The following is a 57,671-nucleotide window of genomic DNA, read 5'->3' on the forward strand; positions in this document are numbered from 1 at the left end:
CAATCATCCGGTTTCTTTTGCACACATTTATTAAGATATGTGGTGTCTATAAAGGAATTACAATGTGAAATGGAATAATGATTTTTAATTATAATCACCTTTTTCTTTTTTTATTTTCGGGTTATTTTATTCATTAAAAAAAAAGATGTTTGTACATATGTTACAAATTTGAAAATAAATCTAACTCAAACAGCAAAAATCTACTGGATTATATATCTTATTAAGAAGGTTGGTCGTTAGCAATAAGGAAGGGATTTTTGTGGATATAATCGGGGAAACAGATTCTTTTTTCTCAATCTGAAAATGAGGTGAAGTATAATTGCATTCGGTTTTGATTGATGAAGAGCCTAGCTACTGCGATTCAAAGAGACCTGTTAGAAGAAAGGTCAGAAATTGAGTACATAAGTTGTTGTTAAAAGTCTACATATTATATTAAAAAAGTTATAATTTCATCTTATTCCATTTCCCCCACAATAAAACAGAACTAACGTTCCCTTTCCACTTGCATATAAAACGTTTGTTCGCATATAATGTTAGCAAGCAAGTCAGCAAAGGAGTGACTGGGAATGAAATATATACTTCGTAAACATATGGAAGAAAATGCTCCATTAGAAATAATTTATCTCTCCGAACAAGGTAAGATTACGCAACGGAAAATCCAGGTGCTTGAAATTTATCCAGGGCATATTCACGCATTCTGTTTTCTAAGGCAGACAAAACGGACATTTAAAGTAGCCAACATCCTTTCTGCCCGCCTCATTAAGGCCAGGTTTTACAGGTCTGGCTGAAGATTGCTTTTCAAGGTTCAACCTATTAACTCTTCTTCTTCCTGGATGTCCTTTTCCTGTTCAGTTAACGATTCTTCTTCATCTCTCAGACGATGTGCTAACCTTGATGCGGCACTCGCGGCAATGCTTGCAACGATATCATCCAGGAAGGTATGCACGATTCCTTCTTGCTTCTTATCAAGTTCGTGTATGACGCCTATTTTATTTTTATCCAAATGGCCAAAGGTCGTTACAGCAATGCTTCCGTAACCGAGTACTGCACCAAAGGCAATCGTTTCATCCACTCCGAAAAGCCCTTCATCTGATTCAACAATCGATTGCAGGGGTTCTGATAGCTTTTTTTGCTCTGCCAGTTTATCCAGCTCCACACCGACTAAAATGGCATGTTGAATTTCCCTTTTCAACAGGACACGCTCAACGCTGTGGATGCATTCCTCCAGCTTAAGATCAGCTTTGTACGGGAACTGCAATTCATATACGATTTTTGCAATTGCCTCCACACTGACACCTCGCTCCAATAATGTTCGTTTAGCCGCCTTTGTTACTTCCCTGCTGTGCACGTGTACATCTGCCATTTTATTCGCCACCTTTTTTTGTATTATTTTTCTATATCCTTGTATTATAGCACCTTATAATTTAAATTTTTAGAAAATATAACGAAAATTTTATATTCCAAATTCTTGTCGCGGGAAAAAGTTGCAAGGCTATGCTAAAATAATCAAGTAAGTTGTTTTTCATTATTAATTATCATTGAGGTGCGGGAGAATGAGTTTACGCAAAGGCACAATTAAAGAGTACATGTTTAAAAGCGAAGCTTTAGCAGAAGAATTGGAATTGCTTGTCTACTTGCCTGCTAATTATTCGCCATTGTATAAATATTCGCTTGTGATTGCTCAGGATGGCCGTGATTATTTTCAAATGGGCCGAATCGGTCGGGTAGCAGATGAACTGTTAGGGAACGATGAGATCGAGAATATCATCATTGTCGGCATTCCTTATAAAGACCGCTTTGACCGCTGGCGCAAATATCATCCCGACGGGGAACAGCACATTGCATACATACGTTTTCTTGCCCATGAACTAGTTCCGTTTTTAGATGATGAATTCCCAACCTATCAAATGGGACATGGTCGAACTTTGATTGGTGACTCTCTTGGCGGTACAGTTTCTTTATTGGCCGCTTTGCAGTATCCGCATACATTCGGGAAATGCATCATGCAGTCCCCGCTTGCCAATGAAGCAGTAATGGATGCTGTACGTAATTTTGAGGATCCGCATCTCCTCGAACTTTACCATGTAATCGGGACTGGTGAAACGGATGTACCGACAACGGATGGCAATAAGGCAAACTTCATTGAACCAAATAGGGAATTGCATAAATTAATAAACCAAAAAGGATTTCCTTGCTTCTATGAAGAATTTGAAGGTAATCATACCTGGAAATACTGGCAGGCAGATTTGAAACGAGCACTATTGGAAATGTTCTAATTACTCGAAGTCATCTGTTTGGGATGGTTTCAAGAAATGAACATGTCCAACTATAATACAACAATAAAAAATATCAGGAGGTTTTATTTATGAAATATGGTGTTGCAATTTTCCCTTCAAAAAAACTTCAAGATTTAGCTAACTCCTATCGCAAACGGTATGATACGAAATATGCTTTCATTCCACCGCATCTAACGCTTAAACCAACGTTTGAAGCGACGGATATGGAAATTTCAACAATCGCGGAACAATTAAAAGTCATTGCTCAAAAGTGCAGGCCTTTTACGATGAGCGTAACCAAAACGAAGTCTTTCCAACCCGTAAGCAATACGATTTATTTCAAAGTAGAATTATCCGAAGGGCTTCAAGAGCTGCATGATGCACTTAACAATGAGGATTTCATAAAAAGTGAAAGTGAACATGCATTTGTCCCGCATATTACGATCGCTCAAGATTTATCCGATAATGAGCATTCTGATGTTTTAGGTCAATTAAGCATGCTTGACATCAGCCATGAAGAAGAAGTGAAACGAGTTCACTTGCTGTATCAACTTGAAGACGGGGCATGGACCGTTTATGAAACATTTAGATTGGGAGCTGAATGATTTCGTGTTTGTAAAAATCGCAGAGAACAGCCAAGAGCTTGAAAACGCATATATGATTCGAAGAAAAGTGTTTGTCCAAGAACAAAACGTCCCTCTTGAAGAAGAGATCGATGAATATGAAAAAGATTCCACACATTTCATTTTATATGATGAGCAGCATCAGCCAATCGGTGCCGGCCGCTTCAGGGTCATTGACAACATCGGTAAAGTACAGCGCATTTGTGTACTGTCATCGGGCCGTAAGAATGGTGCCGGCGCCATGATCATGAATGCTATTGAGGAATACGCAATCCAGCAGGAAGTGCCACAATTGAAGCTTGATTCCCAAGTGCATGCCATCCCTTTTTATTCAAAATTAGGGTATGAGATCGTTTCCGACGAATTCATGGATGCTGGCATTCCTCATAAAACGATGATGAAAACCATTTTATGATATAAAAAAGCTGTCCTATCAGTCTTCTGATTGGACAGCTTTTTTTGTTCGTTCATGGACTTAAATTATCGTTTTATGAAAAAAACCATTTCCGTTCAATGGCAATCTCATCAAAAATACATAGTCTATATATAGAAAGCAAGAAGGAGGGAAAATTTTATGGGTAACAATGATTTTAACCTGGATGAGTCTCAAAAAAGACTGATGGAACTCCTGGTTTCGAGGACTTTGAGAAAGCATGGTTTCAAAAAGGAAAAGGTCGATCTGACTGAAAAAGAGAGAAACAACCTTAAAGAAACCGTTCGTTATTTACAAGAGCAATCACTAAAAATCATAAACCAAGAAAAGAACATCACGGAACATGATGTTAATCCAGTTACCAATTCCATTCACAACAAATTCACGGATTCCAAAGATAAATGACGCACCATATCACCTAATCACCTTACTTGCTGGCGAGAAATAAGTAAACCGAGACATAGCAGCACTTACATTTCATTCCTAAAGCTCCAGCTTCTTTATTATTCATCCCCCACACACTAATACTTTCTCTAAGTATTTAAAAAATAGACGAATGAACTGATTTATTCGTCCAACCCGATTAACCATCAAAGCATATTTTAATAGGGAATAAAACCTAAGGAGGAAAAAACAACATGAACCAAAATGTATATCGTAGCAATTGTAACACACATGATGACTCTGAAAGGTCATGGTCGGCTCTAGATTCCGCTTCCAGACATCCCCTTTCAGGATTCTGTAACGACGATGACACAAAGATTGACCAAGATGCAAGACAGGATAATAATCAAGTTCAGCTTTCTGAAGAACTTATTTACATTAAAGATTCTTGTAATGTAAATATCACTTCAACGGATGTTAAAGCGGCCCTCTCACTACAAGCTGCTCTACAAGCTGCAATTGCGGTTATCGTAAGCATTTCCGTTGCAGATGCTGATAATGCTGATAAGATCACTCAACAATTAATCCAATCTTCCAATGTTAAACAAATCACGCGCCAAAAAACAATTGTTGAAAACAGCCGTGATATCGACATTACAACAACTGATGCACAAATCGCTCTAAACATCCAACTTTTATTGCAACTATTGTTAGCCCTAATCGTAGAAATAGACATTCTTTAAGAAGTCAGCACAAAAAGGACACTTCACGTGTCCTCTTTTGTCTTTCTGGAGGAACTAGACAATTTCGTTGATGAACCTGCCTTTTCCTGTCGTTCCAGCCGTTATATCTTTCCTGACGCACCTGCCCATTTCATGTTGATATGTGCCTGCTCCATATGCACTTACCCGAAGAAGTTGTTGTAATCCTTCAAGGCTTTCCCTTTCCCTTTCCAACACCTGATCAAAACGGATGGGTTGAATGGGTGCCGCTCCTTTAACAATTCTAACTTTCCCTGCAGCTTCGACCGTCCGGTTGGCATATTGAATATAATCAAATTGTGTGACAGGTGCTATATATCCCATAGTAACCCCTCCTTATATTGAAATAGTTATGTTGTCATTTAATTACCATGCTAGAACAACATTTAAACATGATTTCCACATTCTTTTTTCCTAATCTTCTGGTATGATGAGTATTGCCGATATTTTTAATAGATTAGAGGTATCCATTTATATGAATCAAGCAAAATCTGGCAATGAAATCGTACATTTACATACCGTTTCAGCTGGTGAGCTGCAGACACTTTTTGAAAAAGGAAAACGTGATCAGCTTTCTTGTATCATTTGTCATAAACCAGTGAAATTATTTATTGGAATCCATGAGACACCTTATTTTTATCATAGCGACCCATCACAGGGACCCTGTGAAATGCCAATTTCAGAATCCATAAATGAAGATAAGCCCTTAGAATATATGGAACAGAATGGATTTAGGATTCCAACATCACGAACCATTACTGAAACGAAAACCATTACCGAACCTTTCCTTAAAAGCCGCCCCATAACCGGCAATCCGAAATTTTCAGATAAACCATATGACATGGCACAATCAGAGGAACCATACTTTCAAGAATTATCCTCTTCAGGGGTTGTTCTGGATGCAGAGCAACTCAAAGCGGTAATGACGATCGATGGACCCATCCTTGTCCTATCAGGAGCAGGCAGCGGGAAAACCCGCGTATTGACGGTACGCACTGCCTATATGCTCACAGTGAAAAAGATTGATCCCAAAAGTATCATGCTTGTAACATTTACGGCGAAATCCGCAAAGGAAATGCAGAAGCGTCTGCTCGGCTATCCCAATATGACTCCCTCCCTTGTTTCTCAAATCGTTAGCGGGACCTTTCATAGCATCTTTTATAAAATCCTGATTTTCCACGAACCGGCCAAATGGCAGCGCGATTTCCTATTGAAGTGGGAGTGGGAAAAAGAAAAGGTATTGAAACAGGCTGGCAGGGAATTGGAACTTGATGATAAGGAATTTGCATATGATCAGGCCCTTCAACAAATCGGGCTTTGGAAAAACTCTTTGGCCTTTCCAGAAGATATTCACCCTAAGGACGATTGGGAGAAATCGTGTTTATTTTTATATAAGAAATATGAAGACTATAAACAGCAAACAGGGAAGTATGATTTTGATGATATGCTTGTAGGCTGTTATGTATTTTTAAAAAATAATCCGGAATTTTTAAAGAAATATCAGCAAAGGTTTAACTATTTCTTGGTCGATGAGTTTCAGGATATTAATAAAGTTCAATATGAATTGATAAAACTCCTTTCTGCTGAATCAAAAAATGTATGTGCGGTTGGAGATGATGACCAATCCATCTATTCATTCCGTGGAAGCGATCCGAAGTATATTTTGAATTTCAATCATGACTTCCCTCGATCCCAAGTGTTGAAGCTGACGGAGAATTACCGCTCTTCCCATGAAATTGTCGCTACAGCTAACCGCTTGATCAAGCGGAACCAGAACCGGATGGAGAAAAAGATGAGGGCACAGCATGATTCAGGAAATCCACCTGTTTTATTTTATCCTTTTGATGAAGAATTGGAAGCGACGATGATCGTATCCGATATCCGAGAGAAAATATCCAAGGGGGCAAACCCTGGGGACTTTGCAGTATTGTACAGGACACACACGATGTCCAGGGCCATTTTTGAACGGCTTGCCGCTTCCAATCTGCCATTCGTCATTGAAAAGGATGCGGATTCGTTCTATCAGCGCAAGGTCATTCGCGGCATGCTTGCCTTTATGCGCTTGAGTTTGTTCCCGCATGACAGCAAGGCAGCATCTGAAGTCCTTTCCTCCCTATTCTTAAAGCAAAGTATATTACAAGAGTTAAAAGCAATGACAATATTGCAGGATTGTGACTTCATCGATGCATTTGCTTTTGTTAAGACTGGACATGCTTTTCAAGAACGAAAATTAAAGACGATTCCTGGACAGATTCGGTCTTTAAAAATTATGTCGCCACTCGTAGCGTTAGAGATCATCGAGAAAGACTTAGGATACCAGGAATATGTAAAAAAACGCGGTAATGATGCGAACCTGGAAAAAGGATCCGATGACATCCGTGACTTAAAAGTGGCGGCAAATCGTTTTCCAACCGTCGCCGCTTTCATTGAACATGTCGATCATATGACTGCGATGGTCCAAGAGATTAAACAGTTATCGAAACACTTTAAGGACGCCATACAGCTTACCACCATACATCGTTCCAAAGGGCTTGAATACCAAACCGTATATGTCCTTGCTGCTGTCGATGGCAGCATTCCTCATGATTTCGCACTTGAATCTTACCGAAAAGGGGAACTATCCCCTCTTGAAGAGGAAAGACGCTTGCTCTATGTAGCGGCAACCAGGGCTAAAAAGGATCTTTACCTTTCCATCCTGCAAACTAGACGCGGACGGACTGCCCATCCATCACGTTTTCTGAAGCTTTGACCAAAATCCGATACTATAAATCTTGCAAATGGACTTTTTTAGTTTACAAAACTGCAGGCAAACTCGCTTTTTTTCAAGTTTGTCTGCAGTCTGAAGGCCTGCATGATAGCAGGCCCTTTTTCATTTTTTATTTATCATATTGGATATCGTCCCGAAATCAAGTTTATTCCCTTCAGCTACGATGGAATGGACGATTTTATCTTCCGTTTCCTTATTGACCGGTTTATTCGCTATTTTTGAAACACGCTTAATGACGTTTCTAACCGTTGTTTCATCTTTGAAGTTGGCTCCTTGCAGCGAGTTTGCCAATTCTAATACATCTTTCATATTTACGCCGGTTTTACCTTCTATGTTTTTAAAAAAGTTATTATCCATACTTAAGCCCCTCCCTTTTCTGTACCTATCCTATGGCATTATCAGAAAAAAGTGCTAGGCCCATACAAAAAAAATAAAAGGAATAGGCTTCTTCTGCCTATTCCTTTTACGCCTAGCAGAAAGAAGCCCCTACAATGATCAATAGGATGAACAATACGACGATTATCGCGAAAGTAGAACCGCCGCCGTATCCTCCGCCGTATCCATAACCGCCGCCGCCACAACAACCGTAGCCACCAAAACCAAACATACAATATCACCTCGCTCTCGCTAAAGCTTACTGATAACATATGTAGGTCTGGACAAATATGTATAGGCCATGTCCCATTCCAAGGCTGCCTATTTCGCTAATTTTATCCTTTTGGCCTGAAAACCAATGCTCCGATGAATCCAAAAACGATTGCTGCCGAGATACCGGAACTCGTAATTTCAAACATGCCTGTCAGTACGCCAACGAGCCCATGTTTTTCCGATTCCATCATCGCCCCGTTCACCAGCGAGTTCCCAAACGAAACGATCGGTATGGTTGCTCCTGCACCGGCAAAGTCAACCAGCGGCTCATATAAATCAAATCCGCCAAGAACAGCTCCTATTACAACGAATAAGCTTAACGTATGTGCTGGGGTCAGCTTAGCAACATCGAAAAGTAGCTGGCCTACTACACAAATCAAGCCACCGATGACAAAGGCCCAAAAAAACATTGCTAACATCGAAATCCCTCCTTTTTCATGAATTCATCCCATACTCAATGGACACTGCATGGGCGATGCACGGAATCGTATCTTTTTGCTGGACGGAAAGCGGCGACAATAACGCTCCTGTTGCGACAAGCAGGATTTTTTTATATTTACCGGAAATCATTTCATTTAATATATGACCGTATAAAACGACTGCCGAACATCCCGCTCCGCTCCCGCCAGCCAAAACAGGCTGGTCCTTTTTAAAAATCATCAATCCGCAATCCTTGAATTTTTCCTGATTGATATTACAGCCCTTTTGTTTCAATAAGTCATGGGCTGTCTCCCTCCCAATTTGACCTAAATCCCCAGTAATGATGAAATCATAATCATCCGGGGTCAAACCAGTATCTTTGAAATGAGCAAGTATCGTATCGACTGCGGCCGGGGCCATTGCTCCCCCCATGTTGAAAGGATCTTTCAATCCCATGTCAATGACCTTACCAATAGTGGCCGAGACAAGCTGTGGATATTCCCCTTGCTTGCTTCCATTAGGAGCAACCAGCGCCACCCCTGCTCCTGTTATCGTCCATTGAGCTGTAGGTGGCTTTTGCCCGCCATATTCAGTGGGATAGCGAAATTGTTTTTCAACAGCTGCATTGTGGCTCGATGCACCTGTCAACACATAGTTAGCCCCGCCATAATTAGTGATGAAGGCAGCTAGAGCAAGCCCTTCCATCGATGTGGAACAGGCTCCAAACAAGCCGAAATATGGAATTCCATTGGTTCTGGCCGCAAAGCTTGTCGGTGTAACCTGATTGATTAAATCACCAGCCAAGAAAAACTGTACCTGCTCCTTGTCAATCTCCCCTTTCTCCAAAGCAAGCTCTACCGCTTTCTCCATCAAATGGCGATGAGCCTTCTCATATGAATCCTGCTCCATCCATAAATCGTCGTATAGAATATCGAAATCACCCGCGATTTCTCCATTAGCTTCAAATGGCCCTCCTGTTACCCCTGTTTCCAAGATGACCGGTTTATTGGTGAACATCCATGTTTGTTTTCCCTTTAACACCGCTTAGCCCCCAATCATTAGGTAAATCGTTTTTATTAACGCCACGACAAAGGCTGAGAATACTCCGAATAAAATAACCGATCCGGCCAATTTAAACATATTGGATCCAACTCCAAGTACAAAACCTTCCGTCCGATGTTCGATTGCTGCAGAAATGACTGCATTGCCGAACCCAGTGACAGGGACGGCACTCCCTGCCCCAGCAAACTGGCCAATGCGGTCGTAAAATCCGAAACCGGTCATCAAAAGGGCCAGAAACACCATGGTAGCCGTTGTCGGACCTCCAGCTGTCTGCTCCGTAAAGTTGAAAAAATAAATATAGAAATAGGAAATGGCTTGTCCCACTATACAGAAAATGCCACCTACTAAAAAGGCTTTCAAACAATTCTTCACTATTGGTCTTTTAATTTCATGCTTCCCTTGAAGCTCTTGATACGCATCCTGTATTGGGGTCGTTTTATCCTTGCCGCTCATGTGTTGAACCTCTCTTCTAAATTAATTCTTTTTGAAGTTCTTCAATTTCCTTGAACTTCTTCCTTGCCTTTTTCTCGGGAACATCCTTTTCCTTGAGTAACTCGTTCAACCTTACTGATTCCAAAAAGATTTTATAATCGCTTGAAACAATAAAATCATTCTCTGGAAACTTTTCTTCCAGATTTTCAGTCACAGTCTTTTCAATTTTCTTCATATGAAAACGTTGTAAGTGCTTAACTTTATAAGCGACGATAATCTTTTTCCCGTTTTTCACGACGATCACGTCATAGATTGTGTCTTCATTAGCAACTGTTTCCTTTACCTTTGAGATCAGTCCCTTTTCATCCTTCTCATCCATTCCATTAATGATATCCATCGGTTCAGGATTCGTACGTTTAATCATCGCGAAATTCTCCGTTTTTCCATCATTCTGATTGCTGCACGCCGTAAGCACACATAAAACAACTATAAAAATCAGCCAGCTTCCCTTAAAATATCTTCCTTGTCTGAACATAGAATCACATCCTAATTTATCGTTCTATTGTTATTTTCTTGTTTAACGGTTTTTTTATGAATGGTAGGATTAGGAAATAAAAAAACCCTTCCAAAATGGAAAGGTTTTTTCACTCAATAGCCTTTATTTTTATTGTTATTATTACAGCCACAATCTTTCTTGATTTTGATTGGCTGATCTTTTTTTATCGGTTTTGCATATGCCCATGGATTATTCTGTTTTTGATTCAATTCATGACTCCTCCTTTAAGATCTATATCATAATATATGAATGATAAGACAAGTTGTTTCCAATCAAATGTCCATAATTTTGCTGATTATAACCTCAATTATCGCTCCTACTGCTGCAACGGCAAGGATTAATATCAGTACGTCACCTATAAACCAATGTTGGATATAAAGGAAAACCAGAAAAAGGCTGACCCAGACACCCACACACCAAAAACAACTTAGCAATTGACCAATCCACCCCAGCAGACCCTTTTCTTTGGGCATTAAAAATATTTCCACAATTCCTTCTTCATTTTTTTCCTCTATCTCTTTAAAAAAGGGGCTGCGCAGCGGCTCCATGATTTTATCGAAAACGATCAAGCGTGTCAGCCTGAAGGAAGCCAAGCCTAATATGATAAATAAGGTAAATTCACTTTGTGGGGGAAACATTTAATATTGCTCCTTCACTTGGATTCTTCAATTATTTTGGCATCGATGATATCTGGCAGACCCACGAAACGGATATGGTTCCCTCTTTTAATTTTCACTGATTCCCCTCTCATGCCCAACACATGAAACCGAAGCTTTTCTCCGTTAATTACAGCCTCACATAATGGTTTTGGAAAACCTTGATGATTGGATAGGCGGGAAATGATGTCACGGGATGATTCTTTCTTCTCCACCTTTTTCCTTTTTCTCTTAACTGGCTTTTCATTTTCCTGTTCTACTTGTTCAGGATGCTCCATTTTTTCAACCGGAGCTTGCTCAGGGACATATTCTTCCGTGATTTTCCTTAATCCCGTAATCTCTTTTTCAATTTCCATCATGGCATCATAAACACCAAATTCGCGTTTGACCTGTTCGATTTTTTCTTCTTTATGCTCGCCTTCTTCCTGAAGTTCCGGCTCAGCGCTGTCTTGTGGTTTAGCCTTTTTCGTTCGAAAATCACTTTGCATATTTCCACGCAGATCTGATATTTTTGCTTGATCGACATATATAAGTGGTTTGGATTCCTTATCGCCATTTTTCCCTGACATGAAAACCCTCCTTAATATTTCAGAATATCCACGGACTGCAGCTGTTCCAATTGGTATTGGACAACTTTTTTCCCGAATTTATGCCTTATGAACAAACTGGATTCTTTTTTTTGTTCCAATTTCCCGAATAGTGTACGGTCATTGATGATGAACTTACAAACAGGCTTAGGTGCAAAGGCTGGAAGTCGGGACAATAGCTCCACCAATTCCTCGGCGGTATATGAAGTGCTGATATTTTTTCCATGTAAATTGATATGTCTCTTCAGCTTATTTTGTATAGTTTGTTTTCCATCAGCACAAGGCACACCAACTTTTTCCACGTCCATGATACCCCTCCTTCTTTTTCTCGAATAGGGTTGAAAGCAGCTTTATGCCGATTCTCGCAAACAATGAATATCCGCTCTATGTATCATTTATATGAAACTCACCCTTCTTTATGCTGGTGATGTGACACTCCTTCAAAAAAGGACATCAACCAAGCTTGGATATGTTGGACATTTATGGAGAAAACTAATAAATAATGGCTGTTAAAGGAGGAGCTCCGAAGATGAAAAAAAGCGGAAAAATTTCAACTTTACAACTATCTTTAATCGTGATCACGGCTGTCGGTTTAAAAAATCATGTCACGATCCTTCCTCATTTACTGCCAAGTGCAAAACGGGATGGGTGGATTTCCGTACTGCTTGCTCTAGGATTGATATTGATTTGGTGTTTACTTTTGTTTTACATTCACAAAGCTACCGGTCAGACCAACATATTTGTATGGGTGGAAACGAACATAGGAAAGGCATCAGGCAAAGTTTTATCCATTGCCACGAGTATCTTTTTCGCTTCATTAGCTGCAGTGTCCTTGAAAGAGATGATTATGTGGACAAAGGTATCCTACTTACCTATAACCCCACCAATTTTCGAAATAATCCTTTTTACGGGATTATGTTTTTTCCTTGCTTCCACTAACATTCAAACGATTGTTATCACGAACACATTCGTACTGACTGCGGTTATCGTTTTTGGAATATTTGTGGCGTTCGCAAATATTCAATTTAAGGATTTTTCACTATTAAAGCCCATTATGGAAAATGGTTGGTCCCCTGTTGTTTCCGGGATGATTTATCCTTTGTCCGGGCTCATTGAGTTGATTGTCATTCTATTCATGCAGCAGAAAGTCCATGGCCAATTAAAATTCAAGGTGTTTACATTAAATGCCATTATCCTCACCTGGCTAATCCTTGGACCCCTAATTGGTTCCATTACGGAGTTCGGTCCCCTGGAGGCTTCCAGACAAAAGTATCCGGCTTTTGAACAATGGGGACTGGTGACTTTAGGCAGATTCATTGAGCATCTTGATTTCCTCTCGATTTACCAATGGTTAACCGGAGCCTTCATAAGAGTATCGTTTTTCTTATTCTTATCACTGGAAGTGCTATCCATAAAAAAAAAGCGAAGCAAAACGATTTTGCTACTTGCCTATTCAATTTTACTTATCGTCGCCAATACTTACAGCTTCAGTGACGTAATTTTATATCACATTATCGGAGCATTTGTCATGCCGATTACGTTCTGGTTCTTTTTAGCGGTTTCCATCCTTTTAAGTATTTTTGTTTTCTCCAGCAATCGTAGAAAAAGGAGGCCCCCATCCGATGTTCAAGAAAACCAAAAAGCAACTGTCCAAGCCGAAAAGTAAAAAGGATTACATAGAAAAGCTTGAAATAAAAGAAGAATCCGATTTAAGAAAGATTTTCCAAAATTCAGGAGATGTTTTTTTTCAAAGCAGTCTATATCGCAATGAGTTTCCACTTAAAGTCACATTAATAGGATGTGAAGGACTTATCGATACCGAACTGTTAAATAATCTTGTTTTTGAAAGATTAACATTATTTTTTCAAAGGTACCCAAAAGGGAAATTGACCATTGAGGAGTTAAAGGACTCCCTTTACCTTCCTCAACTCGCCGAAGTTAACACAAAAGAAGAATTATTTGCAGACATCTACTCTGGGAAGTTAATCCTTCTCATTGAGGGATTCGAATATTTATTATCCGCTAATATTTCTAAGCGTCCCCAACGCAACCCTGAGGAAACATCTGCCGAAGTCACGATTAAAGGCCCTAGAGATAATTTCATAGAAGATTTATCCATTAACGTCGCTTTAATCCGTAAGCGAATGCGAACAAACTCCTTGAGTGTTAAATATTTCGAGGTGGGCAAGCGAACTTTGACTAATGTCGCAGTTTTGTATATGGAGGACATTTCCAATCCCGATATGGTACAGGAAATATCTCGAAAAATAGAAGCGATCGATGTGGATGGGATATATGGCGGTAATCAATTTATGGAATTGATTGAAGAAAAGCCTTCGATACTTTTCCCTAGGCATGACTATTCGGGAAAGCCGGATTTTGCCGTACAATGCCTGTTAAAAGGAAGGCTCTTAATTTTAATTGATGGTGTTGCCTACACAATGATTACACCAATCAACCTCTTCATTGTCTTAAAAACATCCGAAGATAATGAATATACGTCCATTTATGCTTCATTTGAAAGGGCCCTTCGATTATTCGGTATTTTCATTGCGGCTTTATTACCTGGTTTTTGGGTCGCATTAACAACCTTTCATCAAGACCAGTTACCGCTGATATTGCTGGCAACGGTAGTGGAGTCCAGAAGGGGCCTGCCACTTCCAACCGCACTGGAGGCAATTACCATGGTGATCGTCTTTGAAATCTTCAAAGAAGCAGGGATGCGTCTCCCCACTTCGATTGGATCTACTTTAAGTGTATTGGGAGCCTTGATCATAGGGGATGCCGCCATCCGGTCCTGTTTAACCAGTCCGGCCATGCTTGTTGTCATTGCCGGCTCGGCTGTTGCCACTTTCACTCTCGTCAATCAATCGATCATTGGCGTCATCAGCTTAATAAGACTCGTGGCCATTATATCCGCTTCATTTTTGGGACTTTTCGCATTTATGCTACTAGCTCTATTTTTATGTGCATATGTAAGTAATATCCGGATATTAGGAGTTCCTTATATGGAAGTTTCCGCTAATTTGAGTATGTCCAACATAGTCAAAACACTTTTTCGCATTCCTCCCTCATCTGATAAAAGACGACCATCCATCTTTTCTTCAAAAGATCCTACGAAGAAAGGTGAGGAAGGACATAAATGAAAATGAAATGCGCTTTCACTCTTTTATTAAGTGTTTTCGTTCTAGCTGGCTGTTGGGATTCCAATGAACCTGAACGCCTTGTGTATGCAAATGGTTTAGGTATCGATTATAAAAACGGAAAGGTCCTTGTTCACCTTCAAATAATTAATATGAAAGGGTTAGCCAAATCGGAATCGGGCGGTGACCCTAGTTCACTTAACGCAGCTGATGTTGGAACAGCTACTGGAAACACGTTGGAGGAAGCATTATTCAATTTATATCATACTTCCGATCGGCGTATTTATTGGGGACACCTCTCATTTGTGATTTTTTCTGAAAAAGCGCTTAATGTGGGCGGGCTAAAAAATACGGTTGATTTTTTGGACCGTTACCGTGAAACACGTTATCGGATATTCTTTTTCATGACTAAAGATTCAATAAAAGACGCCATGCTCATTTCTCCCATTGAAAATATCTCCATGGCATTTTCAAAGTTGAGTGATCCGGATGATAACTATCATCAAAGTTCTTTCATCCCGCCCATTAATCTAAGAGAAATTATCATTCAACTGGATGAACCTGCTTATCAGGTATCCATACCAGAATTAAAATTAACAGAGCAATGGACCGGTCAGGATAAAAAGAAAAAGTCATTATTAATGGAAAGTGTTACTATCATTTCCGATAATAAAATAAAAGAATATCTGCCGAATAATGTCATGAACGGAGGGCGTTTAGTCAATAAAGATTTCGTTCGTGATAGCATTACCCTTTTCCCCGGAACAAAAAAGGATACATCTGTCGTCCTTTACGATAAAAGGACAGAAATCACTCCTATCATCGGGAAAAACAGCAAAGTCAGATTTGATGTGGACTTGAAAATAAGGGCAAGTGTGGAATTGATGAAAAATGATATAACGCGTAAACAATATGAATCAGAAATAAAACGCTCAATCAGGAAAGAAATAAAAAAGACATATCAATATACGCAAAAAAGGGATATCGATCTCTTCAAGCTCTCTAAAATAATCTATCGGAATGAAAATGATACTTGGAAAAGAATCGAGAATGAAGGAATGATCCCCTTGGAAGATGATACGCTCAGATCAATTCGAGTCGAGGTAGAACTTCAAGATACTGGTAAACAAAAATTATCTCCTATCTTTGAAGGACAGAAAGACAAAGGAATGGAAAATCAATAACGAAGGGGACCGATATCGGCCCCCTTCTTTTACTGTCATCCGATTATATGGTAACCAGAATCCACATGGATATTTTCCCCGGTGATCCCGCGGGACATGTCACTTAATAAAAATACTGCCGTATCCCCTACTTCTTCTGGAGTTGTTGTGCGACGAAGCGGTGCTTCTTCTTCAATCTTCTTTAAAATGGTATTGAAGTCGCGAACACCTTTTGCGGATAGGGTACGGATAGGTCCCGCTGAAATAGCATTAACTCGAATGTTATCTTTGCCAAGGTCACTTGACAGGTAACGGACATTGGCTTCAAGTGAGGCCTTGGCCACTCCCATTACATTATAATTAGGCATGACCCGTTCACCGCCAAGATAAGTCATTGTGACGATGCTGCCACCTTCCGGCATGATTTCCTTCGCCGCTTTAGCTACAGCCGTTAAAGAAAATGAACTAATATTATGGGCAAGCAAGAACCCTTCACGGCTCGTGTTGACGAACTCACCGTCAAGTTCTTCCTTGTTAGCGAACGCGACACTGTGTACCACTCCATGAATGATACCTGTTTCTTCCTTAATCGTCGCAAAACATTTTTCAATGCTTTCATCCTTCGTTACATCACATTGTAAAATGATGGAGGGCTCCCCTTCCAATGTGGAAGATAGTTCCCTAACGCTTTTTTCCGTACGGTCTTTTCCGTAAGTGAAAACCATCTTTGCACCTGCTTTATGTAAGGAACGGGCAACTCCCCATGCAATACTTCTTTTATTCGCAACACCCATTATGACAAACGTTTTTCCCTCTAATGAAAAAGTCATCGTATGTGACCTCCTATTTTTAATACAAGTTATTAGTACCTGCTACTAATGACAGTATATCAAATTTCCTTTGATAAAAACACCGTTTTCTAAAGTCCTCTGGGAATGGCCCTCCAAGAGGGCCTTCTTTGACTTAAAGTAAATAGCCCATTAATAATGTTGCTAATCCGAAATAAATAAGAATACTGATAAGGTCATTTATAGTTGTAATGAAAGGACCTGAAGCTACTGCTGGATCGATTTTCATTTTATGCATGAGAAGCGGGACGATTGAACCGGCAAGTGTAGCAACGATTAGAGTTATGAAAATCGAAATACCGACCAATAATCCCAGCATTAAATCATTTTGCCAAAAATATACGATGAAAATGATGGCAATTCCACATGTCAGACCAATGATAAGGCCAGTTCCAGCCTCTCGAAGGACTAGTTTCCACTTGCTTTCCTGTTCTAATTCACCTGTTGCGATTCCTCTGACCGCTACTGCCAATGCTTGTGTTCCCGTATTCCCAGCCATGCCGCCAATCAATGGAATAAATACAGCCAGAATCGCTTTTTGGCTTAGTGTCTCCTCGAATCGCCCGATCAAACTCGCAGTCAGCAAGCCTAAGAACAAGAGGATGACCAACCATGGCAGCCGTTTTTTTGCAGCTGAAAATGGACTCTTATCAACATGATCCAGATCAGATATACCGGCGAGTTTAGAATAATCATCGGATGCCTCTTCATCCATGACATCAATGATATCATCAACCGTAATAATCCCTAACAGATGGTTCTGGAAATCGACGACCGGCACGGCAAGGAAGTTATAGTCCCTTATTTTTCGTGCCACCTCTTCCTGATCTTCAGATACAGGTACGGAAACTACCCTGTCATCCATTAAATCACCAATTAAAGCATCTTCATCTGCTATGATCAAAGTCCTGAGCGATAAAACACCAAGCAGCTTCTTATCCTGATCGGTAACGAACACATAATATATCGTTTCCGCATCCGGGGCTTCTTTTTTTAAGATCTGCATGGCTGATCGAGCCGTTTCATTTGCTTCAATGGCAATGAACTCTGTCGTCATGATACTTCCTGCCGTAGATTCCTCATAATTCAGAAGTTCCTGGATTTCGCTTGCCGCTTCATCATCCATGATGGTCAAATAGCTGACGGCCTGTTCATCATTGATTTCATTCAGGACGTCAGCAGCATCATCTGCATACATATGGGAAAGCATATCGGCCGCGTAAGAAGGATTCATTTCAGCCAACAGGCTTTCGTAATCCTCTTCATCTATTTCTATATTCTCAAAAAGGTCCGCCATTTCTTCCGGTGACAAATATGTGTAAATGACGGATCTGAATTCATCTGACAAGCTTGTATAAAATTGAGCCTGATCATAAGGATGCATTTCAAGGAACTCCGTACGAAACTGTTCTAGATTTTCCGTTTTAAGCGCTTCAAGCAAATACTCGTTATTCACTTGACTACTCTCCCGCTCCCTCTCCCGGTCCTTCATCTCCTCCATAATCATACACCTCCTAAAACATATTTTTTCATTTCCTCGTTTATATTTTATTTTTTTAAATAATACTATACTAATACCATAAACATATACAAAACAAACAAAGGATGTGTCAAATGAACATCGATATCATAGGGGACATTCATGGATGTTTCGCTGAATTCAGGCATCTGACCGAAAAAATGGGCTATACATGGGAGACTGGGGTTCCTGTACATCCCTCTGGACGGATTCTCGGCTTTGTAGGGGATTTAACCGATCGCGGCCCCAATTCCCTTCAAGTAATCGAGGTTGTCCATGAATTAGTCATTAACCAAAATATAGCCAGGTATGCCCCAGGTAACCACTGCAATAAATTGTATCGTTATTTTTCAGGCAATAAAGTGCAAATATCACACGGTTTAGAGACTACTGTAGCTGAATATGAATCACTGAACAGTCGGGAGCAGAAGAAAATCCGAAAAAAATTCATGGATCTGTATGAACGTTCCCCACTTTATCAACTCATTGATGAAGGGCGATTGATCATTGCCCATGCAGGAATTCGCAGTGACTATATTGGTCAATATAGCAGTAAAGTAAAAACCTTTGTCCTCTATGGTGATATAAATGGCTCCAAACATCCGGATGGGTCTCCGGTCAGGAAAGACTGGGCCAAATCATATAAAGGGGAATCTTGGATCGTCTATGGCCACACACCTGTCCCTGAAGCTAGACAAGTCAATCATACATACAATATTGATACAGGCTGCGTCTTCGGTGGAAAACTGACGGCTGTCCGTTATCCCGAAATGGATCTTCAAGAGGTGCCTTCAACCATGCCATATATAGCGGAAAAATTCAGGACATCTTTTGATTAACCAAAAAAACTCGCCATCTTGGTGAGTTTTTTTGCGTCCATGATTTTTTCAAAATCTTGAATCGTTCGTTTTATTGTGCCCCATTATAAAATCAGGAATCCCATCCTTTACTTCCATCGAGCAAACGGGACATATCTTCTGGCAACCCTTCTTGAAACAACATCATCTTCTTTGTGAAAGGATGTAAAAATTTCAGCTCAAAACAATGAAGGGCTTGGCGAGGGATACCTCTCCTGTTCCCTCCATATAAATCATCACCAGCCAGCGGGTGACCAATATGGGCCATATGGACCCTGATTTGATGTGTACGCCCTGTTTGGAGTTCCAAATCAAGGAATGTATGGGACTCTGTGTGTGCCAATACCTTAAATAGTGTACAGGCATGCCGGCCATCCTCCCTAACTTCCCGTTCGATGATGCTGGTCGATTTTCGTCCGATTGGCGCCACTATCTCTCCTACAGGTCCTTCAACGATCCCCTCAGCTATGGCTTGGTATCTTCGTTTAACCTGTCCTGATTTTTGCTGTTCACTTAATAGGTGATGGATATGCCGGTGCTTGGCAATTAAAACCAGACCTGATGTGTCCCGGTCAAGACGTGTAACTATATGGATCGTTGCCTGGACTCCCGTCTTCCTATAATAACCCGCCAAGCCATTCGCCAGACTGCCGTTGGGATGCTCGCGGGAAGGAATGGTATTCATGAAAGGGGGCTTGGCCACCACCAATACAAACTCATCTTCATACCTGACATCCAGGGGGATGGGTTCCGGTAAAAGGCCTTCACTTGCCTGCTCCGGCGGGAATATGACGGTGACGGTGTCACCTGTTTCAATCCGTTCCCTTACGGTTACTTCTTCGCCGTTCAACCGGATATATCCACCTTTAAACTTAATATCCGTTAATGCTCGTTTTGAAATATCGCATTTGCTGAGAAACTCTCGCAATAAAGAGCCAGAATCCTCTTCAGAAACCGACCAGGTCAAAGAAAAGTTTTGATTTGACATGAGGTGAGTCTATCTCCTTAATTAGCAATAAATGAATCATGCACTCTTTTCCAGAAAGGAAAAGGGCGGAATCTGGCAAATCGGATCTTTTCATCTGCCACCCGGCACTGTATCGACTTTACATTCTCCTGAAGCAAGGACAAATGGTCGACCGTAATTTGAAAATTGACCGCATTGACCGGCCTGAACATACATGTATGGTGTGCCGGCAGCAGAAGTGGAGATCCTACCGTTCTAAACACCCGGTTATTAATGGATGCCAATTCGGTAATCTGGATGGCATCGATTGATGGATGGACGATGGCCCCGCCAAGCGCCTTATTATACGCCGTGCTTCCAGACGGCGTCGCAATGCATAAACCATCTCCACGGAACGTCTCGAAATGCTGGCCGCGTATTTCAACGTCCATTACGAGCGTCCCTTCAACACTTTTGACTGTCGATTCATTCAAAGCCAAAAATCTGGCTTCCCGTCCTCCATGCTGATAACGGACAATCGTTTCGAGCAGTGGATATTCCACTATTTGAAATGGGGTTTTCGCTAATGCTATCACCAATTTTTCGATTTCATCAGGGGTCCAATCTGCATAAAACCCAAGATGTCCCGTATGTACTCCAACAAAGGCGGTTTTATCCAATCGATTCTTATAACGGTGAAAAGCATATAATAAAGTGCCATCACCACCGACAGAAATGACAATATCCGGCTGATCTTCGTCATATTCCAAATGAAAGTCCTGAAGATACGTTCGCATCCTTTGCATTAAAGTATTCGATTTCGCATCTCCTTTTGACGTAATCGCAAATTTCATGTAATCCCACCTTCAATTTAGATTTCTTCTCGTTTACCCATTTATTTGTTCAAGAATCTTTCTTCCGGGAAAAAAGACGCTGTGCTTCCTGGATTTCCGTACGGATTTGCGACATCTCTGCATCAAGCAGGAAGGCCGCTTCAGCTGCACGTTTGAGTCGCAGTTGAATATCTTCCGGGAAAATGCCTTTATATTTATAATTTAAAGAATGTTCAATCGTCGCCCAAAAATTCATCGCAAGAGTCCGGATTTGAATTTCGGCAAGGATATTCTTTTCACCATGGATCGTCTGGACCGGATAGCGGATTACAACATGATAAGAACGATAGCCGCTAGCTTTTTTATGGGAAATATAATTCCTCTCCTCGACTATCTCGAAGTCATTTCGACCTCGTAAAAGTTCAACCACCTGTTCGATATCATCCACGAACTGGCACATCATGCGAAGCCCTGCAATATCCTGGATCTCAGTTCCCAATTTATCAACGGGAATGTCCTTTAGGCTCGCCTTATCCAATATGCTGACAATCGGCTTTACCCTGCCTGTTACAAATTCGATCGGTGAGTGAATATTCTCTCTCTCAAACTGTTTCCTTAAACCCTTTAGCTTAACCTTCAATTCTTCGACAGCCTGAGTATAAGGCGCCAAGAAATCGTCCCAACTCTCCATTGCCACACCACCTATATCTATCTAAAAAGCGCCTGTTCAACTCTGGTATGGGCAGAACGCTCTCCTAAACCCAGCAGCCAAATGACTTTATGCCAATTCACCACTGGATCCTATTAAATCTTTCTCTAGCAAAAAATATGTATTAAATTTCTATATATACGATTGACCAATTCTCGTGCTCAACGTTTATATTTTATCATATCCTGCAATTGATTCCTAAATATTCAAGTACAATAGCAAAAAATTATTGAATTCAATTTGACAGCTGGAATGGTTCTTATATGATTAACCTAAGAATCAGCGAGAAAGGATGGGACACATGAACCAGCATATTGAAATTGAATTTAAAAACCTCTTAAGCGAAAAAGAATTTCATCAACTGATCGAATACTTTCATGTCGAGGCATCGAACTTTAAAACACAGAAAAACCATTACTTCGATACATTTGGATTCTCTTTGAAACAGCAAGACTCTGCACTTAGGATCAGGGAGAAAAATGGGCGATACGAGCTGACTTTAAAACAGCCCGCTACAGAAGGATTATTGGAAACGAATCAAGATATTCCTGAAGAAACCGCATATGGCTTCCTGGAACATAACATATTCCCTGATGGCGAGATCCGACATCTTATCCTCGAGTGCGGAATTGATCCAAAAGACTTTACCTGCTTTGGGACACTACAGACAGACCGTTTTGAATTTCCTTTCAAAGAGGGTCTACTCGTTTTAGACCATAGTTCGTATTTAAATCAGGAAGACTTTGAACTTGAATATGAAGTGACGGATGCAAAAGCCGGGAAAAAAAACTTCCTGACCCTCCTTGAAACCCTTCAAATTCCGGTAAGGGAAACCGAAAATAAGGTTAAGAGGTTTTATCGTGCCAAATTCCAGGAATAATCCTATTTGAATCCATTCGGAGGTGGAGAGTTTGAAAATCCAAGATTTCAAAACGTTTATGGAATTGCAGGCAATCCAGCAATTCACGAACGGCAACATAAAAAATACAAATTCATCTCGATCCGTTTTCCAGGACATGCTCTCGGCATTGGTTTCTGGTGATGCTCTAGTAGGCACTTCGCAGACATTGGGTTCCTTATTATCCAATGTGGAAATGGAAGCGAAGAAGTCCTTTCTACAACCCACCGGCCTGACACCCATGAGCATCAACCCGATTTCCGCTGGCCATGCTAACAAACAGAGCAGCGAAACCGCAACAAACTATGATCATATCATCAGCCAGGCGGCCAGTTTATATAATCTCCCGGAAAAACTGATTAAGTCTGTCATTAAACAAGAATCGAACTTCAACCCTGAAGCCACCAGTTATGCGGGCGCAACCGGCCTTATGCAGTTAATGCCAGCAACTGCAAAAAGCCTTGGGGTGGATGATGCAACCGATCCAGAACAAAACATCATGGGCGGGAGTAAATATTTAAGTCAAATGATGGCACGTTATGACGGAGACATTCAGGTTGCCCTTGCTGCTTATAATGCTGGGCCAGGGAATGTCGATAAATATAACGGGATCCCTCCTTTTAAAGAAACTCAGAACTATGTCCAAAAAGTTTATGGCACATTTTCAAGCTAAAGCAAACTGACCCTGTTTATTTATGACGGGTCAGTTTTTTCATGTCTAAATATGCTTATTCCACTACTCTGAACAAATGGTAAAGCTCCTCAAATGCTGTCATCTTCAATCATTTCCATGTGTCATACTACAGATGTAAAATTTTCTTTAAGCTATATATTTGTTATATCAGTACGTCATTGATAAAATATGAATAAATATCAACCATCTTTCTTTAAAAGGAGTAATCAACATGATGCAAGGGAACCCTACACCATATGAATTAATTGGAGAAGGGCAATTACACAAATTAATTGATGTGTTTTACTCCAACGTTAGTCAACACCCGGATCTGCAGCCAATATTCCCTGACGATTTAACTGAAACAGTCCGTAAGCAAAAACAATTTATGACTCAATATTTAGGCGGTCCCTCTTTATATACCGAAGAGCATGGCCATCCTATGTTGCGGGCTCGACATATACCTTTTGAAATTACACCAGAACGTGCGAAAGCATGGCTCTCATGCATGTATCAAGCCATGGACGAAGTTGGCCTTGAAGGTGAGATTAGAGAGTTTTTCTATCACCGCCTCTATTTGACGGCACAGCATATGATCAATACATCCGGAACTGACGGGAAAGGAGAAGACAGTTGAGCGCACAAAAACCAGTTTTCAATATTTCCGATTGGATCAAGACGCAGCATTGCTATGATATAGGAAAAAAGCCAATTGAAATTTATGTTTTTGTTGATCCGCTTTGTCCCGAATGCTGGGGCTTAGAACCAATTATTAGGAAATTACAGATAGAATATGGCCAATTGTTCAGTTTACGCCATGTTTTAAGCGGTAAAATCGATTCTCTTAATATGGGGAAAAATAAAAATTTTGAAAACATTGCTCAAGTTTGGGAAAAGACAGCCAGCCGCTCGGGAATGTCCTGTGACGGGAGCCTTTGGTCTGAAAACCCAATCTCTTCTCCATATACAGCTTCCATCGCAATAAAGGCAGCAGAATTGCAGGGCCGTAAATTGGCCATTCGCTTTTTAAGGCAGCTTCAAGAATATGTATTCATAGGTAAAAAGGATATATCCAATATCGAAGTCTTGACCGAATGTGCAAAAATAGTTGGATTAGATGTGGAGGAATTCCTTTATGACATCAATTCTTCCAGTGCAGCCAAAGGCTTTCAATGTGATATGAAAATCACAGGCGAAATGGAAGTGACTGAAATACCTTCCCTTGTCTTTTTCAATCAAAATATTGAAGAAGAGGGAATTAAGGTTTCAGGTGTCTATTCTTACGAGGTATATGTTCAAATTTTAGAAGATATGCTGAATGGTCTTCCAGCCCCCGCAACCCCTCCCTCTCTCGAAGAATTTCTAAGCTGTTTCAAACTAGTGGCCACAAAGGAGATTGAAACGGTTTATAATATGAGTAAGAATACAGTCGAGTTGGAAATGAAAAAGCTTGTTTTAAAACAGTTGGCAGAGAAAATTCCTGCTAAATACGGAACGTTTTGGAGATACACAAAGAAGCAGTCATGAATTTGACTGCTTCTTTGTTATATATTAAAAAGGAAAAACCATGCAAATCAAAAGATTGCATGGTTTTTTATTATAAGAAATAAGGGGATGGGAGAAATTTTCACGATCAAACAAAGGGGTATAAGTTTGTTTGTGATTCACTTCACAATATATAATATAACAGATAACCCATTTATGTTTCAACTGTATGTGTAACTTTTCACAATTTGTTCACAATATAATTTCCCTTCTTTTATTATCCCTTCTGGTATATATAGCTAAATAAGAGACGGTCTTAATTTTTAGGCCATACGTGTTTTGATATCTGATATAGTATGGGAATGCGTTTGTTTGTGAATCGTGTCACAATAAATATCTAAACATTTCTTTTTATTAATTCAGCTTACGTTCAACTTTTATTATTACCGGTACCATTATATTTCATAAAAATGAAAAACCCCAGCAAATCGCGAAATTTGCCGGGGTTTTCACCTATTTATACGATTAAGGGGATGGGAGAAATTTCACGACGAACAAACAAAGGGGTATATGTTTGGGATGTGATAACTTCTATATCTGTACTATAGCAGATTACACACCTTATTTGCAAGAACTTTGTGCGCAACTTCACATTATTGTCATATTCTTAGAATACTGCTTATTCTAAAACATACTATCTAATAATGAGCAGATGAGTTTTTACTGCTGCCAGGTTGGAGGTGACCAAATTGAAAGGCTTTATTCTACTCATACTCTTGATAGGGTCGCTATTTGTCCAGCTACTCGGTATCATGGACCTCATTCCTCTGTATTTTACCTCCCCTATTTTATTTTTTGTTTTGTTCATAATTCTTCATAGCTTAAATCAGAGAAATCGTTTTAAAGGATTGTGACGGACATCCAGATAAAGATGAAAAGGACCCGAAGAGTTCGGGTCCTTTCCACATCCTATTTATTCAAAAGTTCTTCCAACTCATTTAATTTTTCTTCGAATACATTCATGGCTTCTTGTACAGGCTCGGCTTTTGTCATATCGACGCCGGCCTTTTTGAGTACTTCAATCGGATAATCGGAACTTCCTGATTTCAAGAACTCCAGATACCTTTTGACAGCAGGCTCTCCTTCTTCAAGGATTTGCTTGCTCAATGCAGTTGCTGCACTGATTCCGGTTGCATATTGATAAACATAATAATTATAGTAGAAGTGTGGAATACGAGCCCATTCCAAACCGATTTCTTCATCAATGGTCACGTTCTCGCCAAAGTATTTCTTGTTCAGCTCATAATATTCCTTAGTAAGCATATCTGCCGTCAACGCTTCCCCATTTTGAGCTTTTAAATGAATTGTATGTTCAAACTCTGCAAACATCGTTTGGCGGAACAATGTGCCACGGAAACCCTCCAGGTAATGGTTCAGTAAATAGATGCGTTTCTTTTCATCTTCGATTGAATTCAGTAAATAATCATTCAACAGGTTTTCATTACAAGTCGATGCAACTTCCGCTACAAATATCGAATAATTCCCGTATGGATATGGCTGATGTTTACGTGTATAGTAGCTATGGACCGAATGCCCAAACTCATGAACGAGCGTGAATAAGTTGTTGACGTTATTTTGCCAGTTCATTAGAATATAAGGGTTCGTCCCGTATGTACCCGAAGAATAGGCACCGCTTCGTTTCCCTTTGTTCTCGTGCACATCGACCCAACGGTTTTCAAATCCCTCTTTCAAAACGTTCAAATAGTCCTCCCCTAGCGGAGCAAGACCTTTAAGGACATAATCTTTGGCCTCGTCATATGTCACTTCCATCTTCACTTCTTTAACAAGAGGAGTGAATAGATCATACATATGAAGTTCATCTAATTCCAGTACTTTTTTACGTAAATCAAGATAACGGTGCAGTAATGGCAAGTTGTCGTTGACCGTTTTAACGAGATTATCGTATACGGTCTCCGGAATGTTATTATTACTTAACGCCGCGTGGCGTGCTGAATCATATTTTCGAACCGTGGCATTGAAGTTGTGGTTTTTCACCTCACCTGACAGGGTTGAAGCAAATGTATTACGGAACTCCCCGTACTTGCTATATACCCCTTTAAATGCCTCCTCACGTACACGGCGATCTTCACTTTCAAGAAATCTGATATACCTTCCGTGAGTAATTTCCACTTCATTTCCCTCTTCATCCTTGATGGTCGGGAATTTCAGATCGGCATTGTTAAGCATACCGAAAGTATTGCCCGATGCATCGAGTACCTCTGATGCCTGCGCCAATAGTTCTTCCTGCTCTGCTGATAGGATATGGGGTCTCTGAAGATTAATTTCCTCTAAAGAATGTTTATATAATTTCAATTCTTCTTTTTCTTCCAAAAATCCTTCCACTTTACTTTCGTCAATACTCAATAGTTCAGGAACCATATATGAAAACGCAGCCGCTGCCTGTGCGTATAAAGCTTTTGCCCGATCCTCCATCCCTTGATAAAATGGATTGGTAGTATCTTGATCATTGCGCATATGTGAATAAGAATAAACTTTCCCTAGCTTCTCGAAAACCTCATCTTGAAGTTGGAGTGCCGCAAATAACTTTTCTGCACTTTCCCCCAACGTCCCTTTATGTGCCTCCGCTTTCTTGAGGTCTTCCTTTACCGCTTTGAAGGCAGCTTCCCAATCTTCCTCGGTTGCGAAGATATCTTCCAGTCTCCACGTATCTTCAGGAGCTATTTCACTTCTTGAAGGTAATGTATTCGTTTTTGTTTCCTGTGCCATAAAAATTCCTCCCCATTCTATAGAAACTTGCCCTCGGGCTAACTCATTAAACCGGATTGAACACTGCAATGCTTCATTCTGTTTAATTCCCAGTTCTTATTACTATTTCTCCATTCACAAAAATAATCCTGCCATTTCATCTGAATTCAAGATAAATTGAGATGTTATCACTGATTATACTGGATATTCCCCTTTTCCATCATCAATTTATGCTTATCATAGAAATCTTTTTCCAAAATTTGAGCTTGATCACTGGTGAAAGGAATGATAAATTCCTTTTCAACTTTAAAAACCCCTTCTTCCAGCCTTGATAGATAACCCAATTGTTCCAAAAGCATGATATATTGATCTATAGGATACTCGATGGTTTTTCCATGAAGCAATGGCAACGGTCTGAACTTTATTTCCCCTTTTTTTGAACGCTTTCTAAAAATGCGGATAATATCAGCCATATAAATCTTTTCCCCTGTTGTTTTCTCTTGAAACACATCCATGTATAACCATGCCTGCCATTCGATCGAGGCAGTTTCGATCAACAGCATCCCTCTGACGGGAACACCCACTTCAATTGGAAGTGTCGCAGGTGAAATATGATGTAAATATAGCGCTTCGAAAAAAGGATCGCATCTGCGTGCTGTTTTAACTCGGTGGAGGGACCAGCCATTACGTTTATATCTCCATACAGGCAGAAAAGGGAAATGAAAGCAGTTTTGGGGCACTGCCCGATTAGGGGGAAGGAGCTTTAGAGTAGCTGTTGTCAATTCGGCAAAGACGGTTCTGGGGGTAAAAGGAGTGAGGTTCTTCAATACTGATAAATGATCAGTTTCCGGGCAATACATCCAAAGAAACGGATGATGGAAGCTGCCGGTGACGAAGAGCCATTGGAAGCGGGATATACTGAATTCATAAAAGCTTTTCCTTTTTATGCTTTTTGCAGCGAGGATCCAGATTGGCTTGATGCCTATGCTTTGATAGGCTCTCGACCTTTCCATGAATTCCACCTCGGGGATAACTGAGCATTGAAATTCTATCGCATAGCGATTACCTCCGATCCGCACTAAAATATCAGCCCTTTTCTTAATTTCGGGAAGGTAGGCTTCTAGATCCACTTGATAACCATGTGATAAAAACCACTGAAACAATCTTCTTTTTCCCATTATATGATAGGCGGATTCCGGTTCTGAAGAAGCACGGCATGAAGAACTATTTTTATGGGCGAAATGCGGAACCCTTACGCTTCCCGCTTTGATGGTCAATTCCATCTTGCAGCATGGACAATAATAATCCGCCAATTTTCTCCATTCATCAATCTCGTTTGCCGGTATCTTTTCAGGGAGGGTAATCCAAGTCCCATCTTTATTTATCGCAGTTAGCATACATCTCCTCCTCATTCACTACATTCGCCTCATTCGCTTAGGATTCCTTTTAATGTGCAAAAAAAAATGCCTGATCGGCATAAAAGAGAGTTACAATCTAAAGAAGGGGTGAAAGCAATCGGCAAGTGGACTCCAATAATTTCAAACCGAAATTCCGTTTGGAAAACTCATCAATCTCCACTTCCTTGGATACTTTTATATCTTCCATGTAATCATTCACCAGCTGCTGAGCACTTTCCGTCCGGTAAAGAAATGCATTGACTTCGAAATTAAGGTGAAAGCTTCTCATATCGATATTGGTTGTCCCAATTGATGCCAGTTGGTCATCCACAATGATGATTTTACTATGCATGAAGCCTTCATTATATTGAAATATACGAACTCCAGAAGCAAGCAATTCGGGAAAATAAGTTCTCGAAGCATGAAATACGATACGTTTATCGGGGTTCTTCGGGACGAGAAGCCTGACATCCAAACCACTTAAAGCAGCCACCTTCAATGCTTGTAAGATATTGTCATCAGGAACAAAATACGGGGAGGCAATCCAGACGGACTTTTCTGCTGAAGTGATCATCTTAAAAAAAATGCTTTTAATGATCGTCCATTCACTATCCGGCCCGCCGCCAATCAATTGAACTCCGCCATGTCCTTGATGGGTCGGCATTCCGGTCATGAGGTATTCATCGCTTAAAAAACTATTGTTGGTGCTATAATACCAATCCTGCAGAAATATGAGCTGTAACGTCCTGACCGCTTCCCCCTTTATGATGAGATGCGTATCCCGCCAAGAACCGAATTTCTGGCCTTGTCCCAAATATTCATCCCCTATATTGAGGCCGCCGATGAAACCGACAGAGCCATCTATCACAATTATTTTACGATGGTTGCGAAAGTTGAATTTATTATTTAATAAAGGGAGATGCAGCGGACCAAAGGCCACCATTTCGGCTCCTGCATTCTTCAATTCATCGATATAGGATCGAGCTAACTTCCAGGAACCAACCGCATCATAGAGAAAACGGACCTTTACCCCTTCTTTTACTTTTTGTATCAAGATGTCTTTTAGCAATCCGCCAATACGGTCATCCCTAACAATATAATATTCTAAATGAATATGATGTCTTGCTTTTTTTAATTCTTCGATGATATTGGAGAATGTCTCCTCACCATTTCGTAAAACCCTCGTTTCGGTCGTAAATGATACAGGGCTATTCCCCAGCCTATTTGCAAGAGTGATTAACTGCTGAGGGTGCTCGCCCATTTCCATAATTCGTTCATTATATCCCGCTTCGCCGCTCATTTTCACGAAATTCTGTTTATCCAAAAAGTACTTCTTGCGAAATATCCTATCTTTCCGAAAATTACGGCCAAACAAAAAGTAAAAAATGAAACCGAAGAATGGGAAAGCGCAAAAAATAACAAGCCATGTTATGGTCTGGATGGGATCTCGATTTTCGAGGAAAATATTGAATCCAATTATCACCAAGAAAAGGGTCAAAATAAGACTAGAATAAAAAATCAGCCCGCCATCAACGCCATTTAACAGAAAATGCCAAGTACTGACCAACATGAGAATAAGCAGACCGATGCCAACTATATTCTTCACCTAGACTCCCTCCAATTAACAAACACAGGAACACTAAAATAACCCCCTTAGACGAAAAGGCCGATTTCTACTGAAATCGGCCTCAACAGTCTATGCGAAATATTTATCGACCGTTGTGAATACATCATTTTCGATAACTATCTTTCCGTACTCTTCAAGCATATGCACCGTTATAGGCGACTCCTGGCTATATTCCAATAAAAGACTTAGAACATTATCGATTTCTACCTCATCAATCTCCGCTTCGGAAAATTCGATATAAAGATAATATTTATTCTGATAAACATAAAGTTTAGTCGTCCAATCATCCAAGCCATGACGTTTGCTCAATGATATGACATCTTCAAAATCCTCGAAAGTCGTGATGAATTCAATCATACCATCTTCGAATGTCATACCGCTTTCTTCATCTTTACCATGAAAATGTTGATCAAGAAGCGTATCCATCTTGTCTGATACATTCAAATCCCTTATCTTATCATCTGAAAGAGGCAGCTCGAGTTTCTGACCATCTTTGGCAAGCTGGGCTTTTGTGACCAAAACTTCCAAGCCTTTTTCAAGGGCTTGAACTTGAATCCATAAAGGTCCTTCAATCATGAATTCTTCTTCCTGATGCACTTCATCCATCATTTCCCAAAAAAGTTCCTCACTTCGCTCGCGGCTGTACCAAATTTCTTCGCGATCAAAGCCTCTTTCCTCAATATCTATATAGGAAATATAAAATTTTACTGTATCGTCATTAATGCGTTCGATTTCCATGATTCCCCTCTCCCTTCCTTTCTCATTTTGAAGGGATAATAACCCCCAAGCGAAAATTGCTCTTAAAAGCTCTTTACCCGTAAGTGAATACTGTAAATCATGATAGCCATTAAAACAGACTATTTTACATCATTTTATGACAAAACCTTGAAGAAGGGAAATAAAAAACATTACTTATCTAAAAAACAATTGTTTGCCTAATATTCCATTCATTCTATAAAAAAATACATCCGCATGCAACTATCATAATGCTTTAATAAATTTTACTCTTACTGCCGTCAATGTCATATTATATACATGGCATGTATGAGCTGCATTCTTATTTTCCCTTTAAATGATGACCGGTTAAGGGACCTGTTGCAGCTAAGAAACGACCGCTGTCGTCTATGAATCCTGTTATGTTTCCCGTCATTTAATAAAAAAATCAGCGGAAAATCGGATATGTATAAAGAAAAAGCCCTGCACATTTCCTGGCAGAGCTTGAAAGACCTTATTAGTTGACCATACGTTGTGCTTCCCGTAATTGGAATGTACGAACTTTACGTGGTAAAAATCGTCTTATCTCATCTTCATTATAACCAACTTGAAGCCGTTTCTCGTCAAGGATAATTGGACGTCTCAACAGTCCAGGATTCTCCTTGATCAATTTATATAATTCTTGAAGAGGCAGGCTCTCTAAATTTACGTTTAACTTTTGGAAAGTTTTTGACCGTGTTGAAATGATTTCATCGGTTCCATCTTCTGTCATTCGAAGAATTTCTTTAATCTCATCAATCGTTAACGGTTCTGAGAAAATGTTTCTTTCTTTATATCCAATCTCATGTTCCTCTAACCATGCTTTTGCTTTTCTGCATGAAGTACAACTAGGTGATGTATATAATGTTACCATGCTTACTCACACTCCCTAAATATAGAATCGGTGATCTATGAGGGGAAATCTACTATTGTATTCATAAGTACCACTCTAATTTGAAATAATTTTAAATAAGTATTTCATGTTCCTTATTATACACTAATTTTTTTAAAATGAATACCCTTTTTGATATTTGAAAAAATCCTTTAAAACTTCCTGTTCAGGCTGTACTATAGCTATTTCATTTTTTTATGTAATACATTAAGACCACATTTTCTAATTGAAAAAACATACCTGCCATTCTCATTTAACTCTCAATTCGGCCCTCATGATTATTTAATTATCTCGTTACTTTTATTTACCCCCAATCCCTGTTAATAAACAAGATCCTGTTAATATATTTTCTTTAATAAAAAGCAAATTCCTCCTTTTACAAGAAAAACCATTCTTTTAGCACATATATTTCCAAAAGTGAAAAAGGTGATTCGAAAGAGTCCGCAATAAGGGAGTAATCTACCATCCAAGAAGTTATAGATATTCATTTCCCTGCAGAATATGCACAATAAGAAAAGACAGTTAATCTACAATCTCAAAAACGATCCAGTTGATGCCAGAAATCCGCTCCCTTTCCTCCGACCTGTCTGCCAAGCCTCCTCAAAGCAAGAGTCTGTGGGGTCTCGGCTAGCAAGCATTTTTGCAGGAGTATGGAAATTTTCTCAATATATTGGAACTTACATCCAAAATGACTTTATTGAATATTAACCAAATTATCCTTTTAAAAAACATGATTTCGACAAACTAAAAAGGGCCGGTTAACAACCGGCCCTTTTAACTCAAACTTCCATCTCTTTAAAAATATCTGCTTCCTGACCAGCATTTAAGCTAAGTACATCATCTACATCTTGATAAGATTTCCCATAAAGATCATCATCTTTGTAAGTATGGATTTCAGAATAAATCTCTTTCATGAAATCAAATACATCTTCTTCATCAACAGATGGATTTGCCGGCCAATATAAGATTTCCATAGGAGTATTCTCCTTGGTGGCAAGCGATTTTCTGCTGTAGGAAATCGAAGAGGCGTGCTTGAATCCTTCCCTTTTATAAAATTTCAGCCTTTTAAATGTATCATCATCATTTTCCTGTACTGGTTCTACTTCCAGCAAGATCGTTTTCTGCTTTTTTTGCAACTTTTGAATTAATTTCCTTCCAAGTCCCTGTCCCCTTGATTTCTTTGATACAAAAAGGTAATCAACGAATATAAACTCGTCCCCTTCCACATATAATAAAACATGGTCGGGACCTTCATCCTTTTTATATATTTCCTGCTTATCTTCTAAAAGAACTTCTATGTGTTCTTTTGACTTCATTTCTTCAATAGGGAAATACTGGTTTAGCTTTTCATACCAATTCATAATTTAATCTCCTCATTTGCTAGTTTATACTTTCCAGATTTTTTCTTATCCTCTACAATGGAACTTGAATAGCTTGAAAATATTAGGAGGGTTTTGATGATCAGCTACTTTTTGGACTTTTTTTTAGTAGCCGCTTGCGTTATTGGCATTACGGCTGTGAATGGCGTTGTAACGAATGGCATCGGCGAAAAATGGTTTGGCGGGAAACGTCACTCTCATATTTTCGATCAATCGAAACGAATTCAGTCAGGGTGGAGTCAAGTTGGCGGGAATAAAAAGCGGTAATTCAGAGAGAATTTGGATGACCGGAAGGAACTTCCCTGGTCATCCTTTTTTTCATGGGGTATAGTCTACTCCCTTGGTATATCGATTTGCTGCATTCCACAATAAGTATTCATCAATGCCATTATCATTCAATGCTTTTATTTGGGCTTCCACTTCTTCCTTACCATACCTTTGGTAATTTCCATCGCCTAAATATGAGGCAGTAAAATCTTGCAGCCAAGGTCTTGAAGTAGGTGGTGTTTTTAATTCCTTCAGCTTCCCATTCTCCAATTTCGCATATTCCTTAACGAGATTATAGGGCTCCAAATCAGGCTTTTCGATACCGAAATAAGATGTCCAGTGACTCGGATAGATCATCGAGGAAATTACATCAACATTCTCAGAGATTTTTGTGAAGTTTTGCCCAATTCCAGGAGCTTCAGGCAATGTAGCCGCATATCCAAAAATATCCACTGACACTTCGACATCGTATGGCTTCAGTTGCTTCCTCGCATAACTTACGAAATCCGTCACTGCCTGAACCCTTTTGGCTGTATGACTCATTTTCGCTTCATCATATTCACCCACATCATATTTCAAATCGTCTTCTTTATTTTCGAATCCTTCGGGAAAACGGACATAGTCAAATTGAATTTCTTTAAAACCCATCTTTGCCGCTTCAATGGCAATACCGACATTATAATCCCACACCTCTTTTAAGAATGGGTTAACGAAGGCTTCCCCTCGACCATTCTTCCATACCTTTTCACCATCTAAAAAAGACAATTCAGGTTTCTCTTTGGCCAAAAGGGAGTCTTTAAAGACGACAACCCTTGCAATCGGATAAATCTGTTTATCTTCAAATTTTTTCAGCATTGCCCTTGGGTTTTTTATGTAGTCTTTACCAATCCCAGCATATGGAGAGTCAGGATCTTCCGTTTTATACGTTACGTTCCCCTTGTCATCCTTAATGTCAATGACCATCGCATTCAAATCGGTTTCATCTACATATTTAATAAGTTCATTCAATTTATTGCCACCCGCTGCAGGCCCTGTCACATATATTCCGCGTACAGCATCCGGATAGTCGAATTTCAACCCCGAATCAAAAACAAAACGCGGTACGTTCGCAGGCAATTCTTTATTTTCTAATGCTACCTGCCTGGTTTCGTTCATGCCTTGCGCATGAACTGGCTGTTGAATCAGGAATATGCACATACCTGTCATCAACCATTTACACATTGGTTTCATTTTCTCCACCTCATTCGCCATCAGTCATCAATATTCAACAAATATAATAAACCCCTTTCTTTAATACCACAAACGATTAACTTTACTCCTATATATGATAAATAATTTTTTAAAAAGCTTTACAAAGTTCAGCTTAAGAATACGTTCACAATCCTGTACTCCCTTGTGAGTATCCTTCCCTAAAATGGCCTGCTCATTGTGATATATGTGAAACGGTTTGATTTTCCTTGAAGACTTCATTTCTTCCATGTCAAAAAAAAGAAACCGAAAATCCTTTCTATTGGCTTGATTTCCGTTTCGATTATACATTTAATATGAATAAATGCTAAAATACAGTATAGTGGACATTTCGTATTCTCAAAATGGCATCGATACAGGACAAAACGGCCCTCCACAAGATTCAAATGAGCGTTTCCCCACAGGAACATGCACATTTCTTTCAAAGAATGTGGATTCATTTTCTATTTATCCTTACAATAATGAAGAGCGAATATCCATTTATCAATAAACGTATTTAGAGGAGTGACTAGCAGTTGAAAAGGATTTTCTCCGGCATTCAGCCATCCGGTTCCGTTACTTTAGGAAATTACATCGGAGCCATGAAACAATTCGTTAACTTACAAAATGAATATGAATGTTTCTTTTGTATTGTTGACCAACATGCAATTACAGTTCCACAAGACCGCATCAAGTTAAGGAAAAACATTAAAACATTGGCCGCTTTATATCTGGCCATTGGCCTGGATCCTGAAAAGAATACCATCTTCATCCAATCAGAAGTACCAGCGCATGCACAGGCAGGCTGGATTTTACAGAGTATATCCTATATTGGGGAACTTGAGAGAATGACACAATTCAAGGACAAATCCGCTGGCAAAGAAGGGGTATCCGCAGCACTGCTCACTTACCCGCCGTTAATGGCTGCCGATATTCTCCTTTATAGTACAGATGTGGTCCCTGTCGGGGAAGACCAAAGACAGCATCTTGAATTGACACGCGATTTGGCTGAACGATTCAATAGAAAGCATAATGACATATTTAAAATCCCGGAAATCAGCCTCCCTACAGAAGGGGCCCGTATCATGTCCCTTCAGGAACCAACCAAGAAAATGAGCAAATCCGATCCTAATAAAAAGGCGACGATTGCCTTATTGGATGATCCGAAGCAAATCGAAAAAAACATCAAGAGCGCAGTTACCGATTCGGAAGGAATTGTCCGTTACGATAAGGAAAACAAAGCAGGTGTTTCCAACCTGATGTCCATATACTCCATTTTCAGTGGAAAATCCTATTCAGAAATTGAAGAGATGTATGAGGGCAAAGGCTATGGTGACTTTAAAAGTGATTTGGCTGAGGTGGTTCTTGGAGAAATCCTACCAATCCAAGAACGCTATAATGCATTGATCGATTCACCTGAATTGGATGAAATTCTGGACCGCGGTGCAGAAAAGGCGAATATTGAAGCCAATAAAATGATCAGAAAAATGTATAATGGCATGGGACTTGGCAGAAAGAGATAAAAGAAGACGATTCTCAACGGATTGTCTCAGTGTGTAAACAAAAGGTTTCGGAATGATATCATTCCGAAACCTTTTGTTTGTTTGGAGAAGTTGACCTCTCGTGATTCCTTATCACATTCTTGCCAAATATGTCACTCCTCCGCTGGCTCAGGCAAATTTTCAAATTGTACATAAAAAACTGTAGACAGATTCGATTTTCATCAAGTCTGTCTACAATCTAAGACTTATCCTTAACGGATCGTCTTTTTTGTTCATAAAATCGATGGGCTATCGCCAGCCTCCACTTGCCAAAGCTTTTCAAAAAAAGGCTGCCCCTTCACAAGGTTTTCACAAAGTTGAAGGTGCTTCTCTGACCAGCCTTCCTTCATTTCTTCATATAACTCAAGCCAAGCTATCTGAAAATCCATTTCTTGAATGCTTTCATATTTCTCAGGGGCCCATTCTGTGTACCAATAGCGGATTTCAGCAGTGTTTTTCGCCGTGAATAATTGGTCCATGGCCATGAATAGCAATTGCTTAAGCTGTCTTTCTTTTCTTGTCAAACCGTTCATGAATAAGGGAGACGGCGACAAAATATGATATTCTTTCTCAGATGTAGGTTTTTCAGTAAAGGTGTAATCCATCTCATCATGGTTTTCTATCATGTCATAAACAATTTGTTCCTGCCGGGGAATTATTCTGCTTTTCCTAATCGGAATATGATAACCTATCGTATCAACAGCTAAAATTCCATTTCCATCAGTCACGATAAAACAATAGTCAAGCTGAATTCGCTCATGATTTTTCCTAGCATATGCTTTTTGATAAACATCATTCAGCAACGGCTTAGGTAATTCTGACAAGTCGTTTTCTATGTAGTGGAACAATGTTGATGACACTTTCAACAAAGGAACTTGATCTAGCAGTTCGATCCCGTCATCTTTCCTCCATTCATGAAAATGACAAATATTATAGCCGTTTTCTTCTCCTTCAAACCAGTTAACCCATACATCATGAAGATATAGCATCATTCATCCCTCACTTAAACAAATTTCTGTTTGTCAATCAGTATAGGCAGGAACCATACAATTTATTCCTATTCTAGAAAACAGATTAAGAAAAAAAGAACGTATATATTAACTCTATTTTGATAAGAATTCTTCAGATTGAATAATGAATGATCTTTTCACGGAGAGTTTTTCAAAATTTTTCACCAAGTAATAGCCACTACAGTATCCAAGCATATATGGATATCCTTTTGTCCCAAGCAGAAGTACATCATGAAGAGGATCTGTACGTTTTATCGTGTGCTTTTCCTCTAAATGCTTTCTCCAATATTCTCTTAGTTTATCTTCCTGATATAAATTAGTCCAATTCGCTAAATATTTGGTTCCTAAATATTTTCCCACCGTTCTTTCCGCCAGTCCTTCCATGATCATCGTATCAAGGAGAGTGAATTCTTTTTGGTCCTTTTTCAAATGATGCAGACGGCAAACATGATGGTATTCATGAATCAACAAGGCCTCCATTTCCTTTTCGGCTATCCCCTTTCCGTAAAAAAGGAATAGTTTATCTTTAAAGGCCAACCCTGACTTCGTTTCAACTTTTTTATTCCACATCCCTGTAGACATGAGCGGGAAAATATATATGGGAACATCAGGCCCTCCCCATAGCTTCTTATAAGCTGTAAACAAGCTTTGTGTTTTTTCCCATACATCGTTTTCCTGTAAGTCTTCCCATGTGAGTTTTGTTTTTTGATTCGGCGAATACATGCCATGCTTCAATAAATGATGATAAATCATTTCCGCATCAAGGGTATCGTTGAAAGTGCTTTTAAGTCTTTCCATCATCTGGATCGGCCGGTTGAAGTCCCTCCTCATCCATTCATTGGTTGAAATGACTCCCATTTCCCCATACACCTCCGCTTCTATTGACTATCGTATGATTTAATGAAGGCGGATGACACAATATATCCCTTTTCCCTTCAACATAAAAAAGAGCAGATCCCAATAGATCTGCTTTTCCTTCAAAAATTATTGATATTTCTTGAAAAGAATCGTTGCGTTATGTCCACCGAATCCAAGTGAATTGCTGATGGCTGCATTGATTTCGCTCTTCCTTGCTTGATTCGGGACATAGTCCAAATCACATTCAGGGTCTGGTGTTTCAATATTGATGGTTGGAGGCAAAATGCTGTCCCTGATTGCCTGAATCGTGAATATTGCTTCCACACCGCCTGCTGCCCCTAACATATGGCCTGTCATTGATTTAGTGGAACTTATCGCAAGTTTATTAGCATGGTCGCCAAAGACTTCTTTGACTGCCATCGTTTCGTACTTGTCATTGTATGGCGTACTCGTTCCGTGGGCATTCACATATTGGATGTCTTCAGGATTCAAACCTGCATCCTCAATTGCAATTTTCATGGCTCTTGCACCGCCTTCTCCACCTGGTGCCGGAGCGGTAATATGGAAGGCATCTCCAGTTGAGCCATAACCAGCTATTTCAGCATAAATCTTGGCTCCTCTATTCAATGCATGTTCAAGGTCTTCCAGAACAATGATTCCAGCTCCTTCACCTATTACGAAACCATCACGGTTTAGATCGAAAGGACGGCTAGCGGTTTGTGGATCAGGATTTGTCGACAAAGCCGTATTTGCACAGAAGCCTGCAACCGACATTTTTGTGATTGGCGCTTCGGCCCCGCCTGTAATCATGACATCGGCATCGCCCCGTTGAATGGCTTTAAACGCATCACCAATTGAGTTTGTTCCTGTTGCACAGGCTGTTACCGTACATGAATTGATTCCTTTTGCACCCAGTAAGATAGAAACCTGGCCGGCTGCCATGTCCGGTATCATCATTGGAACGAAAAATGGGCTAACCCGTTTATATCCCCTGTTTAAAAAGTTTTCATGCTGTGTTTCAAGTGTCTCCAGCCCGCCGATACCCGAACCGATCCAGACCCCGACACGTGCAGCATTTTCATCGGTTATTTCCAGCTTGCTATCATTGTATGCCATAACGGAAGCTGCAATTGCATAATGGGTAAAACGGTCCATTTTGCGCGCTTCTTTACGATTTATATATGTTTCTATATCAAAGTCCTTGATTTCAGCAGCCACTTTAACGGGATATTCTTCAGCATTCAAACGAGTTAAAGGCCCTATTCCCGATTTCCCCTCGATTATATTCTTCCATCCAGTTTCTGCATCATTACCAACTGGAGAGATTGCTCCAATACCTGTTACAACTACACGACGATTAGTCATTGAAAATGGCTCCTTCCTATTTTTAAAGCTCTTACGATTTGTTTCTTCTTTTATTTACCCCATCTAAGAGCGATCGCTCCCCATGTAAGGCCACCACCAAAGCCGACCATGACGATTAAGTCATTGTCCTTGATTCTTCCTGCTTCCATTTCTTCCACAAGGGCCATTGGAATGGACGCTGATGAAGTATTTCCATATTTATGAACCGTTTTTGTCATCTTTTCAAGCGGGAGACCCAGGCGTTCCCTTGAGGCTTCCATTATGCGTATGTTTGCTTGATGCGGAACAAGCAGATCCACATCTTCCTTTGTCAAACCAGCTTTGTCCAATACACCCAGGCTGGATTCCCCCATTTGACGGACAGCAAATTTAAATACTTCACGTCCATTCATATGGATGAAATCTCCTTCTTGTAATAAGTGCTTCCCGCCAGTTCCATCTGCCCCTAATTCAAAGGAAAGGACCCCTTTGCCATCAGATACAGGTCCAAGTACAGCTGCACCCGCTCCGTCACCAAATAGGACAGCCGTATTACGGTCTTCCCAATTGGTTACTTTCGAAAGTTTTTCAACACCGACAATCAACACATGCTTATATGCACCTGTCTTAATAAATTGCTGTGCCGTGATCATTGCATACATGAATCCGGCACATGCCGCACTTACATCCATCGCAGCTGCCTTCATCGCTCCCAATTTCTCTTGAATCATGCAAGCGACAGAAGGAAACGACTGATCAGGTGTAACGGTAGCCACAAGAATCATATCTATCTCTTCAGCCGAAATTTCCGCATTTTTCAATGCAGCCTTTGCGGCTTCATAAGCCATATCTGAAGTATCAATATCATCATTTGCAATTCTTCTTTCCTCAATACCCGTCCTGGTCCGGATCCACTCGTCAGAAGTGTCCATAATTTTTTCTAAATCCGCATTTGTAACGATTTTGTCGGGTAAGTAGCGGCCAAGGCCTAGTATTCCAGCATTCATCTTGCCATCCCCTTATATTTTAATGAGTTATTATAATCATCTATTATTACCTGGTACTAATTTTATATAAAAAAAGACTTCCTTGCAAGAGTTAAGCAAGAAATCTCTTTCTGAAGCCGGTCAAGCGCCTATGCCAGGGGAATTTCAGGGACATAGATTATTAATAAAAGGAGTAAGGAGGAACTCATTATGGACATTTTCAATCGTAACCGCGAACGAAACCCGGATGATCATTTTTCGAATTTGATGTTTGGCAGGAAACCCGAACCGGAGCAAGAGGAATCGAAGGTGGATTACTTGCAATTAATGGCGAGCGTTGAAACATTGATGGGCTTATACAGTCAATACAAACCGACCATTGATAAAATCAATCTGAACCCATTGATCGCCAAGTTCTTGAAAAAAGAATAAAAAAATTAAGGCTGCCCTTTATCGGGACAGCCTGCCTTTAATTAACGCTGAGCATCTTGTTTGCCAAGCTCATAAGCTTCTTGCATTACGCTTTTAAAGAGCTCCATGAATGGCTCTGCCATCTCCATTGAAAATGGAATCCCGCTTGCCTCAAGCTTCGCTTTAGCCTCTGGGAAGTATTTCATGGCGATTCCCATAAATTCAAGAGTTTTATCTGAACTCATTCGCGTTTCCCCCCTATCTTTTGAATATTCATCAATTGATTTGTGATGCCCAAATAATGCACAATAATATCATAATTCCACAGAACCCTTTCGTAAAGGGCGTACATATAAAATCATGGATATCTTTTGATGTTATTCCTATCCTTGTACATTATAGTACAAGACATATAGATTAGAGGCAAATATACCGTTTTGTTCTGCTCAAATAAGAAAATAATTGTTTAATCACGCTTTCTCCACTTTTTAAGTAAGTTTAATCGTTTATTATGTTTTTTTTGTAATGCAATGCCTTCTTCCGGTTCCATTTTACATTGCACTTCAAATATTGTTCCTTTATTGATTTTAGTTGTTGATTGTTGGGGAGTGAATGAATCCATGCTTTCACCAAATATTAGCTTGGCACATTCAATCCAATGATCATCAATAGAGCTGCATAATTGGATGTCCCTATCGGAACTTGAGGTTAGCACCCCTTCCAAGGCATTAACAAAATCAGTGATATAGAGGGCATCAAAGGTATATTCGGCAGTAATTGCCGCTTTGATATCAGACTGCCCAAGCTGATTGATTCCAGCTTCAAAGCTCATGCCTTCCGATTGCCAAGGTCCATAAATCGTCGGTAAAAATATGATTTTTGCAGAATCGATTCCACGAATCGAGCTTAATATGGAATGAAATATACTGACATCTTTTTCAATGGGCATGAAAAGAACGAAATTGGGCGTTTCATTCTTGCCATTTTTGCATTTCTCAATGAAGGAAACGATTTCGCCTATCAGAAAATCGATTTTGTCCATTTTGCCGCTTTGAATATCGTAACAAGAGATGAACACCGTGTCCTGCTGTGAAATATCCAATAATTTAAGTTTATTTATCGGAAAGTATATATAATTTGAATTCCTTCCTATTTCAAGTTCTTTTTCTTCCATAATATATTGATTTGCTTCGGAATCATCCCAATCGATTCCGATTACTTCTTTCCCTTGATTCAAGAAATATTGAGTCACATAGAATCCCACAAATCGATAAGTGCCAATGACAATGTTTGTTTGCATAAATACAGCCTCCTCGTATGCCATCAAGCCCACTTCACCCGGCACGTCTAGTTTTTTTAGATGCTGTATCGTATGCAAACTATTGTAAAAATATATCTTTTCTCATAAAATCTCTTCATTCTCATTGAAAAACTTTTGTATTTGATAGGGGATTTTATAACGTTTTTCGGGCAATATATACGTCAGCTGCAAGTCTGCTTTTCTAGCCAGCTGGATTTGCCGATAAAGGGAGGCTTGCTCTTTCCGTAAGCTTCCAAAAACCTGAATCACTTTCATGGGGATATTCTCTGCGATAACTGAATCTTCAGTGTCCATGATATGCTGTTCACATTCTGCCGGATCGAGCTCATATGCAGCAGCAACCTCTGACAGCCACTTTTTATAGAAGAACTTATTTTCCTTTTCTTTTTCCAGTTGTGCTTTCAAGGAAAAAACCGGATCGATCAATACGACAGACCGAATTTTATTTCCAAGTTCATTCATTAGCTTTAGGGCAAGTAGTGCGCCTGTCCCCTCTGCCAATATATGAACCCTTTGATTGACAATTTCTTTTTTCATGAAAAGAATATATAGGTTAAGGGAAAGGTCCAGTGCTTTAGGACTGCCCCAGTTGGCTCCGTGAAAATTGGAAGAAAATAGCGTGTATCCGTATTCCTTTAAATATTCCAGTATCTGCAGCCTGCCAGGATGCTGCAGCCAAAAGCTGCTGTCTTTTTCGACAAAATGACTACGGTCTCCAATTACCAATACGGAAAAACCACTGGGCCGCTCTGGATAATAGATGATATTCCATTGGTCATCAATTTGAAAAGTTCGTTGTTCCATCGTTCAAACTCCTTTAAGGAATATTACTACTACTATATTAATTTATGACGAAAAATAGAAAGGGTCAGTGGAAACGCCTAACTTCTTATCTTAAATTAACCAAGCAGGGACGACTTTTGTTTTTATTTTCCCCTATAATTTCCTTTTTGAAGTTTTGAACCAACTTGTATGCCCAAAAAATTCTCTTATGATTTAATGTATTGAATAATTTAAAGGTTATTATTAAAAACACGTTTTAACTGTATATTAATTATGGTAAGATAAAAATGAATGTAGTGGAATGAGGTGAAATTCGATGCGTTATGCTTGGACAATTTTTTGGACATTCTTATTAGTGCATATGACTGTATATGTTGTTTCTTCCATGATCGGAGTTTCATACGATGCTGCTCAGGGAACGATTTTAGGATTGGCTGCTTCTATCCTGATTCTTATCATCCCTGCTATCTTGCCTGCTGGGCCAGCTAAAGACTCCCATCAACATTAAGAAGCAAAAGAGGACATCCTTTTTAGGATGTCCTTTTTGTTATACCATACTTTGCTTACGGGTAAACTGCATGGCGACGTTTTTATATGAGGACCAATTCATCATGATCATAATCAATCGTGATTCCTTCTTTAAGCTCAACAGTCCCAGCTATGATTTTACGGGCGATTTTCGTTTCGAGATGCTTTTGGATGAATCGCTTCAGCGGTCTTGCTCCATATACCGGATCATATCCCTGATCCGCAATGAATTCCTTAGCCGCTTTTGTGACGTTGAGGACTATATTTTGTTCAGTTAACCTCACTTGTAATTGATGAACCATTTTATCTACGATTTCAACGATTTCTTGTTTTGTCAGTGGTTTGAATAAAACAATATCATCAACTCGATTCAAGAATTCCGGACGGAAATGCCCTCTTAATTCTTTAAAGACCTGATCTTTTATTTCTTCTTCAATGCCACCATCCATCCGGTTCGATTGCAATAAGAAATGGGAACCGATATTGGAAGTCATGATGATGACCGTATTTTTACAGTTGATTGTTCTGCCTTGGGAGTCTGTTATTCTTCCATCGTCCAACATTTGCAGTAAAATATTGAAGACTTCCGGATGCGCCTTTTCAATTTCGTCCAATAATATGACGGAGTATGGGTTTCTCCTAACAGCCTCCGTAAGCTGGCCGCCTTCCTCAAATCCTACATAACCGGGAGGTGCACCAACAAGTCGGGACACGGAATGTTTCTCCATATATTCCGACATATCAATTCGGATCATATGTTCCTCACTATCGAATAACGTTTCTGCCAAAGCTTTTACCAATTCGGTTTTACCGACACCAGTCGGCCCAAGAAAAATGAATGAACCGATTGGCCTGTTTGGATCTTTTATGCCAGCCCTTGCTCTTAAAACAGCATCGGATACGAGTTCCACCGCTTCTCCTTGACCGATTACACGTTCATGCAGGATATCTGATAGGCGAAGCAGCTTCTCCCTTTCACTTTCCACCAGCTTGCTTACCGGAATCCCTGTCCACCTTGCAACAATCGAGGCAATTTCCTCCTCCGTCACTTCCTGGCGAAGCAATCGTGATTCCTGTTTTTCCTTTTCCAATTCGTCTTCCATTGCTTCCAATTCTTTTTGAAGCTGCGGAATCCTTCCATGCCTAAGTTCAGCTGCCCGGTTAAGGTCATAGTCATTCTCTGCCTGTTCCAGTTCGTGACGCAGTTTCTCAAGCTCTTCACGTTTGTCCTGTACCTTTTGAAGCGCTGATTTCTCCATTTGCCACTTGGATTTCATGCTATTCGCTTGATCCTGAAGTTCTGATAGTTCTTTTTGGAGCACTTTCAGCCTTGCTTTGCTTTGAGGGTCGTCTTCATTTTTCAGGGCCGCTTCTTCAATTTCAAGTTGCATGACTTTTCTCGTGATTTCATCCAACTCGGATGGCATGGAGTCGATTTCCATGCGGATCATCGCACATGCTTCATCCACAAGATCGATCGCTTTATCCGGTAAAAATCGCTCCGTTATATAGCGGTTCGAAAGGACAGAGGCTGCAACGATCGCCCGATCATGTATCCTGACGCCATGATGAATTTCAAACCGTTCCTTTAATCCCCGCAAAATGGAAATCGTATCTTCAACATCCGGTTCAGGAACCAGAACCTGTTGGAAACGGCGTTCCAAAGCCGGATCCTTTTCAATATATTGCCGATATTCATCAAGGGTCGTTGCACCGATACAATGCAGCTCACCGCGCGCAAGCATCGGCTTTAACATATTTCCGGCATCAAGGGCGCCATCCGTTCTTCCTGCACCGACAATTGTATGCAATTCATCAATGAATAAGAGAATTTTGCCGTCACTCTTCTTGATCTCATTCAACACTGCTTTTAGGCGTTCCTCAAATTCACCTCGGAATTTGGCCCCTGCGACAAGTGCACTCATATCGAGTGAAAAAACGGTCTTATCTTTTAAACCTTCCGGCACATCCTTCCTGACGATCCTTTGAGCCAACCCCTCGACAATCGCTGTTTTACCTACTCCAGGTTCTCCTATTAATACAGGATTATTTTTCGTTTTCCGTGAAAGGATCCGGATGACGTTACGGATTTCCGTATCTCGACCGATTACTGGATCGACCTTACCCGATTTAACCTCAGCAACGAGATCTCTGCCGTATTTTTTCAATACTTCATAAGTACTTTCAGGATTTTGACTAGTCACTCGCTGATTCCCCCTTATATCGCTTATAACCCGTTTTGCTTTATCATAATCAATTCCATATGATGAAAATAGCCTGTTTACATTCGTTTTATTGACTTGCAAAGATGCAAGCAGTATATGTTCGACAGATAAGTATTCATCCTCCCACTTCTGCATTTCCTTTTCTGCAGCCGTCAGAATTTGCTGTAGGGAGGATGACATGTAAACCTGGGAAACACCCCCGCTCACTTCCGGTAATCTATCCAATTCCTTATCCAGCTCTATATCAAATAGATTCACCGGTTTACCAGATTCCGATAAAATCCTGATTAATAAACTTTCATCCTGTTCCATTAAGACCTTTAATAAATGAAGCTCCGTCAGCTCAGGATTCCCTCTTTCATTGGCTAGTTCCTGACCGCCAGTGAATGCCTGCTGGGTTCTCTCCGTCATTTTATTAATATCCATCTTGAAACCTCCCATTCATCTATATCATGAACGAATCCCAACTGGTTTGACCAATTTTGACCTTTATATTTTCATTATACTTCTAATTCTGCCCATGTAAAGGAAAGTTATAAGAAATGCAGTAGTTTGGATAATAAACGGAAAAAGCCTTTCTTCATATAGAAGAAAGGCAGACCCATTTGAAACATGGATACATTCCTTTATGGATGAAACAAAAATGGTTTATGCTTTCACGGCCGTTTTATTGTAACCATGAAATTCATCGACGAATTGGAAATCCCTATCCGTCCGACATGCTAGGATCGTATCTCGGAGCAGAATGCCTGCATCGGTCGTATTGTGGATGATTTCCCCCCACATTCTTGCACTCGTTTGAACATTTGCCGTACGTGGTATGCGTTCCTCCTGATATTCCAAAAATGCCTGTTCAATGTCATTCCCATGCTTATGAAGCATATCAGACAAATAAGCTGCATCTTCTAAAGCCTGGCAAGCCCCTTGTGCCAAGTATTGAAGCATCGGATGTGCCGCATCGCCCATAAGGTAATTCTTCCTTTTGTCCAATTATCAATTGGTAAACGGTCATACATCGGCCAGCGGCGTTGTCTTTGAATGAATGAAATCGCATTCTGAACAAGCTCACAAGTTCCGGCAAATACACGGTCCATTTCTTCCGGTGTTCCCCATTGATCTGTTTTTTCGTTTTCTTCCGTATATTGAGAACTTTTGAAAACCACTACTTGGTTATAAAGTTCTCCCCTTCTAACCGGATATTGAACAAGATGAAGGTCTGGCCCAATCCACATGTATACATCATCTAAATCTCCATGGCTCGTAACCTCCTCCATCGGGATCGCCCCCCTGTATGCAACATATTGAGAGCAGACCGGCTGATCTTCCATAAAAAGTTTCCGTGCCTTGGACCATAATCCATCGGCTCCAATGACAGCAGTTCCTGAATGTTGCGACCCGTTGGCCGAAGTAACCGTCACTTCACCTTCATACTCTACTGTCTCAATAATGGTTTGATTCGTGACCAGTTCTATATACGGGTTCTTTTCACAGGCTTCAGCCAGTACTTTATGCAAATCGGAACGATGCAAAACAACATACGGAGCTCCGTATCTTTCTTTATAAACCTCACCTAAATCCAAAGCGGAAAGCTCTTTTCCGGAAAAGGCGTCCATCAACACCAATCTTTTTGGAAATACTGCAATATCATTGATTTTATCCATGACACCTAAACGCTGCAATACGTTGGTGGCATTTGCTGCAAGCTGAATCCCTGCACCAATTTCCCCAAATTCGGGAGCTTGTTCTAGGACTTTTACATACTGTTTTGTTTCTGCGATTCCTAAAGCAGTTGCCAATCCGCCAATTCCCCCACCGATAACGATGAATGGTTTTTTTTCTGTGTTCATCATCAATTCCCCCTATATCAGTTGCTTTTAGCCAAAGTTGCGGACCACTACCAAAGTAAGCGTTTTCATTCGAATGGCATTCATCTATTCACTAATATCTTAGCTGAAGATTCCAAACCGATTATTTTCAAACCAAAACAGGCTTGAATTCACTTTCAACCTTTTGGTATCCATTGTTTGTGTCTAATGCTTGTTGCTGTTCCAAATCGAATCTTTCCATTATTGGTAGGTCATTTACCGAGAATAAGTAAGAATCCGCTTCTGCAACGTGCTCATGCCATGCCCAATTCGGAACGACGAAGTAATCTCCCTTGGACCAGTCAAAACGCACTCCATTAATGACCGTATATCCTGATCCTTGGTGCACTTGATAAATCGTGGAATGGGTGTGGCGATGGGCTTTCGTATGGAAACCTTTAGGAAGTTTCTGCATCCATGCACCCATCGTCGAATTGGCCGTTTGGCCATTTGATGGATTGATATATTCCACGGCAAAACCTTCATATGGATCCGGTTCGAAATTCATCAATCCTTCTATCGCTGCTTTGGTGCCCTTCCACTTGTAGTTGGCAAGCGGTGCCACTTGTGAATAACGGTCGGATACTGGACGAACCATTCCGCCTTGATAACGGAGCTCTGAAAAATTATCCGGCCGCTTAGGCGTTTCAATCCGATCTGGATATGGATCAAAGAAAGTGCCGCCTATGGAATAGATGGTTGGGATATCAAGGGCATCCATCCAAACCATTGGTTTTTCCCCAACATGTCCATGACCATGCCATAAGTTTTTAGGCGTGATCAAAAAATCGCCTTCTTCCATGAAGATCCTTTCTCCCTGCACGATGGTGTAGGCACCTTCACCCTTCGTAATGAAACGAAGTGCACTTTGGGAATGACGGTGGGAAGGGGCCACTTCACCTGGCAACAATAGCTGGACCGCTGCATAAAGCGTTTGTGTTGTCGAAGCCCATCCCCAAGGCTGGCGATAAGTAAGGCCAGGGTTTTGAAAATAAATCGCCCTGCGCTCCCCGCCTCGGTCAGGTGTGAAGATTTCAGCCGCTTCCATCAATTTTTTTGTCAAAAGCTCTTCTTTCCATAAATAAGCATGCGCATGAGGTTTAGGTTCATGGTCCATCAGAGCGGGAATGGCTTCCCACAGCGGCCCAAGGTTATACTGCTGAATATCCTTTGTAAAATCTTTCACGATCGTACTATTCATGTATTCCGATTTTCCAGCCATATTAATCCCTACTTTCTTTTTTATCTGCCTTACTGGATTTTAGAAAGATTTCGCTTAATTTGATCATAATGTCCTGAAACATGCTCATCGATGAAGTGATCGACTATATAAGAAACTGGTCTGTTTCCGAATTTAGCGAAATTCCGGTGTGGCGATTCTTTGGATAGTGTTGCTTCATCTAAATTCCCGAGACCGCTCTCCACTTTATATTTAAGCTCCTCCACTTGCTTCCTGACATCATCCACAGCAAGTTTGTCAGTATCGGTAACTGCCGCCAATCGGGCTAGATCTTGCAATCCACGCCCCCATTCGGCACCAGGCATCGCTATTACAGTTTCCACCTCACCTAACCAATAAGGAATGGCTTCAGCTAAATGGGAAAGTATCTGCATGATTGACCATTCATCCTCTGCTGGTTTAAATCGAATCGTTTCTTCCGGTAGGTTTGCCGTTGTCTCAAGAATATGGTCGATTGATTGTTGAACCGATTGGATTGATGTCCCGATTTCCTGATAAGCCATTTTATTTTCCCTCCCCGACACGTCTCACGCGATTTTCAAGATAACCTATTTTGTCGATTTCGATTTTGACAACGTCACCATCTTTTAAGAACACTTGCGGATCACGGGCAACTCCTACCCCACCCGGTGTTCCTGTTAGTACGATGTCACCTGGTTCAAGAGTCATTAAGTTCGATAAGAATTCAACTAGATACTTCACATCGAATACGAAGTTGGATGTATTCGTTTTTTGGCGTTCTTCACCATTTACCGTTAATCGTACATTTAAGCCTGATGGATCGGACAATTCATCGGAAGTGACTAACCAAGGCCCCATCGGAGCACTTCCTTCAACCGTTTTCCCTTGTAGCCACTCAAGTGTACGCCGTTGGATATCACGGTAAGTGACATCATTCGCAATTGTATAACCAGCTACATAATCAAGCGCATCTTCTTTTGAAACATTACGTGCCCTTTGTCCGACAACAAAAGCGAATTCCGCTTCATAATCCAGTTGTTCCGAGATTGGGAAAAACGGTATATCATCCTGGGGACCGATAACTGTATTGGCGAACTTTGCGAATACTACAGGGAATGGCGGCAGTTCACGACCCATTTCAGCAATGTGTTCACGGTAATTATGGCCGACACAAATAATTTTGCTTGGCTTTTGGACAGGGGCCTCAAGCTTTATATTTTCAATTTCATGTACCAATTGATGTCTGAAGGAATCACGATTTTTAATAGCGTAGTCCGCAGTCTTTTGCGCGATGGAAAGGCTTTCATTCCCTCCCTGTAAAAACTCCTCCATTGTTGCAGGGACATAAGCGTCAGCAATTTGTTCACTGCGAAGTTTCCCTTCGCTTTCAAGAAGCGCTTGATAGGCATAGTTCAAGTCAACTACTACATTATCCGGGTAAATTGCACCGATGCGATTAAATCCTTGACTGCTGAACGTTACTAATTTCATATTCATTCTCCTTTATTAATCCGGATTTTTTTTAAAACCTCTTTTTGATGCCAACATCCTAATTCTGCTGGATTCGCTTCGCAAGCCAGAATTTGAATGACTGCAAAGCTCTTTTTTCACTTATAGATAACTTTGTTCACTATTTATATAAATAATAACTCAATTTTCGGAATATTGTCAAGAAAGTATTGCGAATTTTTGTGCAAATGTTATCATCTGAACCATTATCAGTACTGGGGAATCAAAAAGTGCGCTGAAGTTATTCATTTAATAGAAACGTATATTGATAGCTTCAAGCAGCCGGCGGTTTTTCTGCTGAATTTCATGTATATTTTACAGATTCTGATATACTAGACCTAAATTAAAACAGATTAGGGAGATTGATTTATGGAAATCGTAAAATCCGGTTCGACGATTCAATCATTACAAATAGGGATGAGCATCATAGATTTACTTGCTTCCCAAAGAACTCCTTTAAGATTCTCCGATATTCAGGAATTAACGGAGATAACGAAAAGTAACCTCTATAAGTATTTGAATACTTTGACTCAACTGGAGTTACTATATCGCGATAAGACAACCGGCATGTATCACCTTGGGAGCAAATTGATTCAATACGGAATGGCAGCGATAGGAAATGAGGACGTAACGAGCAGAATAACTCCTTATTTACAGGAAATCAGTCACCATACTTCCTGCACGGTCCTTTTTTCCGTTTGGACATATGATGGACCAATCACGGCAAAAATATGGAATTCCAATCAAAACTTAAACATAGGGGCACAGTTAGGTACGCGACTTCCGCCATCATCCTCTTCCGGAAAGGTATTCACTGTATTTCAGGATCCTTCCTTGACGGCGGAATGGATTGAAAAAGACCGTAATGTTACGGGCTCGTTCCTTAAAGTAACGAATGAATATGATAAAATTAGGGAATACAAAATAGCTTTTGCCAAAGAGCCTCTTGTACCATCAGTATCCTCCATGTCCATTCCGGTTTTTAATTATAATTCGGAATTGTTGGGAGCAATCACTGCCGTTGGGTTCACCGAAAACATTCCTGATCATTATGAAGATCCTTTAAGCGTCTATTTAAGGAAAAGCTGTTTGGAAATCTCGAATATATTCGGTTATTCCGCTGAATAGAAAAAAAGCAGGAAGAAGGATGGCGACCATTCCTTTTTCCTGCTTTTAGATGTTTCATGGCTTCCGCTTATAGGTCCATATCCGATTATGATTGGATGTTTCAGGAAAAGAATCCCCTGCATCCAGCTTTATCATTTTCGGATTCACTACCGTGCTGCCCGTTTCACCGATTTCTACGTAGGTCCCATTATTCGGTGCCTTCTGACCTGGCTTAAATTGTCGATTTTGCCCCATAGATTTCACCCCTTTACATGCTTTCCCTGTTATTATTACCAGGTTCATACCTTTCATGTCAGAAAAATTAGGTACATACAGGAAATTCGGCTGAATTAAAAAGCATCTGTTCTCTGAGCAGACGCCTTTTTAAGTTTTTAAAAATTGACCGTCGATTGGAACGTAAGGCACTCGCTTTCCGCGGACGGTCCGCCCTCTGCGCAATTGCGCCTGCGGGGGCAGTCTCCCTTCGACGCGCTTTTACCTACAGTCTTTTTTGTTTAAATATCAGTATTGATCCAGTTATTATTCTCTAACTGCTACAAAAATCAAAAAGGTTTCGGAATGTGACCATTCCGAAACCTTTTTTTCTACAAACTGAGTGACTGCTCTCTGAGGTAAGCTTTTTTGGTTAAGACATTAAGTCCACTAGGACCGCCTTTTGGGCATGAAGGCGATTTCCGGCTTGGTGGAAAACGACGGAATTAGGTCCATCGATGACTTCAGCCGTAACCTCTTCCTCCCGATGTGCAGGCAGGCAATGCATGAATAAATAATCTTCTTTAGCAAGTTTTACTAGCTCACCATTGATTTGATAATCTTTAAAAGCTTCTAAGCGGATACCATTCTCGATTTCCTGCCCCATGGAAGTCCAAACATCTGAATAGACGATATCCGCATCTTTAATGGCCTCCGAAGCTGAGGTTGTCACCAAAATTTCACTGCCAGTCTCTTCTGCCACTTTTTTAGCATAGGCGACGACCTTTTCATCAGGTTTGTAGGCGTCAGGACAACCAATGGAAAAATCCATTCCCATTTTTGCACAGCCTACCATCAATGAATTGGCAACATTATTGCCATCACCGATATAACTCATCTTCAAGCCTTTTAACTGCCCTTTTATCTCGATGATCGTCAAGAAGTCTGCAAGTACCTGACAAGGATGGGCAAGATCTGTTAGCCCATTGATGACTGGGATAGAAGCATTTTCTGACAATTCCAGGATTTTTTCATGCTCGAAGGTACGAATCATGATGCCATCAATGTATTCAGAAAGGACTTTTGCAGTATCGGAAATAGTTTCACCACGTCCAATTTGCAAGTCATTGCCACTTAGGAACAAAGCGTGCCCGCCAAGCTGCATCATGCCCACTTCAAAAGAAACACGGGTACGGGTAGACGATTTTTCAAAAATCATCCCCAGCGTTTTCCCTTTTAAAGGCGTATATTCTACACCTGCTTGCAATTTGCCTTTAATAGTCTGCGCTAGCTTTAATAAATCTGCAATTGCCGTTGGTGTAGTCTCTTTCATGGTCAAAAAATCTTTTCCATTTAAAATCTTCGCTTGTGTCGGTGCCGTCATTGAACTCATACGTGTGACACTCCTTTCGAATATGATACAAGCCATTCCTGAAGCGAGGTAACCCCTGGATCAGCATTTTCCACCGATTGCAGATAGGCATTGAACGTCTCTTCTTCCGTAAAAGCAAGCAGTCGGTATTTCGCTGCAAGTAACCTTAGCTGCTTATCTTCCTCCGTTGTTCCATATGCTAAAACGACCGCCGCATTTCCTTCATTTAACCATTCATTAAAATCTGAATTCCCCAATGTCAAACCTGCTTCTTTGATTTTCACTAACAGGTCTTCACTTAATTGAACTGATTCTGATTGATAAACGCCTGTGGTATGATTAGCTTTTTGAGCATGGAACACTTTTGTCAACGCTTCATTTACCGTTTCCCCGATGGCGATTCCTTCACCTGTTGATTTCATTTCCGGACCTACCTTCGAATCAAGTCCGCTTAGTGCAAAAGTAGAGAATACGGGATATTTGACAACTGCATATGGAATTTCATCCATTAAGCCCGTTTTTTCGAACGCATTCGACAATGAATATTTCCCAAGCAATATTTTTGTCGCTATTTGCACCAAGGCCACATCGGTCACTTTACTGATGATTGGTATTGTTCGACTTGCACGAGGATTCACTTCCAATACGTATACACTATTTCCCTCTATAACGAATTGGATATTCATAAGACCTTTATAACCAAGTTCACTAACTAGTTTTTTAGCATAAAGGGTCATTTTATCTTTCATATCATCCGTTAAGGATTGAGCTGGCAATAAAGCCATGCTATCTCCTGAATGGACGCCTGCTTTTTCTATATGTTCGGCAATGATGGGAATATAAACATCATTTCCATCAGCAATCAAATCGATTTCGGCTTCCTTCCCTGCAATATAGGAATCGATCAATACGGGATAGACTAGTGCCGTCCCATTAGCCATTCTATTCAACAAGCTTTCCTTGGAGCGGATGATTTCCATTCCCTGGCCGCCAATTACATAGGATGGGCGTAAAAGTACCGGAAAGCCGATGGCCTCTGCCCGGGAAATTAATTGTTCTTCTCCATTAGCCATTGAACCTGGTACATGGGGGATATCCAGTTTTTGAAGAAGCTGATAAAAACGATCACGATCTTCTAATTGATCAAGCGTATCGAAGGATGTCCCCAACAAATTGACACCGTACTCTTCCAGGCCTTTAGCAAGGTTTATCGCAGTCTGACCGCCAAATTGGACGATAACATCTTTTATGTCTTCCGCTTCTATTACATTAAGAACATATTCAAGGGTCAACGGTTCGAAATAAAGGCGATCTGCTGTCGCAAAATCCGTGCTTACCGTTTCCGGATTATTATTGATCATGATCGTTTCAACATTTTCATCCTGGAGTGCATAAACACCATGAACTGAACAGTAATCAAATTCTATTCCCTGTCCGATGCGGATCGGGCCGCTGCCAATCATCAAGACTTTCTTTTTATTCGTTTTTTGCTGTTCGTTCTCACCAAAATATGTTGAATAGTGATAGTTTGTATGTGATTCGAACTCGGCTGCACATGTATCAACCGTTTTGTAGACAGCCGTAACACCTAATGATTTCCTGTGTGCTCTCATTTCCATCTCATTTACTTTCCATACGGAAGCAAGATAGCGGTCTGAAAAGCCCTTTTCCTTGTAAGACTGAAGTTCTTCCCTTGTTACCTGATCGATTGCCTTAGCTTCAATCTCCATTTCTCTTTGGATCAATGAAGCAAAGGATTTAAGGAAGAAATAATCTATGGCTGTCGCTTCATGGATTTCTTCAATCGTCACGCCTTTTCTAAGCATTTCAAAAATGACAAAGATTCGTTCATCCGATTTTTCGGCAAGCTTTCCCCAAAGTTCAGGAACGGTTTTATTTTTCAGAGATGATAGCTGCAGCCCAATCGTTTTTAATTCCAAAGAATCGACGGCCTTTTGGACTCCACCCTCAAAGCTGCGGTGTAAAGCCATGACTTCACCAGTTGCCTTCATCTGAGTTCCCAATTTGCGGTCGGCGGTCGTGAATTTATCGAATGGCCACCTTGGGAACTTCACCGCTACATAGTCAAGCGCAGGCTCGAAGCTTGAATATGTGCTTTTCGTTACAGGATTGATGAGCTCCGACAAATCGTAGCCGACAGCTAGCTTTGCCGCTATGCGGGCTATTGGATAACCTGTTGCTTTTGAAGCTAGTGCCGATGAACGGCTGACGCGCGGGTTCACTTCTATTAAATAATATTGCTTGCTATTCGGATCAAGTGCAAATTGAATGTTACAGCCACCTATGATCCCTAAAGCAGAGATGATTTTAATGGATGCTGCACGCAGCATCTGAAACTCATCGTCCGATAAAGTCTGTGATGGTGCCACGACGATCGAATCACCTGTATGGATCCCTACCGGATCGATATTTTCCATATTACAGATAGTGATGCACGTATTGTTGCCATCCCGCATAACCTCATATTCGACTTCCTTAAAACCAGCTATGCTTCTTTCAATCAAGCATTGTGTAATTGGGCTTTCTTGCAGTCCGCCCCGTACAAGTTCCTTAAAGGTTTCCAGTGAATCGGCAATACCACCGCCGGTTCCGCCGAGTGTATATGCGGGACGAACGATGATGGGGAAACCGATTTTGTCCGCAAAAGCCAGCGCTTCCTCAAGGGTATGGACAATCGTACTGTCGGGAACGGGTTCACCTATTTCAAACATCAACTCCCGGAACAGCTCACGATCCTCCCCTTTTTTGATGGAATCGATTGGAGTTCCCAATAATTTGACCTTATATTTTTCAAGTATTCCAGCATCATCCAACTGATAAGCTAGGTTCAATCCTGTTTGACCGCCTAATGTAGCGAGCAGGCCATCCGGCTTTTCTTTGGAAATGATCTTTTCCAGTACATCAACCGTTAAAGGTTCGAAATAAACAGCATCCGCATTCATATCATCAGTCATGATTGTTGCCGGATTGTTATTGACCAGTATGACTTTATATCCTTCTTCCTTTAAAGCGAGGCAGGCCTGTGTACCTGCATAATCGAATTCGGCGGCCTGCCCGATGACAATCGGCCCCGAACCAATCACTAAAATGGTCTGTATCGTGTTGTCCTTAGGCATAAGCTTTTTCTCTCCCGCTATAATCATTTATCATTTGTAAAAAGTCTTTGAATAGTAATGAACTCTCGATAGGTCCTGGATTTGCCTCTGGGTGGTACTGGGTAGTTAAGATTGGCAAGTCTTCATGCATGAGTCCCTCAACCGTGTTATCATTCACGTTTCTGAATCTCACTTGAAGCGATGTTCCTTGCAAGCTCGGTTCATCAACCTCATAACTATGATTCTGCGAACTCATATACACCTGTTTCGTTTTCAAATCGACCACGGGCTGATTCGCACCCCGATGTCCAAACAGCATTTTTTTGGTATTTCCACCTAAGGCAAGGGCAGTTAATTGATGACCGAGGCAAATGCCCATCGTGGGAAAAGTAGTAATGATCTTTTTTAAGTTTCCTAAAAGGTATTCAAGCTGTTTTGGATCCCCAGGCCCATTTGAAAGCAAAATACCATCTGGCTTCAAATCCTTGATTTGCTCGAATTCCGTATCGAATGGTACGACAGAGACTCGGCAGCCTTGAGCGACCAATGAATCCAAGATTGATTTTTTATAGCCGAAATCCATCATCACAACGTGCTTGCCGCCTTCACCAAATCTCTCGACAACCTTTGTGGATACCTCAGCTACATGGGCTGATAAACCATTCAGGCCTGGTACGACAGTGTATTCTTCTTCAGCTGTGATGACTGCCTGCATGGAACCTTCCTGTCTTATATTCTTAACGACCGCTCTTGTGTCAACATGGCTTAAAAGAGGAATGTTCCACTTGTCTAAATATTCACCAATTGAATATTTAGCCTGATAATGGGAATGGCTCATATTTCCTTCATATACAATCACACCGGCAACATGCGGCTTTTTACTTTCAAAATCATGTTCATTGATTCCGTAATTTCCGATTAGTGGGTATGTGAAGATGACAATCTGGTCCTTATATGAAGGATCTGTCAACACTTCTTGATATCCGGTCATTCCTGTAAAAAAGACAATCTCTCCAGTGATTGTTTTTTCAGTCGATTTAGTCAGCAGTTCCCCTTCAAAGACGGAACCATTCTCTAAATATAGATAGCTTTTCATGATCTTCACCTCTTTAGATGATGTATATTTATATACACAATAGCATAATTATTCATTTTATTCTATAAAAATTCAATAAATTTAGACAGTTTGTTTTATTGCCAATACTTTTTTGATTTTGTTAATCGCCGTATCGATCTCCGATTCGGAAACAGTCAGGGATGGAAGTAAACGAAGTACTTTAGGACCTGCACTCAA

At 40.4% G+C, this 57,671-nt stretch carries 61 protein-coding genes (1 of these 61 cut by a window edge); 20 read left to right on the top strand and 41 right to left on the bottom strand.

Going from position 1 to position 57,671, the window contains the following annotated elements:
• The first annotated feature begins 566 nt into the window (after positions 1-566).
• The gene (locus J7I90_RS05880) at positions 567-788 is read left to right on the top strand and encodes a hypothetical protein (RefSeq protein WP_034314444.1); all 222 of its coding nucleotides are present in this window, start codon (positions 567-569) and stop codon (positions 786-788) included.
• Positions 789-805: 17 nt separating this feature from the next.
• Here J7I90_RS05880 and J7I90_RS05885 read toward each other — a convergent pair whose 3' ends face one another.
• Positions 806-1,363 carry a phosphatidylglycerophosphatase A family protein gene (locus tag J7I90_RS05885; protein ID WP_034314446.1) on the bottom strand — a complete coding sequence of 186 codons (558 nt, stop codon included), beginning with the start codon at positions 1,361-1,363 and terminating at the stop codon, positions 806-808.
• A gap of 190 nt (positions 1,364-1,553) precedes the next feature.
• Here J7I90_RS05885 and J7I90_RS05890 point away from each other — a divergent pair, with 190 nt between their 5' ends.
• The 5 genes from J7I90_RS05890 (at position 1,554) to J7I90_RS05910 (ending at position 4,459) form a co-directional block, all read left to right on the top strand.
• Positions 1,554-2,276, top strand: coding sequence for an alpha/beta hydrolase (locus J7I90_RS05890; protein WP_214769146.1), 723 nt, complete (start codon positions 1,554-1,556; stop codon positions 2,274-2,276).
• Between the two features lie 89 nt (positions 2,277-2,365).
• Positions 2,366-2,881 carry a YjcG family protein gene (locus tag J7I90_RS05895; protein WP_048686587.1) on the top strand — a complete coding sequence of 172 codons (516 nt, stop codon included), beginning with the start codon at positions 2,366-2,368 and terminating at the stop codon, positions 2,879-2,881.
• Positions 2,853-3,314, top strand: a complete 462-nt coding sequence (locus J7I90_RS05900) for a GNAT family N-acetyltransferase (protein WP_251025110.1) — start codon at positions 2,853-2,855, stop codon at positions 3,312-3,314. The genes J7I90_RS05895 and J7I90_RS05900 overlap by 29 nt, the downstream gene beginning before the upstream one ends.
• Positions 3,315-3,473: 159 nt before the next feature.
• Positions 3,474-3,737: a hypothetical protein gene (locus J7I90_RS05905; protein WP_048686585.1), complete on the top strand. Its 264-nt coding sequence runs from the start codon at positions 3,474-3,476 to the stop codon at positions 3,735-3,737.
• 233 nt (positions 3,738-3,970) lie between these two features.
• Positions 3,971-4,459: a spore coat protein gene (locus J7I90_RS05910; RefSeq protein WP_063577043.1), complete on the top strand. Its 489-nt coding sequence runs from the start codon at positions 3,971-3,973 to the stop codon at positions 4,457-4,459.
• Positions 4,460-4,513: 54 nt separating this feature from the next.
• Here the strand turns inward: J7I90_RS05910 and J7I90_RS05915 are convergent, their stop codons facing one another.
• Positions 4,514-4,801 (bottom strand): hypothetical protein, encoded by a 288-nt coding sequence (locus J7I90_RS05915; protein WP_214769149.1) that lies wholly within the window; start codon positions 4,799-4,801, stop codon positions 4,514-4,516.
• A gap of 151 nt (positions 4,802-4,952) precedes the next feature.
• Here J7I90_RS05915 and J7I90_RS05920 point away from each other — a divergent pair, with 151 nt between their 5' ends.
• Positions 4,953-7,226 (top strand): ATP-dependent helicase, encoded by a 2,274-nt coding sequence (locus J7I90_RS05920; protein WP_214770127.1) that lies wholly within the window; start codon positions 4,953-4,955, stop codon positions 7,224-7,226.
• A gap of 120 nt (positions 7,227-7,346) precedes the next feature.
• Here the strand turns inward: J7I90_RS05920 and spoVIF are convergent, their stop codons facing one another.
• From spoVIF to J7I90_RS05965, 9 genes are all read right to left on the bottom strand, one after another.
• A complete protein-coding gene (gene spoVIF / locus J7I90_RS05925; protein WP_034314458.1) occupies positions 7,347-7,601 on the bottom strand; it encodes a sporulation-specific transcription regulator SpoVIF in 255 nt (84 codons plus the stop codon).
• Between the two features lie 112 nt (positions 7,602-7,713).
• Entirely contained in the window at positions 7,714-7,851 is a 138-nt protein-coding gene (locus J7I90_RS05930; RefSeq protein ID WP_134783431.1) for a YjcZ family sporulation protein, read from the bottom strand.
• 103 nt (positions 7,852-7,954) lie between these two features.
• Entirely contained in the window at positions 7,955-8,311 is a 357-nt protein-coding gene (spoVAE, locus tag J7I90_RS05935) for a stage V sporulation protein AE (RefSeq protein ID WP_063577046.1), read from the bottom strand.
• Positions 8,312-8,327: 16 nt separating this feature from the next.
• The gene (gene spoVAD, locus J7I90_RS05940) at positions 8,328-9,353 is read right to left on the bottom strand and encodes a stage V sporulation protein AD (RefSeq protein WP_214769152.1); all 1,026 of its coding nucleotides are present in this window, start codon (positions 9,351-9,353) and stop codon (positions 8,328-8,330) included.
• A gap of 3 nt (positions 9,354-9,356) precedes the next feature.
• Positions 9,357-9,827 (bottom strand): stage V sporulation protein AC, encoded by a 471-nt coding sequence (gene spoVAC / locus J7I90_RS05945; protein WP_214769155.1) that lies wholly within the window; start codon positions 9,825-9,827, stop codon positions 9,357-9,359.
• Between the two features lie 16 nt (positions 9,828-9,843).
• Complete coding sequence (locus J7I90_RS05950) at positions 9,844-10,341, bottom strand: YhcN/YlaJ family sporulation lipoprotein (protein ID WP_057278901.1); 498 nt, start codon at positions 10,339-10,341, stop codon at positions 9,844-9,846.
• 293 nt (positions 10,342-10,634) lie between these two features.
• Entirely contained in the window at positions 10,635-11,000 is a 366-nt protein-coding gene (locus J7I90_RS05955; protein WP_034314467.1) for a DUF1360 domain-containing protein, read from the bottom strand.
• A 14-nt stretch (positions 11,001-11,014) separates the two neighbouring features.
• Complete coding sequence (locus J7I90_RS05960) at positions 11,015-11,587, bottom strand: spore coat CotO family protein (protein WP_214769158.1); 573 nt, start codon at positions 11,585-11,587, stop codon at positions 11,015-11,017.
• A gap of 11 nt (positions 11,588-11,598) precedes the next feature.
• Positions 11,599-11,913 (bottom strand): hypothetical protein, encoded by a 315-nt coding sequence (locus tag J7I90_RS05965; RefSeq protein ID WP_214769161.1) that lies wholly within the window; start codon positions 11,911-11,913, stop codon positions 11,599-11,601.
• A gap of 221 nt (positions 11,914-12,134) precedes the next feature.
• Here J7I90_RS05965 and J7I90_RS05970 point away from each other — a divergent pair, with 221 nt between their 5' ends.
• Genes J7I90_RS05970 through J7I90_RS05980 form a run of 3 tightly spaced genes read left to right on the top strand, consistent with a single transcriptional unit; the run spans position 12,135 to position 15,932 of the window.
• The gene (locus J7I90_RS05970) at positions 12,135-13,271 is read left to right on the top strand and encodes a GerAB/ArcD/ProY family transporter (protein ID WP_214769164.1); all 1,137 of its coding nucleotides are present in this window, start codon (positions 12,135-12,137) and stop codon (positions 13,269-13,271) included.
• Positions 13,228-14,751 (top strand): spore germination protein, encoded by a 1,524-nt coding sequence (locus J7I90_RS05975; RefSeq protein ID WP_251025111.1) that lies wholly within the window; start codon positions 13,228-13,230, stop codon positions 14,749-14,751. Before J7I90_RS05970 ends, J7I90_RS05975 begins: the two co-directional genes overlap by 44 nt.
• The gene (locus J7I90_RS05980) at positions 14,748-15,932 is read left to right on the top strand and encodes a Ger(x)C family spore germination protein (RefSeq protein WP_214769168.1); all 1,185 of its coding nucleotides are present in this window, start codon (positions 14,748-14,750) and stop codon (positions 15,930-15,932) included. Before J7I90_RS05975 ends, J7I90_RS05980 begins: the two co-directional genes overlap by 4 nt.
• 35 nt (positions 15,933-15,967) lie before the next feature.
• Here the strand turns inward: J7I90_RS05980 and fabI are convergent, their stop codons facing one another.
• Positions 15,968-16,741, bottom strand: coding sequence for an enoyl-ACP reductase FabI (fabI, locus tag J7I90_RS05985; RefSeq protein WP_214769171.1), 774 nt, complete (start codon positions 16,739-16,741; stop codon positions 15,968-15,970).
• Positions 16,742-16,874: 133 nt separating this feature from the next.
• Positions 16,875-18,251 (bottom strand): magnesium transporter, encoded by a 1,377-nt coding sequence (gene mgtE, locus J7I90_RS05990; protein WP_214770132.1) that lies wholly within the window; start codon positions 18,249-18,251, stop codon positions 16,875-16,877.
• Between the two features lie 122 nt (positions 18,252-18,373).
• Here mgtE and prpE point away from each other — a divergent pair, with 122 nt between their 5' ends.
• Positions 18,374-19,117, top strand: coding sequence for a bis(5'-nucleosyl)-tetraphosphatase PrpE (gene prpE, locus J7I90_RS05995; RefSeq protein ID WP_214769174.1), 744 nt, complete (start codon positions 18,374-18,376; stop codon positions 19,115-19,117).
• Between the two features lie 91 nt (positions 19,118-19,208).
• Here the strand turns inward: prpE and J7I90_RS06000 are convergent, their stop codons facing one another.
• Genes J7I90_RS06000 through yjbM form a run of 3 tightly spaced genes read right to left on the bottom strand, consistent with a single transcriptional unit; the run spans position 19,209 to position 21,605 of the window.
• Positions 19,209-20,123, bottom strand: coding sequence for an RluA family pseudouridine synthase (locus tag J7I90_RS06000; protein WP_214769177.1), 915 nt, complete (start codon positions 20,121-20,123; stop codon positions 19,209-19,211).
• Between the two features lie 17 nt (positions 20,124-20,140).
• Positions 20,141-20,935 carry an NAD kinase gene (locus J7I90_RS06005; RefSeq protein WP_053534153.1) on the bottom strand — a complete coding sequence of 265 codons (795 nt, stop codon included), beginning with the start codon at positions 20,933-20,935 and terminating at the stop codon, positions 20,141-20,143.
• A 49-nt stretch (positions 20,936-20,984) separates the two neighbouring features.
• Positions 20,985-21,605, bottom strand: coding sequence for a GTP diphosphokinase (gene yjbM, locus J7I90_RS06010; protein ID WP_095390113.1), 621 nt, complete (start codon positions 21,603-21,605; stop codon positions 20,985-20,987).
• A 319-nt stretch (positions 21,606-21,924) separates the two neighbouring features.
• On the opposite strand from yjbM, the gene J7I90_RS06015 reads away from it, so the two are divergent.
• The 4 genes from J7I90_RS06015 (at position 21,925) to J7I90_RS06030 (ending at position 24,721) form a co-directional block, all read left to right on the top strand.
• Positions 21,925-22,503: a CYTH domain-containing protein gene (locus J7I90_RS06015; protein ID WP_214769180.1), complete on the top strand. Its 579-nt coding sequence runs from the start codon at positions 21,925-21,927 to the stop codon at positions 22,501-22,503.
• A 22-nt stretch (positions 22,504-22,525) separates the two neighbouring features.
• Positions 22,526-23,194, top strand: a complete 669-nt coding sequence (locus tag J7I90_RS06020; RefSeq protein WP_311380706.1) for a lytic transglycosylase domain-containing protein — start codon at positions 22,526-22,528, stop codon at positions 23,192-23,194.
• Positions 23,195-23,426: 232 nt separating this feature from the next.
• Entirely contained in the window at positions 23,427-23,831 is a 405-nt protein-coding gene (locus J7I90_RS06025) for a globin domain-containing protein (RefSeq protein WP_053534150.1), read from the top strand.
• On the top strand, positions 23,828-24,721 hold the full coding sequence (locus J7I90_RS06030) for a ClpXP adapter SpxH family protein (RefSeq protein ID WP_214769183.1): 894 nt from the start codon (positions 23,828-23,830) through the stop codon (positions 24,719-24,721). Before J7I90_RS06025 ends, J7I90_RS06030 begins: the two co-directional genes overlap by 4 nt.
• A 927-nt stretch (positions 24,722-25,648) precedes the next feature.
• Here J7I90_RS06030 and pepF read toward each other — a convergent pair.
• From pepF to J7I90_RS06060, 6 genes are all read right to left on the bottom strand, one after another.
• Complete coding sequence (gene pepF / locus J7I90_RS06035) at positions 25,649-27,466, bottom strand: oligoendopeptidase F (protein ID WP_214769197.1); 1,818 nt, start codon at positions 27,464-27,466, stop codon at positions 25,649-25,651.
• A 167-nt stretch (positions 27,467-27,633) separates the two neighbouring features.
• Positions 27,634-28,842: a competence protein CoiA gene (locus J7I90_RS06040; RefSeq protein WP_214769199.1), complete on the bottom strand. Its 1,209-nt coding sequence runs from the start codon at positions 28,840-28,842 to the stop codon at positions 27,634-27,636.
• A gap of 97 nt (positions 28,843-28,939) precedes the next feature.
• Entirely contained in the window at positions 28,940-30,448 is a 1,509-nt protein-coding gene (gene cls, locus J7I90_RS06045) for a cardiolipin synthase (protein ID WP_311315250.1), read from the bottom strand.
• Positions 30,449-30,538: 90 nt separating this feature from the next.
• The gene (gene mecA / locus J7I90_RS06050) at positions 30,539-31,207 is read right to left on the bottom strand and encodes an adaptor protein MecA (RefSeq protein WP_214769202.1); all 669 of its coding nucleotides are present in this window, start codon (positions 31,205-31,207) and stop codon (positions 30,539-30,541) included.
• A 493-nt stretch (positions 31,208-31,700) separates the two neighbouring features.
• Entirely contained in the window at positions 31,701-32,096 is a 396-nt protein-coding gene (gene spxA / locus J7I90_RS06055) for a transcriptional regulator SpxA (RefSeq protein WP_034314502.1), read from the bottom strand.
• 797 nt (positions 32,097-32,893) lie between these two features.
• Positions 32,894-33,475: a GNAT family N-acetyltransferase gene (locus J7I90_RS06060; protein WP_063577057.1), complete on the bottom strand. Its 582-nt coding sequence runs from the start codon at positions 33,473-33,475 to the stop codon at positions 32,894-32,896.
• 96 nt (positions 33,476-33,571) lie between these two features.
• Here J7I90_RS06060 and J7I90_RS06065 point away from each other — a divergent pair, with 96 nt between their 5' ends.
• Complete coding sequence (locus J7I90_RS06065) at positions 33,572-33,760, top strand: hypothetical protein (protein ID WP_034314508.1); 189 nt, start codon at positions 33,572-33,574, stop codon at positions 33,758-33,760.
• A gap of 51 nt (positions 33,761-33,811) precedes the next feature.
• Here the strand turns inward: J7I90_RS06065 and J7I90_RS06070 are convergent, their stop codons facing one another.
• Positions 33,812-34,957: a putative glycoside hydrolase gene (locus tag J7I90_RS06070; protein WP_251025156.1), complete on the bottom strand. Its 1,146-nt coding sequence runs from the start codon at positions 34,955-34,957 to the stop codon at positions 33,812-33,814.
• A 566-nt stretch (positions 34,958-35,523) separates the two neighbouring features.
• Here J7I90_RS06070 and trpS point away from each other — a divergent pair.
• On the top strand, positions 35,524-36,510 hold the full coding sequence (gene trpS / locus J7I90_RS06075) for a tryptophan--tRNA ligase (RefSeq protein WP_214769207.1): 987 nt from the start codon (positions 35,524-35,526) through the stop codon (positions 36,508-36,510).
• A 251-nt stretch (positions 36,511-36,761) separates the two neighbouring features.
• Here trpS and J7I90_RS06080 read toward each other — a convergent pair whose 3' ends face one another.
• From J7I90_RS06080 to J7I90_RS06095, 4 genes are all read right to left on the bottom strand, one after another.
• Entirely contained in the window at positions 36,762-37,517 is a 756-nt protein-coding gene (locus J7I90_RS06080) for a YjbA family protein (protein WP_034314514.1), read from the bottom strand.
• A gap of 114 nt (positions 37,518-37,631) precedes the next feature.
• Positions 37,632-38,396, bottom strand: a complete 765-nt coding sequence (locus J7I90_RS06085; RefSeq protein ID WP_214769210.1) for a DUF2268 domain-containing putative Zn-dependent protease — start codon at positions 38,394-38,396, stop codon at positions 37,632-37,634.
• A 126-nt stretch (positions 38,397-38,522) separates the two neighbouring features.
• A complete protein-coding gene (fabF, locus tag J7I90_RS06090; protein WP_214769225.1) occupies positions 38,523-39,761 on the bottom strand; it encodes a beta-ketoacyl-ACP synthase II in 1,239 nt (412 codons plus the stop codon).
• Between the two features lie 50 nt (positions 39,762-39,811).
• On the bottom strand, positions 39,812-40,747 hold the full coding sequence (locus tag J7I90_RS06095; RefSeq protein ID WP_034314519.1) for a beta-ketoacyl-ACP synthase III: 936 nt from the start codon (positions 40,745-40,747) through the stop codon (positions 39,812-39,814).
• A 189-nt stretch (positions 40,748-40,936) separates the two neighbouring features.
• Between J7I90_RS06095 and J7I90_RS06100 the strand changes: the two genes are divergently transcribed.
• Positions 40,937-41,158, top strand: a complete 222-nt coding sequence (locus J7I90_RS06100) for a hypothetical protein (protein ID WP_053534136.1) — start codon at positions 40,937-40,939, stop codon at positions 41,156-41,158.
• Positions 41,159-41,199: 41 nt separating this feature from the next.
• On the opposite strand, the gene J7I90_RS06105 is transcribed toward J7I90_RS06100, so the two are convergent.
• The 3 genes from J7I90_RS06105 to J7I90_RS06115 form a co-directional block, all read right to left on the bottom strand.
• Positions 41,200-41,382 carry a ComZ family protein gene (locus J7I90_RS06105; protein ID WP_034314525.1) on the bottom strand — a complete coding sequence of 61 codons (183 nt, stop codon included), beginning with the start codon at positions 41,380-41,382 and terminating at the stop codon, positions 41,200-41,202.
• A 221-nt stretch (positions 41,383-41,603) separates the two neighbouring features.
• Positions 41,604-42,437: a Rossmann-fold NAD(P)-binding domain-containing protein gene (locus J7I90_RS06110; protein ID WP_214769228.1), complete on the bottom strand. Its 834-nt coding sequence runs from the start codon at positions 42,435-42,437 to the stop codon at positions 41,604-41,606.
• A gap of 102 nt (positions 42,438-42,539) precedes the next feature.
• Entirely contained in the window at positions 42,540-43,262 is a 723-nt protein-coding gene (locus J7I90_RS06115) for an alpha/beta fold hydrolase (protein WP_214769230.1), read from the bottom strand.
• A 295-nt stretch (positions 43,263-43,557) separates the two neighbouring features.
• On the opposite strand from J7I90_RS06115, the gene J7I90_RS06120 reads away from it, so the two are divergent.
• Positions 43,558-43,749, top strand: coding sequence for a YjzD family protein (locus J7I90_RS06120; protein ID WP_096339807.1), 192 nt, complete (start codon positions 43,558-43,560; stop codon positions 43,747-43,749).
• 82 nt (positions 43,750-43,831) lie between these two features.
• On the opposite strand, the gene clpB is transcribed toward J7I90_RS06120, so the two are convergent.
• From clpB to J7I90_RS06145, 6 genes are all read right to left on the bottom strand, one after another.
• Positions 43,832-46,420 (bottom strand): ATP-dependent chaperone ClpB, encoded by a 2,589-nt coding sequence (gene clpB / locus J7I90_RS06125; RefSeq protein WP_214769233.1) that lies wholly within the window; start codon positions 46,418-46,420, stop codon positions 43,832-43,834.
• A 222-nt stretch (positions 46,421-46,642) separates the two neighbouring features.
• Positions 46,643-46,960, bottom strand: a complete 318-nt coding sequence (locus tag J7I90_RS27240) for an FAD-dependent monooxygenase (RefSeq protein ID WP_251025113.1) — start codon at positions 46,958-46,960, stop codon at positions 46,643-46,645.
• On the bottom strand, positions 46,900-47,841 hold the full coding sequence (locus tag J7I90_RS06130; protein ID WP_251025114.1) for an FAD-dependent monooxygenase: 942 nt from the start codon (positions 47,839-47,841) through the stop codon (positions 46,900-46,902). Before J7I90_RS06130 ends, J7I90_RS27240 begins: the two co-directional genes overlap by 61 nt.
• A 127-nt stretch (positions 47,842-47,968) precedes the next feature.
• Positions 47,969-49,081 carry a cupin domain-containing protein gene (locus tag J7I90_RS06135; RefSeq protein WP_214769235.1) on the bottom strand — a complete coding sequence of 371 codons (1,113 nt, stop codon included), beginning with the start codon at positions 49,079-49,081 and terminating at the stop codon, positions 47,969-47,971.
• 29 nt (positions 49,082-49,110) lie between these two features.
• Positions 49,111-49,602, bottom strand: a complete 492-nt coding sequence (locus J7I90_RS06140; RefSeq protein WP_214769237.1) for a DinB family protein — start codon at positions 49,600-49,602, stop codon at positions 49,111-49,113.
• A gap of 1 nt (position 49,603) precedes the next feature.
• Positions 49,604-50,551 carry a fumarylacetoacetate hydrolase family protein gene (locus J7I90_RS06145; protein ID WP_214769240.1) on the bottom strand — a complete coding sequence of 316 codons (948 nt, stop codon included), beginning with the start codon at positions 50,549-50,551 and terminating at the stop codon, positions 49,604-49,606.
• 387 nt (positions 50,552-50,938) lie between these two features.
• Here J7I90_RS06145 and J7I90_RS06150 point away from each other — a divergent pair, with 387 nt between their 5' ends.
• Positions 50,939-51,697: an IclR family transcriptional regulator gene (locus J7I90_RS06150; protein WP_214769243.1), complete on the top strand. Its 759-nt coding sequence runs from the start codon at positions 50,939-50,941 to the stop codon at positions 51,695-51,697.
• A gap of 54 nt (positions 51,698-51,751) precedes the next feature.
• Here J7I90_RS06150 and J7I90_RS06155 read toward each other — a convergent pair whose 3' ends face one another.
• The 5 genes from J7I90_RS06155 to J7I90_RS06175 form a co-directional block, all read right to left on the bottom strand.
• A complete protein-coding gene (locus J7I90_RS06155; RefSeq protein WP_214769245.1) occupies positions 51,752-51,931 on the bottom strand; it encodes a YjzC family protein in 180 nt (59 codons plus the stop codon).
• Positions 51,932-52,322: 391 nt separating this feature from the next.
• Positions 52,323-53,282, bottom strand: a complete 960-nt coding sequence (gene argF / locus J7I90_RS06160; RefSeq protein WP_214769248.1) for an ornithine carbamoyltransferase — start codon at positions 53,280-53,282, stop codon at positions 52,323-52,325.
• Complete coding sequence (locus tag J7I90_RS06165) at positions 53,279-56,398, bottom strand: carbamoyl-phosphate synthase (glutamine-hydrolyzing) large subunit (RefSeq protein ID WP_214770141.1); 3,120 nt, start codon at positions 56,396-56,398, stop codon at positions 53,279-53,281. Before J7I90_RS06165 ends, argF begins: the two co-directional genes overlap by 4 nt.
• On the bottom strand, positions 56,391-57,473 hold the full coding sequence (locus J7I90_RS06170) for a carbamoyl phosphate synthase small subunit (RefSeq protein WP_214769250.1): 1,083 nt from the start codon (positions 57,471-57,473) through the stop codon (positions 56,391-56,393). Before J7I90_RS06170 ends, J7I90_RS06165 begins: the two co-directional genes overlap by 8 nt.
• Positions 57,474-57,554: 81 nt before the next feature.
• Positions 57,555-57,671 carry the 3' end of an acetylornithine transaminase gene (locus J7I90_RS06175; RefSeq protein WP_214769253.1) on the bottom strand. Its footprint extends 1,035 nt past the window's final position, so only the last 117 of its 1,152 coding nucleotides appear in the window; the start codon falls outside the window, past its right edge — the gene reads right to left on this strand; it ends in the stop codon at positions 57,555-57,557.

Source organism: Bacillus sp. ISL-57, assembly GCF_018613135.1.
GTDB lineage: Bacteria > Bacillota > Bacilli > Bacillales > DSM-1321 > Peribacillus > Peribacillus frigoritolerans.

Excerpts from the sequence above, each read along its gene's own strand:
- J7I90_RS05880 (WP_034314444.1), top strand. The coding sequence starts at position 567 with ATGAAATATATACTTCGTAAACATATGGAAGAAAATGCTCCATTAGAA.
- J7I90_RS05885 (WP_034314446.1), bottom strand. The coding sequence starts at position 1,363 with ATGGCAGATGTACACGTGCACAGCAGGGAAGTAACAAAGGCGGCTAAA.
- J7I90_RS05890 (WP_214769146.1), top strand. The coding sequence starts at position 1,554 with ATGAGTTTACGCAAAGGCACAATTAAAGAGTACATGTTTAAAAGCGAA.
- J7I90_RS05895 (WP_048686587.1), top strand. The coding sequence starts at position 2,366 with ATGAAATATGGTGTTGCAATTTTCCCTTCAAAAAAACTTCAAGATTTA.
- J7I90_RS05900 (WP_251025110.1), top strand. The coding sequence starts at position 2,853 with ATGAAACATTTAGATTGGGAGCTGAATGATTTCGTGTTTGTAAAAATC.
- J7I90_RS05905 (WP_048686585.1), top strand. The coding sequence starts at position 3,474 with ATGGGTAACAATGATTTTAACCTGGATGAGTCTCAAAAAAGACTGATG.
- J7I90_RS05910 (WP_063577043.1), top strand. The coding sequence starts at position 3,971 with ATGAACCAAAATGTATATCGTAGCAATTGTAACACACATGATGACTCT.
- J7I90_RS05915 (WP_214769149.1), bottom strand. The coding sequence starts at position 4,801 with ATGGGATATATAGCACCTGTCACACAATTTGATTATATTCAATATGCC.
- J7I90_RS05920 (WP_214770127.1), top strand. The coding sequence starts at position 4,953 with ATGAATCAAGCAAAATCTGGCAATGAAATCGTACATTTACATACCGTT.
- spoVIF (WP_034314458.1), bottom strand. The coding sequence starts at position 7,601 with ATGGATAATAACTTTTTTAAAAACATAGAAGGTAAAACCGGCGTAAAT.
- J7I90_RS05930 (WP_134783431.1), bottom strand. The coding sequence starts at position 7,851 with ATGTTTGGTTTTGGTGGCTACGGTTGTTGTGGCGGCGGCGGTTATGGA.
- spoVAE (WP_063577046.1), bottom strand. The coding sequence starts at position 8,311 with ATGTTAGCAATGTTTTTTTGGGCCTTTGTCATCGGTGGCTTGATTTGT.
- spoVAC (WP_214769155.1), bottom strand. The coding sequence starts at position 9,827 with ATGAGCGGCAAGGATAAAACGACCCCAATACAGGATGCGTATCAAGAG.
- J7I90_RS05950 (WP_057278901.1), bottom strand. The coding sequence starts at position 10,341 with ATGTTCAGACAAGGAAGATATTTTAAGGGAAGCTGGCTGATTTTTATA.
- J7I90_RS05955 (WP_034314467.1), bottom strand. The coding sequence starts at position 11,000 with ATGTTTCCCCCACAAAGTGAATTTACCTTATTTATCATATTAGGCTTG.
- J7I90_RS05960 (WP_214769158.1), bottom strand. The coding sequence starts at position 11,587 with ATGTCAGGGAAAAATGGCGATAAGGAATCCAAACCACTTATATATGTC.
- J7I90_RS05965 (WP_214769161.1), bottom strand. The coding sequence starts at position 11,913 with ATGGACGTGGAAAAAGTTGGTGTGCCTTGTGCTGATGGAAAACAAACT.
- J7I90_RS05970 (WP_214769164.1), top strand. The coding sequence starts at position 12,135 with ATGAAAAAAAGCGGAAAAATTTCAACTTTACAACTATCTTTAATCGTG.
- J7I90_RS05975 (WP_251025111.1), top strand. The coding sequence starts at position 13,228 with ATGTTCAAGAAAACCAAAAAGCAACTGTCCAAGCCGAAAAGTAAAAAG.
- J7I90_RS05980 (WP_214769168.1), top strand. The coding sequence starts at position 14,748 with ATGAAAATGAAATGCGCTTTCACTCTTTTATTAAGTGTTTTCGTTCTA.
- fabI (WP_214769171.1), bottom strand. The coding sequence starts at position 16,741 with ATGACTTTTTCATTAGAGGGAAAAACGTTTGTCATAATGGGTGTTGCG.
- mgtE (WP_214770132.1), bottom strand. The coding sequence starts at position 18,251 with ATGAAGGACCGGGAGAGGGAGCGGGAGAGTAGTCAAGTGAATAACGAG.
- prpE (WP_214769174.1), top strand. The coding sequence starts at position 18,374 with ATGAACATCGATATCATAGGGGACATTCATGGATGTTTCGCTGAATTC.
- J7I90_RS06000 (WP_214769177.1), bottom strand. The coding sequence starts at position 20,123 with ATGTCAAATCAAAACTTTTCTTTGACCTGGTCGGTTTCTGAAGAGGAT.
- J7I90_RS06005 (WP_053534153.1), bottom strand. The coding sequence starts at position 20,935 with ATGAAATTTGCGATTACGTCAAAAGGAGATGCGAAATCGAATACTTTA.
- yjbM (WP_095390113.1), bottom strand. The coding sequence starts at position 21,605 with ATGGAGAGTTGGGACGATTTCTTGGCGCCTTATACTCAGGCTGTCGAA.
- J7I90_RS06015 (WP_214769180.1), top strand. The coding sequence starts at position 21,925 with ATGAACCAGCATATTGAAATTGAATTTAAAAACCTCTTAAGCGAAAAA.
- J7I90_RS06025 (WP_053534150.1), top strand. The coding sequence starts at position 23,427 with ATGATGCAAGGGAACCCTACACCATATGAATTAATTGGAGAAGGGCAA.
- pepF (WP_214769197.1), bottom strand. The coding sequence starts at position 27,466 with ATGGCACAGGAAACAAAAACGAATACATTACCTTCAAGAAGTGAAATA.
- J7I90_RS06040 (WP_214769199.1), bottom strand. The coding sequence starts at position 28,842 with ATGCTAACTGCGATAAATAAAGATGGGACTTGGATTACCCTCCCTGAA.
- mecA (WP_214769202.1), bottom strand. The coding sequence starts at position 31,207 with ATGGAAATCGAACGCATTAATGACGATACAGTAAAATTTTATATTTCC.
- spxA (WP_034314502.1), bottom strand. The coding sequence starts at position 32,096 with ATGGTAACATTATATACATCACCTAGTTGTACTTCATGCAGAAAAGCA.
- J7I90_RS06060 (WP_063577057.1), bottom strand. The coding sequence starts at position 33,475 with ATGAATTGGTATGAAAAGCTAAACCAGTATTTCCCTATTGAAGAAATG.
- J7I90_RS06065 (WP_034314508.1), top strand. The coding sequence starts at position 33,572 with ATGATCAGCTACTTTTTGGACTTTTTTTTAGTAGCCGCTTGCGTTATT.
- J7I90_RS06070 (WP_251025156.1), bottom strand. The coding sequence starts at position 34,957 with ATGTGCATATTCCTGATTCAACAGCCAGTTCATGCGCAAGGCATGAAC.
- J7I90_RS06080 (WP_034314514.1), bottom strand. The coding sequence starts at position 37,517 with ATGCTATATCTTCATGATGTATGGGTTAACTGGTTTGAAGGAGAAGAA.
- J7I90_RS06085 (WP_214769210.1), bottom strand. The coding sequence starts at position 38,396 with ATGGGAGTCATTTCAACCAATGAATGGATGAGGAGGGACTTCAACCGG.
- fabF (WP_214769225.1), bottom strand. The coding sequence starts at position 39,761 with ATGACTAATCGTCGTGTAGTTGTAACAGGTATTGGAGCAATCTCTCCA.
- J7I90_RS06095 (WP_034314519.1), bottom strand. The coding sequence starts at position 40,747 with ATGAATGCTGGAATACTAGGCCTTGGCCGCTACTTACCCGACAAAATC.
- J7I90_RS06100 (WP_053534136.1), top strand. The coding sequence starts at position 40,937 with ATGGACATTTTCAATCGTAACCGCGAACGAAACCCGGATGATCATTTT.
- J7I90_RS06105 (WP_034314525.1), bottom strand. The coding sequence starts at position 41,382 with ATGAGTTCAGATAAAACTCTTGAATTTATGGGAATCGCCATGAAATAC.
- J7I90_RS06110 (WP_214769228.1), bottom strand. The coding sequence starts at position 42,437 with ATGCAAACAAACATTGTCATTGGCACTTATCGATTTGTGGGATTCTAT.
- J7I90_RS06115 (WP_214769230.1), bottom strand. The coding sequence starts at position 43,262 with ATGGAACAACGAACTTTTCAAATTGATGACCAATGGAATATCATCTAT.
- J7I90_RS06120 (WP_096339807.1), top strand. The coding sequence starts at position 43,558 with ATGCGTTATGCTTGGACAATTTTTTGGACATTCTTATTAGTGCATATG.
- clpB (WP_214769233.1), bottom strand. The coding sequence starts at position 46,420 with ATGGATATTAATAAAATGACGGAGAGAACCCAGCAGGCATTCACTGGC.
- J7I90_RS27240 (WP_251025113.1), bottom strand. The coding sequence starts at position 46,960 with ATGGGCGATGCGGCACATCCGATGCTTCAATACTTGGCACAAGGGGCT.
- J7I90_RS06130 (WP_251025114.1), bottom strand. The coding sequence starts at position 47,841 with ATGAACACAGAAAAAAAACCATTCATCGTTATCGGTGGGGGAATTGGC.
- J7I90_RS06135 (WP_214769235.1), bottom strand. The coding sequence starts at position 49,081 with ATGGCTGGAAAATCGGAATACATGAATAGTACGATCGTGAAAGATTTT.
- J7I90_RS06140 (WP_214769237.1), bottom strand. The coding sequence starts at position 49,602 with ATGGCTTATCAGGAAATCGGGACATCAATCCAATCGGTTCAACAATCA.
- J7I90_RS06145 (WP_214769240.1), bottom strand. The coding sequence starts at position 50,551 with ATGAAATTAGTAACGTTCAGCAGTCAAGGATTTAATCGCATCGGTGCA.
- J7I90_RS06150 (WP_214769243.1), top strand. The coding sequence starts at position 50,939 with ATGGAAATCGTAAAATCCGGTTCGACGATTCAATCATTACAAATAGGG.
- J7I90_RS06155 (WP_214769245.1), bottom strand. The coding sequence starts at position 51,931 with ATGGGGCAAAATCGACAATTTAAGCCAGGTCAGAAGGCACCGAATAAT.
- argF (WP_214769248.1), bottom strand. The coding sequence starts at position 53,282 with ATGAGTTCAATGACGGCACCGACACAAGCGAAGATTTTAAATGGAAAA.
- J7I90_RS06165 (WP_214770141.1), bottom strand. The coding sequence starts at position 56,398 with ATGCCTAAGGACAACACGATACAGACCATTTTAGTGATTGGTTCGGGG.
- J7I90_RS06170 (WP_214769250.1), bottom strand. The coding sequence starts at position 57,473 with ATGAAAAGCTATCTATATTTAGAGAATGGTTCCGTCTTTGAAGGGGAA.